The sequence below is a fragment of the Glaciecola punicea ACAM 611 genome, from assembly GCF_000252165.1.
Taxonomy (GTDB): domain Bacteria; phylum Pseudomonadota; class Gammaproteobacteria; order Enterobacterales; family Alteromonadaceae; genus Glaciecola; species Glaciecola punicea.
The window spans coordinates 115,344-173,014 of record NZ_BAET01000002.1; the positions used below are offsets into that span (position 1 = coordinate 115,344).

General features: G+C 43.6%; 55 protein-coding genes (2 of these 55 cut by a window edge). 23 read left to right on the forward strand and 32 right to left on the reverse strand.

Annotated features, from left to right (window positions below; translation table 11 throughout):
• Nucleotides 1–188, reverse strand: partial view of a Clp protease/crotonase-like domain-containing protein gene (locus tag GPUN_RS00535; RefSeq protein ID WP_006002333.1) — the 5' end (the start) only. It extends 577 nt beyond the left edge of the window; 188 of the gene's 765 nt are visible here — the first part of the coding sequence; its start codon is at nt 186–188; its stop codon lies beyond the left edge, outside the window.
• Nucleotides 189–594: 406 nt separating this feature from the next.
• Between GPUN_RS00535 and GPUN_RS00540 the strand changes: the two genes are divergently transcribed.
• A complete protein-coding gene (locus GPUN_RS00540) occupies nt 595–1,935 on the forward strand; it encodes a multifunctional CCA addition/repair protein (protein ID WP_006002335.1) in 1,341 nt (446 codons plus the stop codon).
• On the opposite strand, the gene GPUN_RS00545 is transcribed toward GPUN_RS00540, so the two are convergent.
• The 3 genes from GPUN_RS00545 to trxC are packed head-to-tail and all read right to left on the reverse strand — an operon-like array spanning nt 1,872 to nt 4,096.
• Nucleotides 1,872–3,020, reverse strand: coding sequence for a flavin monoamine oxidase family protein (locus tag GPUN_RS00545; RefSeq protein ID WP_040519866.1), 1,149 nt, complete (start codon nt 3,018–3,020; stop codon nt 1,872–1,874). The genes GPUN_RS00540 and GPUN_RS00545 overlap by 64 nt on opposite strands.
• Before the next feature lie 17 nt (nt 3,021–3,037).
• On the reverse strand, nt 3,038–3,667 hold the full coding sequence (locus tag GPUN_RS00550; RefSeq protein ID WP_006002336.1) for a uracil-DNA glycosylase family protein: 630 nt from the start codon (nt 3,665–3,667) through the stop codon (nt 3,038–3,040).
• Nucleotides 3,668–4,096, reverse strand: coding sequence for a thioredoxin TrxC (trxC, locus tag GPUN_RS00555; protein ID WP_006002338.1), 429 nt, complete (start codon nt 4,094–4,096; stop codon nt 3,668–3,670).
• 288 nt (nt 4,097–4,384) lie between these two features.
• Here trxC and GPUN_RS00560 point away from each other — a divergent pair, with 288 nt between their 5' ends.
• The gene (locus GPUN_RS00560; protein ID WP_006002340.1) at nt 4,385–5,902 is read left to right on the forward strand and encodes a peptide MFS transporter; all 1,518 of its coding nucleotides are present in this window, start codon (nt 4,385–4,387) and stop codon (nt 5,900–5,902) included.
• An 85-nt stretch (nt 5,903–5,987) separates the two neighbouring features.
• On the opposite strand, the gene GPUN_RS00565 is transcribed toward GPUN_RS00560, so the two are convergent.
• From GPUN_RS00565 to GPUN_RS00610, 10 genes are all read right to left on the reverse strand, one after another.
• On the reverse strand, nt 5,988–6,659 hold the full coding sequence (locus GPUN_RS00565) for a 2OG-Fe(II) oxygenase (protein WP_006002343.1): 672 nt from the start codon (nt 6,657–6,659) through the stop codon (nt 5,988–5,990).
• A 75-nt stretch (nt 6,660–6,734) separates the two neighbouring features.
• A complete protein-coding gene (locus GPUN_RS00570) occupies nt 6,735–7,775 on the reverse strand; it encodes a class I SAM-dependent methyltransferase (RefSeq protein WP_006002345.1) in 1,041 nt (346 codons plus the stop codon).
• A 138-nt stretch (nt 7,776–7,913) separates the two neighbouring features.
• A complete protein-coding gene (locus tag GPUN_RS00575; RefSeq protein ID WP_006002346.1) occupies nt 7,914–8,186 on the reverse strand; it encodes a type II toxin-antitoxin system RelE/ParE family toxin in 273 nt (90 codons plus the stop codon).
• Between the two features lie 2 nt (nt 8,187–8,188).
• Entirely contained in the window at nt 8,189–8,452 is a 264-nt protein-coding gene (locus tag GPUN_RS00580; RefSeq protein ID WP_006002348.1) for a type II toxin-antitoxin system RelB/DinJ family antitoxin, read from the reverse strand.
• Nucleotides 8,453–9,230: 778 nt separating this feature from the next.
• On the reverse strand, nt 9,231–10,415 hold the full coding sequence (locus GPUN_RS00585) for a BaiN/RdsA family NAD(P)/FAD-dependent oxidoreductase (RefSeq protein ID WP_040519868.1): 1,185 nt from the start codon (nt 10,413–10,415) through the stop codon (nt 9,231–9,233).
• Between the two features lie 137 nt (nt 10,416–10,552).
• Complete coding sequence (locus GPUN_RS00590) at nt 10,553–11,026, reverse strand: peroxiredoxin (protein ID WP_006002357.1); 474 nt, start codon at nt 11,024–11,026, stop codon at nt 10,553–10,555.
• Nucleotides 11,027–11,106: 80 nt separating this feature from the next.
• Nucleotides 11,107–12,051, reverse strand: a complete 945-nt coding sequence (locus tag GPUN_RS00595) for a class I SAM-dependent methyltransferase (protein ID WP_006002359.1) — start codon at nt 12,049–12,051, stop codon at nt 11,107–11,109.
• Nucleotides 12,044–14,122 (reverse strand): ATP-dependent DNA helicase RecG, encoded by a 2,079-nt coding sequence (gene recG, locus GPUN_RS00600; protein WP_006002361.1) that lies wholly within the window; start codon nt 14,120–14,122, stop codon nt 12,044–12,046. The genes GPUN_RS00595 and recG overlap by 8 nt, the downstream gene beginning before the upstream one ends.
• Before the next feature lie 69 nt (nt 14,123–14,191).
• Nucleotides 14,192–15,034: a mechanosensitive ion channel family protein gene (locus GPUN_RS00605; protein WP_006002362.1), complete on the reverse strand. Its 843-nt coding sequence runs from the start codon at nt 15,032–15,034 to the stop codon at nt 14,192–14,194.
• Nucleotides 15,035–15,154: 120 nt separating this feature from the next.
• Complete coding sequence (locus GPUN_RS00610; RefSeq protein ID WP_006002364.1) at nt 15,155–15,817, reverse strand: SDR family oxidoreductase; 663 nt, start codon at nt 15,815–15,817, stop codon at nt 15,155–15,157.
• A 106-nt stretch (nt 15,818–15,923) separates the two neighbouring features.
• Between GPUN_RS00610 and GPUN_RS00615 the strand changes: the two genes are divergently transcribed.
• From GPUN_RS00615 to GPUN_RS00630, 4 genes are all read left to right on the forward strand, one after another.
• Nucleotides 15,924–17,081, forward strand: coding sequence for a PQQ-dependent sugar dehydrogenase (locus GPUN_RS00615; protein WP_006002366.1), 1,158 nt, complete (start codon nt 15,924–15,926; stop codon nt 17,079–17,081).
• A gap of 328 nt (nt 17,082–17,409) precedes the next feature.
• Entirely contained in the window at nt 17,410–17,964 is a 555-nt protein-coding gene (locus GPUN_RS00620) for a metal-independent carbonic anhydrase family protein (protein ID WP_006002368.1), read from the forward strand.
• A gap of 258 nt (nt 17,965–18,222) precedes the next feature.
• Complete coding sequence (locus GPUN_RS00625) at nt 18,223–19,827, forward strand: sensor histidine kinase (RefSeq protein ID WP_006002370.1); 1,605 nt, start codon at nt 18,223–18,225, stop codon at nt 19,825–19,827.
• On the forward strand, nt 19,824–20,540 hold the full coding sequence (locus tag GPUN_RS00630) for a response regulator transcription factor (RefSeq protein ID WP_051987252.1): 717 nt from the start codon (nt 19,824–19,826) through the stop codon (nt 20,538–20,540). The genes GPUN_RS00625 and GPUN_RS00630 overlap by 4 nt, the downstream gene beginning before the upstream one ends.
• A gap of 75 nt (nt 20,541–20,615) precedes the next feature.
• On the opposite strand, the gene pta is transcribed toward GPUN_RS00630, so the two are convergent.
• From pta to GPUN_RS00650, 4 genes are all read right to left on the reverse strand, one after another.
• Nucleotides 20,616–22,766: a phosphate acetyltransferase gene (gene pta, locus GPUN_RS00635; protein ID WP_006002375.1), complete on the reverse strand. Its 2,151-nt coding sequence runs from the start codon at nt 22,764–22,766 to the stop codon at nt 20,616–20,618.
• 54 nt (nt 22,767–22,820) lie between these two features.
• Entirely contained in the window at nt 22,821–24,020 is a 1,200-nt protein-coding gene (locus GPUN_RS00640) for an acetate kinase (protein ID WP_006002377.1), read from the reverse strand.
• 61 nt (nt 24,021–24,081) lie between these two features.
• Nucleotides 24,082–24,378, reverse strand: a complete 297-nt coding sequence (locus GPUN_RS00645) for a type II toxin-antitoxin system RelE/ParE family toxin (protein ID WP_040519871.1) — start codon at nt 24,376–24,378, stop codon at nt 24,082–24,084.
• A complete protein-coding gene (locus GPUN_RS00650) occupies nt 24,371–24,604 on the reverse strand; it encodes a type II toxin-antitoxin system ParD family antitoxin (RefSeq protein ID WP_006002382.1) in 234 nt (77 codons plus the stop codon). Before GPUN_RS00650 ends, GPUN_RS00645 begins: the two co-directional genes overlap by 8 nt.
• 236 nt (nt 24,605–24,840) lie before the next feature.
• Between GPUN_RS00650 and GPUN_RS00655 the strand changes: the two genes are divergently transcribed.
• The gene (locus GPUN_RS00655; protein ID WP_006002384.1) at nt 24,841–25,716 is read left to right on the forward strand and encodes a carboxylate/amino acid/amine transporter; all 876 of its coding nucleotides are present in this window, start codon (nt 24,841–24,843) and stop codon (nt 25,714–25,716) included.
• Nucleotides 25,717–25,821: 105 nt separating this feature from the next.
• On the opposite strand, the gene GPUN_RS00660 is transcribed toward GPUN_RS00655, so the two are convergent.
• The 4 genes from GPUN_RS00660 to GPUN_RS00675 form a co-directional block, all read right to left on the reverse strand.
• Entirely contained in the window at nt 25,822–26,799 is a 978-nt protein-coding gene (locus tag GPUN_RS00660) for a universal stress protein (protein WP_006002386.1), read from the reverse strand.
• A gap of 131 nt (nt 26,800–26,930) precedes the next feature.
• Complete coding sequence (locus GPUN_RS00665) at nt 26,931–29,036, reverse strand: S9 family peptidase (protein ID WP_006002388.1); 2,106 nt, start codon at nt 29,034–29,036, stop codon at nt 26,931–26,933.
• A gap of 186 nt (nt 29,037–29,222) precedes the next feature.
• Nucleotides 29,223–29,882, reverse strand: a complete 660-nt coding sequence (locus GPUN_RS00670; protein ID WP_006002389.1) for a hypothetical protein — start codon at nt 29,880–29,882, stop codon at nt 29,223–29,225.
• Between the two features lie 249 nt (nt 29,883–30,131).
• Nucleotides 30,132–32,699, reverse strand: a complete 2,568-nt coding sequence (locus GPUN_RS00675) for a TonB-dependent receptor plug domain-containing protein (protein ID WP_006002391.1) — start codon at nt 32,697–32,699, stop codon at nt 30,132–30,134.
• 233 nt (nt 32,700–32,932) lie between these two features.
• Here GPUN_RS00675 and GPUN_RS00680 point away from each other — a divergent pair, with 233 nt between their 5' ends.
• Nucleotides 32,933–33,886: a hypothetical protein gene (locus GPUN_RS00680; protein WP_006002395.1), complete on the forward strand. Its 954-nt coding sequence runs from the start codon at nt 32,933–32,935 to the stop codon at nt 33,884–33,886.
• 6 nt (nt 33,887–33,892) lie between these two features.
• On the opposite strand, the gene GPUN_RS00685 is transcribed toward GPUN_RS00680, so the two are convergent.
• Complete coding sequence (locus tag GPUN_RS00685; RefSeq protein WP_006002396.1) at nt 33,893–34,213, reverse strand: DUF2956 domain-containing protein; 321 nt, start codon at nt 34,211–34,213, stop codon at nt 33,893–33,895.
• A gap of 178 nt (nt 34,214–34,391) precedes the next feature.
• Between GPUN_RS00685 and GPUN_RS00690 the strand changes: the two genes are divergently transcribed.
• Complete coding sequence (locus GPUN_RS00690) at nt 34,392–34,577, forward strand: hypothetical protein (protein ID WP_006002397.1); 186 nt, start codon at nt 34,392–34,394, stop codon at nt 34,575–34,577.
• An 18-nt stretch (nt 34,578–34,595) separates the two neighbouring features.
• On the opposite strand, the gene trmH is transcribed toward GPUN_RS00690, so the two are convergent.
• Nucleotides 34,596–35,279: a tRNA (guanosine(18)-2'-O)-methyltransferase TrmH gene (gene trmH / locus GPUN_RS00695; protein WP_040519914.1), complete on the reverse strand. Its 684-nt coding sequence runs from the start codon at nt 35,277–35,279 to the stop codon at nt 34,596–34,598.
• A gap of 18 nt (nt 35,280–35,297) precedes the next feature.
• The gene (locus GPUN_RS00700; protein WP_006002399.1) at nt 35,298–35,684 is read right to left on the reverse strand and encodes a RidA family protein; all 387 of its coding nucleotides are present in this window, start codon (nt 35,682–35,684) and stop codon (nt 35,298–35,300) included.
• Between the two features lie 191 nt (nt 35,685–35,875).
• On the opposite strand from GPUN_RS00700, the gene GPUN_RS00705 reads away from it, so the two are divergent.
• Complete coding sequence (locus tag GPUN_RS00705) at nt 35,876–36,472, forward strand: DUF502 domain-containing protein (protein ID WP_006002400.1); 597 nt, start codon at nt 35,876–35,878, stop codon at nt 36,470–36,472.
• 21 nt (nt 36,473–36,493) lie between these two features.
• Here GPUN_RS00705 and spoT read toward each other — a convergent pair whose 3' ends face one another.
• Nucleotides 36,494–38,617 carry a bifunctional GTP diphosphokinase/guanosine-3',5'-bis pyrophosphate 3'-pyrophosphohydrolase gene (gene spoT / locus GPUN_RS00710; protein WP_006002401.1) on the reverse strand — a complete coding sequence of 708 codons (2,124 nt, stop codon included), beginning with the start codon at nt 38,615–38,617 and terminating at the stop codon, nt 36,494–36,496.
• Nucleotides 38,618–38,770: 153 nt separating this feature from the next.
• Nucleotides 38,771–39,043, reverse strand: a complete 273-nt coding sequence (gene rpoZ / locus GPUN_RS00715) for a DNA-directed RNA polymerase subunit omega (protein ID WP_006002402.1) — start codon at nt 39,041–39,043, stop codon at nt 38,771–38,773.
• A gap of 412 nt (nt 39,044–39,455) precedes the next feature.
• Here rpoZ and GPUN_RS00720 point away from each other — a divergent pair, with 412 nt between their 5' ends.
• The gene (locus GPUN_RS00720) at nt 39,456–40,007 is read left to right on the forward strand and encodes a peroxiredoxin family protein (protein ID WP_006002404.1); all 552 of its coding nucleotides are present in this window, start codon (nt 39,456–39,458) and stop codon (nt 40,005–40,007) included.
• A 61-nt stretch (nt 40,008–40,068) separates the two neighbouring features.
• Here GPUN_RS00720 and gmk read toward each other — a convergent pair whose 3' ends face one another.
• Nucleotides 40,069–40,710, reverse strand: a complete 642-nt coding sequence (gene gmk, locus GPUN_RS00725; RefSeq protein ID WP_006002405.1) for a guanylate kinase — start codon at nt 40,708–40,710, stop codon at nt 40,069–40,071.
• A gap of 257 nt (nt 40,711–40,967) precedes the next feature.
• Here gmk and GPUN_RS14700 point away from each other — a divergent pair, with 257 nt between their 5' ends.
• The 9 genes from GPUN_RS14700 (at nt 40,968) to nagZ (ending at nt 49,649) form a co-directional block, all read left to right on the forward strand.
• Nucleotides 40,968–41,093: a frataxin family protein gene (locus GPUN_RS14700; protein ID WP_006002406.1), complete on the forward strand. Its 126-nt coding sequence runs from the start codon at nt 40,968–40,970 to the stop codon at nt 41,091–41,093.
• Nucleotides 41,090–41,779 (forward strand): alpha/beta hydrolase, encoded by a 690-nt coding sequence (locus GPUN_RS00730; RefSeq protein ID WP_006002408.1) that lies wholly within the window; start codon nt 41,090–41,092, stop codon nt 41,777–41,779. The genes GPUN_RS14700 and GPUN_RS00730 overlap by 4 nt, the downstream gene beginning before the upstream one ends.
• A gap of 35 nt (nt 41,780–41,814) precedes the next feature.
• A complete protein-coding gene (gene hemC, locus GPUN_RS00735; RefSeq protein ID WP_006002410.1) occupies nt 41,815–42,789 on the forward strand; it encodes a hydroxymethylbilane synthase in 975 nt (324 codons plus the stop codon).
• A gap of 15 nt (nt 42,790–42,804) precedes the next feature.
• The gene (locus GPUN_RS00740; RefSeq protein WP_006002413.1) at nt 42,805–43,551 is read left to right on the forward strand and encodes a uroporphyrinogen-III synthase; all 747 of its coding nucleotides are present in this window, start codon (nt 42,805–42,807) and stop codon (nt 43,549–43,551) included.
• Nucleotides 43,548–44,822 (forward strand): uroporphyrinogen-III C-methyltransferase, encoded by a 1,275-nt coding sequence (locus GPUN_RS00745; RefSeq protein WP_006002415.1) that lies wholly within the window; start codon nt 43,548–43,550, stop codon nt 44,820–44,822. The genes GPUN_RS00740 and GPUN_RS00745 overlap by 4 nt, the downstream gene beginning before the upstream one ends.
• Nucleotides 44,819–45,973 (forward strand): heme biosynthesis protein HemY, encoded by a 1,155-nt coding sequence (locus GPUN_RS00750; protein ID WP_006002416.1) that lies wholly within the window; start codon nt 44,819–44,821, stop codon nt 45,971–45,973. The genes GPUN_RS00745 and GPUN_RS00750 overlap by 4 nt, the downstream gene beginning before the upstream one ends.
• Before the next feature lie 134 nt (nt 45,974–46,107).
• The gene (locus GPUN_RS00755) at nt 46,108–47,235 is read left to right on the forward strand and encodes an alpha/beta hydrolase (RefSeq protein ID WP_006002418.1); all 1,128 of its coding nucleotides are present in this window, start codon (nt 46,108–46,110) and stop codon (nt 47,233–47,235) included.
• Nucleotides 47,236–47,264: 29 nt separating this feature from the next.
• Nucleotides 47,265–48,581, forward strand: coding sequence for an anhydro-N-acetylmuramic acid kinase (locus GPUN_RS00760; RefSeq protein ID WP_006002419.1), 1,317 nt, complete (start codon nt 47,265–47,267; stop codon nt 48,579–48,581).
• 51 nt (nt 48,582–48,632) lie between these two features.
• Nucleotides 48,633–49,649, forward strand: coding sequence for a beta-N-acetylhexosaminidase (nagZ, locus tag GPUN_RS00765; RefSeq protein ID WP_006002421.1), 1,017 nt, complete (start codon nt 48,633–48,635; stop codon nt 49,647–49,649).
• 113 nt (nt 49,650–49,762) lie between these two features.
• Here the strand turns inward: nagZ and GPUN_RS00770 are convergent, their stop codons facing one another.
• Both GPUN_RS00770 and GPUN_RS00775 read right to left on the reverse strand, forming a co-directional pair.
• On the reverse strand, nt 49,763–51,148 hold the full coding sequence (locus tag GPUN_RS00770) for a M28 family peptidase (RefSeq protein ID WP_051987259.1): 1,386 nt from the start codon (nt 51,146–51,148) through the stop codon (nt 49,763–49,765).
• A 160-nt stretch (nt 51,149–51,308) separates the two neighbouring features.
• A complete protein-coding gene (locus GPUN_RS00775) occupies nt 51,309–51,677 on the reverse strand; it encodes an MmcQ/YjbR family DNA-binding protein (protein WP_006002426.1) in 369 nt (122 codons plus the stop codon).
• 762 nt (nt 51,678–52,439) lie between these two features.
• On the opposite strand from GPUN_RS00775, the gene GPUN_RS14705 reads away from it, so the two are divergent.
• Together GPUN_RS14705 and GPUN_RS00785 are read left to right on the forward strand one after the other, a co-directional pair.
• A complete protein-coding gene (locus tag GPUN_RS14705) occupies nt 52,440–52,787 on the forward strand; it encodes a winged helix-turn-helix domain-containing protein (RefSeq protein ID WP_081483870.1) in 348 nt (115 codons plus the stop codon).
• Between the two features lie 282 nt (nt 52,788–53,069).
• Nucleotides 53,070–54,149 (forward strand): homocysteine S-methyltransferase family protein, encoded by a 1,080-nt coding sequence (locus GPUN_RS00785; protein ID WP_006002430.1) that lies wholly within the window; start codon nt 53,070–53,072, stop codon nt 54,147–54,149.
• 368 nt (nt 54,150–54,517) lie between these two features.
• Here GPUN_RS00785 and GPUN_RS00790 read toward each other — a convergent pair whose 3' ends face one another.
• Nucleotides 54,518–54,952 (reverse strand): hypothetical protein, encoded by a 435-nt coding sequence (locus tag GPUN_RS00790; RefSeq protein WP_006002433.1) that lies wholly within the window; start codon nt 54,950–54,952, stop codon nt 54,518–54,520.
• A gap of 1,199 nt (nt 54,953–56,151) precedes the next feature.
• A complete protein-coding gene (locus GPUN_RS00805; RefSeq protein ID WP_006002440.1) occupies nt 56,152–56,901 on the reverse strand; it encodes a GntR family transcriptional regulator in 750 nt (249 codons plus the stop codon).
• Nucleotides 56,902–57,241: 340 nt separating this feature from the next.
• Between GPUN_RS00805 and GPUN_RS00810 the strand changes: the two genes are divergently transcribed.
• A protein-coding gene (locus tag GPUN_RS00810) for a glycoside hydrolase family 31 protein (RefSeq protein WP_006002442.1) crosses the window boundary here: on the forward strand, nt 57,242–57,671 show its beginning. The gene runs 1,664 nt beyond the window's last position; only the first 430 of its 2,094 coding nucleotides appear in the window; the start codon lies at nt 57,242–57,244; the stop codon falls past the right edge of the window.

The following is a 57,671-nucleotide window of genomic DNA, read 5'->3' on the forward strand; positions in this document are numbered from 1 at the left end:
TTGTGTCTGTTAATAAAATTACCTAACAACATGCCGGCGTATAAATCACCGCCTGAACTTCTTATTTTCAAGCGGTCTTTGCGCTGATAGAGCGCAATCACCTGCCTGACCTTTTCGTAGTTTATTTCGCCTGAGTAAATAATTTCACCACTGTCATTTCGACTAACGCCAGATATGCTTTTTTCCAACAGCGAGGAGAAGCCGAAGGTTAATAAGCCCAGCACAAGAAAGAAAAACAGAAAACAGGCAGCTGTTGAGCGTGAGATTTACCTTCTCCAGTGGCTAATTAAGTGAGAATTACTAAACTTATTTTGCTGAAGCCTTGACCGTAAGTTGCGCCTTGCCGACTTTGTACTAATGCGCCTTACCGACTCTGTGCTAAAAAGCTTTATCTTTTGTACTAACATTTTGTAAAACTAGATTGCTAATCGTCATTGAGTTAATTAATAATTAATGTACCGCTAGCTAACAGTCAATACGCTGGTATGCTCTTAGGCACCCTTTTGGTATGTATTTGGCAACCAAAGCACTTGAGTATTCGCTGCTATGAAGCGTACAATCTACGCAAATAAAACGTGATATGAAGCTAATGCTGTGAAACCAGAACAACAAGCATCTTACGAAGCTATAAAGGGTCTTGACAAGGTTTACCTAGTCGGTGGCGCTGTGCGCGATCAATTACTGGGCTTAACATCGCATGACAAGGACTACGTGGTAGTAGGCGTAAGTGCAGCGCAAATGAAAGCTTTAGGTTTCATTCCTGTTGGAAAAGATTTCCCCGTGTTTTTACACCCAGAAACGAAGGACGAATATGCCTTGGCTCGCACCGAACGTAAAGTTGGTGCTGGGTACACCGGGTTTAGCGTAGATGCGAGTCAAACCGTTACTTTAGAAGAAGACTTGGCTAGGCGCGACTTGAGCATAAACGCCATGGCACTTTCGACTAGCGGTGAACTAGTTGACCCCTACAATGGTAAAGACGATCTTGAGCATAAGATCCTTCGCCATACCACAAACGCTTTCACAGAAGACCCTGTGCGAGTACTCCGCCTTGCTCGGTTTTTAGCGCGATACGGTAAACAGTGGCGTATCCATGCTAGCACCAAAAAACTGGTTAAGCAGATGCTGGCGGCAGGCGAACTGCATCATTTAGTGCCCGAGCGCGTGTTTAAAGAGACTGAAAAAGCCCTTAGTGAGCGTGAGCCTCAGCTTTATTTCGAAGCATTAAAAGAGCTTGGCGTATTAAGCGTTTTATTTCCAGAACTACACGATATGGTTAACGTACCACAGCCGCCACAGCATCATCCTGAGGGAGACGTGTTTATTCACACCATGCTGGCAGTGAACCGCGCCGCACAGCTTAACTTTGATTTAGCCACCCGCTTCGCTACCCTTACCCACGACTTTGGTAAAGCAGTCAGCTTTCAAGAAAGGGGGGATTTGCTAGGTCATGAAGGCGCTGGAATTGCAGTAATTGACGCATTTTGCGCACGTTTACGGGTGCCAAATAAGCTCAGAGACTTGGCCAAACTGACCAGTTTGAATCATTTACACTGCCATAGGCTACTTGAACTAACACCTAAAACCTTGCATAAAGTGATTATTGACAGCATGAACGCGCTGAAACAGCCTGAAAGATTTACGCAGTTTTTACAAGCGTGCCAGTGCGACGCTCAAGGGCGCGGACCGACTCTCATTAACAGTCCCTATCCGCAGCGTGAATATGCCCAATATTTGCTTAATGCACTTCAAGGCATCAACACTAAAGCCGTCGTAAAGCAGGCCATAGGGGAAGGCAAAACAGGTCCCGATTTAAGTGAAGCAGTTCGCATTGCTCAGATTCAGTGCATTAAAGAAGCGGCTAGAATATTTCATAACCGACCTTCGAGTTTTAACAAGGCGGCATTAGCCGCAATTAAAGCGCCTTCCAAATAGCCCGCCTCTGCGCTTGCAAACTCACTGCCAGCAAAATATAAATTTTCATTCAATAGCGCAATTTCGCAGGCTTGCATGTCTATTTGGGGGTGTCGTGAGCCTTCTGACTGATCTTGACCGGTGCAGATTTCGGTATCGCTCGCCCAATCTTTTATATAACATTTTTCGAAGCGATACGCATCGTGTCCGAAAATATCAGCAAGTTGTTTAAGGCAAGCTTGTTTTAGCGCCTTTTGCGACAGTTGTAGACGCTGCGTGGCTGGAATACCAATAAATCCGAACAAAGCAAACCCTTGGGTTTGAGAGCAACACGCATCGTGAATTTCAACAATAGGACCAACTTGGCTGAACACTTGTCCCGACAGGCCTTTTTCTCGCCAAAACGGAGTGGGATAAGTTACAAGCACTTTGGCTTGCGCCGCCATCCATGTTTGCGAGTACCCTAGCTGTTGCTGTAGTACATTGTTCATCCAACTAGCTTTGCTAAAATCGCGTGCAATAATGCGCGGCGGCAGTGCAAATATAATATGCTGGCAAGTGATCTGCGACTCTTTAGCGTTAGCAACGAAATTTACACGCCACCTATCACTTTGTTTAGTAACGCTCGTCACTCTATGCTTGGCATGTAAATTTTCAGAATTAATGTTGCTTAATAATGCTCGTATAAGGGAATAGGAGCCGCTTTTGATTCTATATAGAAGCTGAGCCTGTGTGTTAGATATTCTTCTAGGCTCTTTTATGTTTTCGAATTGATACAGCACATCTCCACTGGCATGTTGCTCAAATAAGCAAAGGCCCATACGCATAACGAGTTCTTGCATAAGTAAATGGTGAGGGAAAATCCATGCTGGACCTACATCATAGAATTGAGGAGCAAATACGCCGATTTGCTCGCCGCTTTCTACCACGTCGCCCGATGCACCTTGCACACCCTTGCCCAACGCAACCGGTACCCCTGCCACACGGCCGCCAAATAAAGGCTTGGCGTCGAACAGCTGATAATCTATTCCGCGTGATTCTAGTTGACTCGCGGCGTAAAGCCCTGCTAGGCCTCCGCCTACTATCGCTACATCAGTACTTCGCATGCTATCTCTATACTTTGCTAACTTTTATCTAACAACGACTTTATACGCTGCTGCAACACGGGTATAACTTGATCTTCAAACCACGGGTTCTTTGTCACCCAAATATTGTTGCGTGGACTCGGATGCGGCATAGGTAGTTTCTCAGGCCAGTAATTTTGCCACACTTTAACCGTTTCGCTAAGCGTAGACTGCCTTGCTTTTTGTAAATGCCATGCCTGTGAGTAGGCCCCTATAAGCAGTGTTAACTGAATATTCGGCAATAAAGCTAGAAGGTCGCCGCGCCATATGCTTGCACATTCCTTAGTGGGCGGAAGATCACCCGATTTACCGCGTCCAGGGTAACAAAACCCCATCGGCAGTATTGCAACATGTTGCGGATTAAAAAAATCAGCCTCACTTATTCCCATCCAGCGCCTTAAGCGATCTCCGCTTTTGTCTTGAAACGGCACGCCTAGTTCGTGCGCTACGCTGCCCGGTGCTTGACTGGCAATTAAAATTTTGGCTTGGGCGTGGACTTGCACTATTGGATTTGGACCTAGGGGCAACTTACTCTCGCACACATTACAAATAGCCACTTTTTCTAGTATGCGGCTAAGCTTTTGCTGCGTGCGCGCTATTGCGTATTCACTGGCAGACTTTACCTGCAATTATAATTTATCCACACACTGCACAATAAACTGCTTTAGCTGATGTTCATTAAGCGCCCCCGATATACGCTCAATCTCTACTCCCTTATGGAAAAATATGAGTGTGGGAATTGAACGGATCCGCACTTGTGTGCCTGTTTTCTCAGCGTGTTGAGTGTCTAGTTTGGCAAAGAGTAAATCGGTAGATTCAGCGGCAACCTTTGTAAAGGTCGGCGCCATAGCCTTACACGGGCCGCACCAATCTGCCCAAAAATCAACAATAATAGGCAAGTCATTCTTTTCAATATAGCGATCAAAACTGTCATCATCTAAATTGACCGGCTGACTGCTATACACCGGCTTCTTGCATTTCCCGCAGTTTGCTTCGGCAGTAGTTTTGCCCTGAGGTATTCGGTTTATTGCGGCGCATGATGAACACACTATATGCATATTGTTTCCTTTATATAAATAGCACCATCATTTAAACGATATGTTTTCGGCCCTAGGCTTACGGTACTTTATTTGAGTCCCTGTGTCTTTAAAAGACTGTTTTTTAAGTGCTCATATTTAGTTACTATCTTTGGCGCACTATGGTTTAGATATTTAAATACGCCCTCGGCAACCACTGTAGTGCGAGTTTGCAACAGCGCATAATGAAATTTAACAAACTTGCATGCGCTTGGACTTCGGGTGCATAATGCGCTACTCAGTATAATAAAAATAAAAAGGAAGCATTTAATGCAATCCCCTGATACTGGTCATAGACAAATAGACCGTACTCACGACACTCGATTTTTTGGCCACCCCCTTGGATTATCAACATTAGCTTTTACTGAAATGTGGGAGCGCATGAGTTACTACGGCATGCGCGGGCTTTTAGTTGTGTTTATGGCCCTTGCGGTTCAAGAAGGTGGTTTTGGTCTTACCGAACAATCGGCTAACGCAGTGTATGGCCTTTACACCGGCGCCGTATATTTTACCGGTTTACTTGGCGGCTGGATGGCCGATCGCCTCATTGGCGGGCAAAAAGCGGTTTGGTATGGTGGCATTATCATTATGTTTGGCCATATTTCACTGGCCATACCCGGCACCAATACGTTTTTCTTTGGCCTTATATTGGTTGTATTAGGCACCGGCTTATTAAAGCCAAACATTGGCGCCATGGTGGGTCAACTTTATTCAGATATAGACCAGCGACGTGACAGCGGCTATACGCTTTATTATTTAGGCATAAATATTGGGTCTGCTATTGGCGGAATAGTATGCGGTTATATGCAGATTGAATATGGCTATCACGCTGCTTTTGGTGCCGCGGCCGTGGGCATGGGCATAGGCTTAATACAGTACAAGCTAAGCGCGGCGAATATAACGGCGGTGTTCGACAAACCCACGGTAAAAATGTCGAGCAAAGCGGTAAGGTTAAGCTGGTCTATTATAGCCGGTTTAATGATGGTACTGGCCATTGTGACCGTGCTTGCCATGATAGGATCAATTACGATTAACCCTATTGCAATTACGGGTTACATTGCCACCATCGTTTTTTCTATCTTTATTTTATATTTTGCGGGCATTTTCTTTAAAGGTAATCTTAGCGATTCAGAAAAAAGAAACGTCGGCGCGCTATTTCTGATTTGTATTGCGTCTATCTGCTTTTGGGCTGGCTTTGAGCAAGCGGGCTCTTCGTTTAATTTCTTTGCTGAGAATAATACTGACAGAATGCTTGGCTCTTTTGAAATACCCACGCAGTGGTTTCAGTCACTAAACCCAATATTTATTATTGTTCTATCGCCTTTTTTTGCCGCACTATGGATAAACTTAGCCAAGAGAATGATAGTGCCCAGCTACAGCGTAAAATGCGCCATTGGCCTAATTATTATGTCGACTGGCTTCTTTGTTATGTTCTTTGCCGCGCAGTTTGCCGCTGGCTCAATGAAGGTTGCGCCTTCTTGGTTAGTGGCTACTTACTTTCTGCATACCGTTGGTGAGCTCTGCTTAAGTCCGGTCGCCTTAAGCGCAGTAAGTAAACTTTCACCTAGACGTTTTGCGGGTCAGCTAATGGGCGTATTTATACTTACCTACTCAATTGGCAGCCTTGCAGCTGGCTTACTTGCAGGGCTCGTTAATGCGGGCGATGCGGTAGTGGAACCTTCGGTATATATGAAAGTTGCTTTATTTGGCACTGCTGCAGGCATCATATTATGGTTGTTCTCGTTTAAAACAAGGCAGTGGGAAAAAGTGGAAGGTAAAGAGCTTTAATACTGACTGCGTGAGAACCACTATTAAAAACGAGAAAAGGGTAATGTTAGCGACATTACCCTTTTTTACGCCGGCTTATTATGTATTATAAAGGCGGGTCAACCTGCTCACGCGTACTGGTATTCACCCTAAACCAGCCAGCAATGGAGTAGCGGTCACGCTGCGCTGGTTTAACTTCATGTTCAAACTCTTCGCTTAAAAACAAGACTAGGGTCCCGTATTTTGGCAGTACTTTAATACCTTCAGGATTGCCAGGCTGATTATAAATAACCAGTTCACCGCCCTGCGTGTCTTGCCACTGAGGATTCAAATATGTCACCAGAGACAACACTCTATTAGCTTGACCTTTAAACGCGTCTACATGCTTTTTGTAATAATTGCCTTTAGCATAATGAGAGAAATGGCTTTCAAAAGAAAATAAGCCCATCAATAAATGCCTGTTTAAATATAGCTGTAGTGCTTGCGTCCATTTAAGCCATTCTTGGCCTGCAGGGCTGTCACCGTAAATCCACAAGGTTTTATCGTTGCGTATTTGTGCATTTAACTGCTGATTAGATTCACGCCCAACGCGTGCTAGATTAAATTTGTATTGCGGTAAATTAACGACATGGGTATGTAGAATGTCAGTAAGCCCCAGGGGCAATGCATTCGCTTGGATACTATATCCGTCATTGGCAAGGTCGTTAACAATTTTGGCAAAAAGCGCATCGCTAGAAGCTGCGCTTTTTGTTGGATATTGCTGAAGTAGTAGAGTCACGTTTATTACTACGCATTTTTATTTCGTTTTACGCCTTTTTTAATATTTGTGCAATGTTATTCGGTGTAAGTTGTTTTAAAGCTTACCTTGTGGCACGTCTACGCTGGCTTCATGCTGCAATTGCAACTCGTTCACCGATACAGTGTGTTCACCGTCTGAAATTGACCAGCTCCAAAACTGTTCTTTGCCTACCTGCTCTGTTAAGGGCGACAGGGTAATAGTCAAGCTACGTGAGGGGTTTACCGTAAATGGTGTGGGTAGGGGAAATAAAATTTGGTCCCAATGCGTGGGGATGTCTTTAGGGCCAGTACCAAACTGAATACCGGGGCTTAACTGCGCGCTAAACCAGCCGCATAGTGCGTATATGCTTGTTTTTTCGCTTGGGCTTAGCGTAGCGGTAAATACTCTTGGCCTATCACTTTTTGTGATAGTGTGCATATTAAGAGAGCCCATATCGGCAATACTGTCTAGCAAGCTTTCTGCATCTAAAGCGACCAGATCAGACTGCTGAAAAGGAACATGAGCTATAGGCGAAAAATCTAAGTCGTAGGGTTTGTCTTGCAAAAAATGTAAATCTTCCAGAACATCTTCATCATTCACAAGCCCCACGTGAAGGCTGAGCTGGGCGGGGATCATTACACCGCCTTCAGCCAAGAATCGGTCTCTTACTGTAAGTAAAGGCTCAAGCATTGCCTCATAAAATAAGCAGTGGCCCATCCATTCTGACACTATCACATCTACCTTTTCGTCAAGCCGCAGCGTTTCGTGGTCGTCGTGATAAAAATCAATATTTTTAAAACCGTTTGCAAGGGCTATATTTTGTGCATTTTTAATAAAAGGCGAGCGATCTACCGCGATGACTTTTGCCGCACCGGCGCGCGCTGCAAACATAGATAGCACGGCGCTGCCGCAGCCAAAATCAAGCACCGTGTGCTGAGGCTTCACCACCGCGTTTATCGATTTTTCGTAAGCTTCGGTGCGGATAATATCTTGCAGCATGACTTTGTGCATGGCCACATCGCGATAAGACATGCGGTGTAGGCCACCGCTGCCGTCAGTTTTATTGGCGCTTATATCGGCTTTTGCCATGTCTTTTAAGTGAATAGTTTTCGTCATTGCAGTCTCACGATGTAATTTGAGCCGTATTTTAGCAGGACACGGGCTTTGCATATAGTGTTTCTATGCAAGCTATTAAGCGAAATGAAAGCTTATGCACATTGCCTATAGGAAGTTAACTCAGACGCGATTTTCTCATTAGTTAAATAAATCGCTATGTGAACCAATTCGAGCAAGTTTTAATGTATTAGAATCAACTTTGTAGATTAGCACTAAATCCGGTTTTATGTGGCAGTCCTTGAAGCCTAGCCAATTTCCAGATAAGTTATGGTCCACATATTTAGCGGCTAGAGAATTGCTTTTTTGCAGTTCAGAAATTATTCCACAAACTTCAATCACGTCAGTAATTGGCATTTTAGTAATTTTTTTAAAGTCCTTTTTAAATTGTGACGAATACTCTAAACCACACATACTTAGTGATTATCCAGTTCTTTAATTAATTGATTAATATCAGTTGCAGTATGACCACCGCCGTATTCAAGCTCTTGAATGGCTGCCATGGTATTTAGATTTGCTTGTTTAGTCTTCACCTCAAATGGGATTCCGCCGCTATTGATAACAGCCTTTGCGAACATCTTTATTGCTTGAGAAGGGCTTAAGCCAATCTCGTCACATATATTGATAAACGCTGTTTTAGTTTCTTGGTCAATACGGGTACTTAGCATTTCTGTTTTCATTTACGGAGCCTTTTATTGAATTTGTAATGCAATGTATTACAAAAGATACATTAATACAGACAACTAGACAATCTATCTTAGGTGTCTTGCGTTGAAAAATTGCTATTTCAGACAGAGCACCCGATGAAATTATGGCAGACCTTTTAGTAAAGAGATCAATGAGTGAAAACCTATAGGCTTACAAAGAGTGCTGAAAAAGACTTAGAAAGAATCTAATTTGATGACGCCTCGGTTTTTTATGCACACATGCTGCGCCGAAAGTCCTGTCATTTTATGCACCGCATTCTCTGGACTCAAGACATTTAAAAACGTTTTCATTAAATTTATTGTTCGTAATCATCGCTAACTTTGCAAATCCCATTGGTGACAGACTTCGATTGCAGTTAATCTGAGCCAGAACACGTTCGACTGGCGAAAAAAACCGTTAAAATAACAAATTCGGAACTTATAAGAAACGGCAATCAACCAACAGAACAACTAAGAAAAAATCAATTATACGAACGCTATTCACACCTTGGTAAACGCAACTTTCTGAAATATGGATATAAGGCCGTTGATATAATGAAGTCTAATTCAATCAAAAAGCAGCTAAAACCAATGTGGTCAAGGCTTCAAAAAGAAATGGATAAGTAAAAATTTGGCTTTTCATATAAAAAAGCAAAGACCAAATAAAATGTAGTCTCAAAAAATCAATTATAACAATGAATAATGTGTATTTTTGTCCGTTTAAATTCTATAAATTTAGGCAAAATTATCCATTTACCATCTAATAAAACAACTACGCATTCATCCCCGCCACATATCCACTGCTCCACGCCCACTGAAAGTTATATCCCCCTAACCAGCCGGTTACATCAACCGCCTCGCCAATAAAGTACAGGTTCGGATGAGACTTCACTTCCATTGTCTTTGAAGATAGATGATCAGTGTTTACCCCGCCAAGCGTGACCTCAGCGGTTCTATAGCCTTCTGTGCCATCGGGTCTAATATTCCAATTATGCACAAGATCCACAAGCCTTGCCTGCTCTTTATGGCTTAGCTGCTTTATAGGAACATTTTCAAACTTGTGCAAATCAATAAAGGTTTCTGCAAATCGTTTAGCGAACTTGGTCGCCAGAAGGTTTTTAAGCGACACATTAGGCTGCGTAGATATTGATTCATTTAAGAAGGCACCAAAATCATCCCCTGGATATAAGTTTATAAACACTTCTTCACCCGGATGCCAATACGATGAAATCTGCAAAATAGAAGGACCCGACAAACCGCGATGGGTAATCAGCATGTCCTCTACAAACGACTTATTTGGGGTAGACACTTCAACCGGGATTGAAACGCCTGATACTTCTGCCAATGGCGTTTTAAGCTCTGGCGGCAAGGTAAAGGGCACAAGGCCTGCGCTGGTGGGCAACACTTCAAGCCCGAACTGCTTGGCAACTTTGTAGGCGAATGGGCTTGCCCCGAGCTTGGGCATAGACAATCCGCCTGATGCAATAATTAAGCTTGTGCAGGTGTAAGTGTGCTTATCAGTGGTAACACTATAGCCACCCTGCTCGCGTGCTTTTACTTCGCTAATATCGGTTTGGTAAGCAAAGGTCACGTCGTTTTTTTCGCATTCTGATACCAGCATGGCCACAATTTCTTTGGCTGAGTCGTCGCAGAACAATTGTCCCAGAGATTTTTCATGGTATTTAATTTTGTACTGTTCTACTAAGGCGATAAAGTCCCATTGGGTATATTGGCTTAGCGCCGATTTGCAAAAGTGGGGGTTTTCGCACAGGTACTTTTCAGGCTCAATGTAGTAATTGGTGAAATTACTGCGGCCACCGCCCGATATGAGTATTTTTTTACCCGGTCGTTTGGCATGATCAATCAGCAATGTTTTACGTTTACGGCTGCCTGTGGTAGCGGCGCATAATAGGCCTGCCGCCCCTGCACCAATGACAATTACATCAAAATTCACTATTTATTTCTCGTATAAATTTAACGCGGGGATACTAACATTTCTGGACAAAGAGGTTTAGCGCTTACCTAACTATCATGTAAAAATAAAAAAAGCGCCTGGCAACTTAATGCTCAAACGCTTCATTGATACTGCAAAAATTATAAGGACTGAAGCATCGTTTCTGCGTCAGACACATCAAATTTTCCTGGCGCTTCCACGTTTAAGGTTTCCACTACGCCATTATCTACAAGCATGCTATAGCGCTGTGAACGCTGGCCACCAAAACTGTCGGTGTCCATATCAAGGCCAATTTTTTTGGCGAAATCACCGTTACCATCGGCAAGCATAGTGAGGTGTTCGGCGTTTGAAGCTTTGCCCCATGCGTCCATCACAAAGGCGTCGTTAACCGATAGGCAAAGAATGCTGTCCACGCCTTTTGCATGCATTTTATCTGCAAGGGCTACGTAACCGGGTAAATGTGATTCTGAACAAGTGGGTGTAAATGCACCAGGCACAGCAAACAAGACTACTTTTTTGCCTGCAAATAAATCGTTTGTGCTGGGGTTTTTCATGTTACCGCCAGCAATGGTGCTAAAGGTTGCTTCAGGTAATTTTGCGCCTACTTCAATCATGTTAATTCCTTAAGTTTAGGTGGGGTTTACTTAATCTATGTAAATACGCTCTTTAACAATTAAACGAGCATTAAGTTGCGTTACTGATTTAGCAAATATACATCAAAACGATGCTTTTTCGAGCTTATTGCCATATTTGGCTGCAAAGCGTGATCATTTTCTACATTTGGCGCACCTGCGGGTCTTTTAATTACGATCCTTTGAGGTGCAAAGTTTATAGCTGCGGTTAATAGATCGGCGCTGTCTTGGTCGGGGCCCAGTAAAAGTTGAAATGCACGCATCTCTTTTTTCACCAGTGCCGATTTTTTCTTATGTGGAAACATAGGGTCTAAATATACGACATCTGTTTGCGTCTTTTGCGCCGAATTATTCTTAAGATACAGTATTGCGTCTTGCTGCAGTAAACAAAGACGCTCACATATTGACAAACACTCTAGATTCTCGCCCGACTCACCTGCAACTTGCGCTCGCACTAGAGCGTCATCAAGCAGTGCGCTGATAACACCGCTTCGCTCAATCATCGTCACATTTGCGCCCACACTTGCCATTACAAAACTATCGGTGCCCATGCCGGCGGTGCAGTCTACAACATTTACGCTGTGCTTACCCTTTATCCCAATGGCTTTGGCAATTGCTTCGTTGCGGCCTCCGCCATGCTGCTGGCGATATTGCAAATTAGCGGCGCCAAAGTCAACCATAATATCAGACCATGAGGGCTCACTAGAAAGGCGCAATACAAGTCCCTGAGTAGTAAAAACTAGCTGCCACTGCGCTTGGGAAAACTTCTGCTTTTGCTTGTTTGCAGGTATAGTGTGTACTTGCAAACCAAGTTTTTTACTGAGCAGTTTTGCGCGCTCATCAGCGTTAATACTGCCACTGTCTTCAACCAATATAACGGCATTATTTATTAGAGGCTGCTTGTCTTGTTGAAGCACATCCCCAGGCGATTTACGCATAGAGCTGTTATCACTTATCTGCGACGCTTTGTCGGTTGAATGGCTCACCTGCTTAGATTTTTTACGCATTTGAATATTCACCTTTGTAAGCCAACCATCGGTTAATTAAAGCCGCTGATTGCTTGGGATGATCGCGCCACATGGTGACCGCTAATTCTTTAACCTGTGGAATAAGCGCGGCGTCGCGCACTAAGTCTGCTATTTTAAGATCAGCCACGCCCGTCTGCTTAGTGCCTAACACTTCACCAGGACCGCGTATTTCTAGGTCTTTTTCAGCAATATAAAAGCCATCGTTTGACTCGCGCAGCACGCCCAAACGTTTAGAGGCTGTTTTTGACAGCGGGCTTTGGTACATAAGTACGCAATGGCTTTCTATTGATCCCCTGCCCACGCGTCCTCTAAGCTGATGCAACTGCGCTAAGCCTAAGCGCTCAGGGTTTTCTATAATCATTAAGCTCGCGTTAGGCACATCTACCCCGACTTCTATTACGGTAGTGGCCACTAACAAATCCAAGGCGCCCGATTTGAAGCTGTCCATTACCTCCAGCTTTTCTTTAGGTTTTAAACGGCCGTGCACCAGCCCTACTTTTAAATCGGGCAGCGCATTAACGAGCGCGGCTGCGGTATCTTCAGCTGCTTGGCACTGCAGCATATCCGACTCTTCAATAAGCGTGCATACCCAGTAAATTTGGCGCCTTTGAGCAACGGCGAATGAACGTACTCTTTCAATAATATCGCTGCGCCGAGTGTCTGGCAGTACCACCGTTTTAACCGGTGTACGATTGGGCGGCAGTTCATCAATAATGGAAGTATCGAGGTCGGCATATGCGGTCATTGCGAGGGTTCGCGGTATAGGGGTTGCGGTCATAATGAGCTGATGCGGATATTTCCCGAGCACCCCACCTTTTTTACGCAATGACAAGCGCTGATGCACGCCAAAGCGGTGTTGCTCATCTACTATCACCAGAGCAAGGCTTTTATAGTTCACCGCTTCTTGAAAAACAGCGTGGGTGCCGGCCAAAAATTGTATTTCACCAGACGCAAGCGCCTCTAAAGTAGCCGTGCGTGCTTTGCCTTTTAGCTTGCCGGCTAACCAGCCTACCTTTATGCCAAGCGGCGTTAACCATGCATCAAAGTTTTTCGCATGTTGTTCGGCCAGTAATTCGGTAGGGGCCATTAACACGACCTGATAGCCTGCACTAATAACTGACAGTGTTGCCAGTGCAGCCACTAGCGTTTTGCCCGAACCAACATCGCCTTGTACTAAGCGCATCATGGGCTGGCCACGGCTGAGGTCTCTTTCTATCTCATTAACCACTCTTGACTGCGCGCCAGTAGGTGAAAACGGTAAATTAGCCAAGAATTTAGTTTTAAGCGCAGCGTCTAGCGTAATCGCAATTGCAGGATCAATATCAGACTGCGCTCTTAGTTTCAACATACTTAACTGGTGCGCCAATAACTCCTCAAGCACTAAGCGTAACTGAGCGGGGTGTTGACCTTCATCGAACATCGCAAGATTTACATCGGGTGATGGTCGATGAACCATGTGCAGTGCATCAAGCAAGCCTAACTGCCCTGAATATAAGCCCGCTGGCAGCAGGTCAAGTAATGCACCTTTGTCTAACTGCGCCAAGGCTTGTTCACTTAACTTACGTAAGGTAATTTGATTAACGCCTTCGGTGGTGGGGTAAACCGGCGTTAGATGTTCTTCCATTTTAATGTTTGCTGTGTCGGTCACGACTTTATATTCTGGGTGCATGATTTCCCACATACCATTGTTACTTGCGCGTACCTCACCAAATGCGCGAATAGTGGTGCCCTCTTTAAAGCTGTTTAGCTGGGCCGCCGAAAAGTGAAAAAAGCGTAAGTTAACAATGTCGCTGCCGTCAGACACCTGCACAATTAACATGCGTTTACGACCATACTTTATTTCTGCATTAAGTACCTGCGCAACAATGGTGGCGTGAATACCCGCATATAAATCGGCAATTAAATACACGCGAGTGCGGTCTTCATACCTAAGCGGTAAATGAAAAATAACGTCTTGAAGGTTTTTGAGGCCTAGTTTAGCCAGTTTTTCAGCTACTTTAGCGCCTACGCCTTTTAAGGTAATAACCGAGGTGTCGGTTAACGACTGCATGCATTACATCTGTGTGGTGGTGAGAATATGCTAAGAGTATCAAACCCTTGATTTTTCGCCAACTGTTCTTCAGCCCTGCCCTGCTTTATTCTCAAGATCTGTCTTTATTTTCAGCTCGTACCACATTTTCATAAAATCAGATGTAAGCTTGTGTTCAAGTGAAAGGGCTAATTCAGTGGGGCAAAACAAGGTGATTCGTACTCTAAAATCGCCTATGTCGGTGGTGCTGAAGCGTATTTCAGGCTCGGGGCCTGAAATGACAGCATCGAGCTTGCGCTCAATAATTGAATTGTATCGCGCGGCTACTTCACTAAATTCTTCACAGTATAGATTGGCTCGGTTTAGCAGCTCATCGTATAAAGGAAAGCCGTTATAGTTTTCGGTTTTTACAATGGTAAATGAGTGAGTAACGTAGCGTTTGATAAAATTGAGGTTTTTTATGGTGCTTATCACAAGTTTGCTATTGGGCACCGAAATGGTCCGTCGTGTAATCTGATAGGTCTTCATGTCAATTTCTAACAAGCGGGTTTTCACCCAGTCTATTTCAGCTACTTCGCCATAGTCGCCGTCTATTTGGATCCAGTCACCTTCCCTGAAAGGTCGAGTGCTAATTAAATACAAGAACCCAATAATAGATTGTATAAATTCGCGCATGGCGAGCACAATAGCCACAGCAAACGCGGCAATAGACAACGCAAAGTTTTGGATTTCGGCTGACCAAATAAGCAGTAATAGCAGCACGCTTACTAAATTTATAACATGGCGAATGCTCTGAGAAATATGCTTATTTTCACGCTGTTTGCGGCTGCGGGTTTTACGTGCAAGCACACTTATTAAGAACTTTATCAAGGCGGCAATCAGTAATATGGCAACTGACAGCAAAGCGGTATGGTTTAATATTTCAACGAGCATAACTACCTGAGTGGAACAAAGTTTGTCTAAAAGATGATTAGGTACACAATAAATTCAAGCAATAGGATAGCATAAATTTAGGCTAGAATAATCCTGTTTACTCAAGGAGGTGTACTTTGACTACCAAGGTAAAACTTCACCGTTTGAATGCCAAAAAGTACCCGTATTACTCATGTCCAGTCCTTCAATGCGCTTAAGCAAACGTTCTACAGAAACAGCAGCGGTAATATCCCCGTTATTATTTACCATATCGGTTTGCACATAGCCTGGGTGCAACAAAGCAACAGCAACCTCCTGCGCTTTTAAATCATGCGCCAGTGACATACCCGCAATATTCAGCGCAGCCTTCGACATACGATAGCCATACCGGCCGCCCGTTGTATTGTCGCTTACCGATCCCATTCGGCTAGATATAAGGGCTACTTTGGCGCCCCTACCGAGTTGCTGTCTTAGTATTTGCGTGACGAGTAAAGGCCCCACCGCATTAACCCGAAATTGGTATTCAATGTTGGCCGCCGACATATTATCTAAACTTTCGTCGGTTAATACGCCTGCGTTGTTAATTAACAAATCAATTTTTACACCCCGCAGTGCCGACAGCCGTTGCTCTAAGTCATCAGCATTACCTATATCAACATGTTCAATCACTACCGCTTTGGTGCTATTAAGCTCTTCGCTAGTGCTGCGACACAGTGCGTACACCTTATCGCCTTTAGCTAAATACTGCTTTACAAACTCAAGGCCAATGCCACGATTAGCGCCAGTAATGACGACAACTGCCATAAAAACTCCTTATTCTTGGTTAACTGCTTAATACTAGTTTCAAATGCTCGTATATAGTAATCTTGATAAATTCAAATACAAGCGTAATTTTATACGAGGTTGAATTATGAACAAACTGATTAGGTTTTCACTTGTAGGCTTATTAGCAGCGACATCGGCGCTGTCTATGGCACAAGACAAAGCTGTCATGCAAGGAACTGATAACACCATTATTTATGGCGAGGTCCTAGAAACATTCACTATGCCTTGGGCCATGGCTTTACTGCCAAGTGGCCAAGGTTTGGTAACTGAAAGGACCGGTGCGCTATGGCTAATTGACGAAAGTGGGAAAAAGCAGTTCCAAGTAAGCAACGTTCCCAGCGTTGATGCTAAAGGGCAAGGCGGCCTTGGTGACATTATTGTGCACCCTGATTTTGCCGACAATGGCGTAGTGTTTTTGTCTTATGTTGAGCGCGATCCTAAAGACGACGAGTTTAGCGGAGCGCTTGTTGAACGCGCTACACTTACACTTACCGCTAATAGTGCAACACTTAATGAACGAGAAGTAGTGTGGACACAATCGCCAAAAACAACGGGAAACGGACACTATGGCCACAGGCTAGCGGTATCACCCGACGGCTACCTTTTCATCACATCGGGCGAGCGCCAAAAATTCACGCCTGCGCAAAACATGGCCATGAACTTAGGCAAGGTTGTCAGAATTAATCAAGACGGCAGTGTGCCAAAAGATAACCCGTTTTACGACAATGGCGAGGTCACTAATCAAATTTGGACCTTGGGCCACCGTAACCCTTTAGGGATCGATTTTGATGCTAACGGAAAATTGTGGGTACATGAAATGGGTCCCAGACACGGCGATGAGCTCAACTTAATTGAACGCGGCAGAAACTATGGCTATCCGGTAGTATCCCAAGGTGACCACTACTCTGGCGTCACTATCCCTAATCATGAAGAAATTCCAATATACTACTCACCCATTGCTGATTGGGTGCCTGCAATAAGTCCTGCAGGATTTATTATATATAAAGGAGAAAAATTTGCCGACTGGACCGGAAATGGATTTATAGGCAGCTTGTCCGCCCAAGCACTCGTTCGGGTAAACTTTTTTACCAACGACAGCCGCCCTACCTTAGACGCAAAAGAAGCCGCTCGCTATAAATGGGGCAGCAGAGTAAGAGAAATTGAACAAAGCGCCGGCGGTGACATTTATGTCTTGGAAGATGGCAGTAGCGGACGGTTGTTGAAACTAAGTTTACAGCCCTAAGCTCAGAAATTGTCAGTGTAATAAAGAGGATCTGGTCAACCAGCATTAAATTCCTTGCAAACAGGCATGGTTCTCTTTTCTTCTCTACATGTCACAAACGCTAGATAAATATTTAACTTCTGTTCATCTTTTTTTTATCTCAACGTTAAAAGTGTGTCAGGACATTTTTAATATCAATGGCGTATCCTATTTGCATGTTGGTAGGAAATGAAATTTCGCTGCAGAAATATCGGCCCACTTAGCAGGCATTTAACTTAGGCAAAAATGCTTAATAAGCTGTTCACTTTTTTGCAGAAAATCTTTTAATAAACTTAATAGGAAATAAAAAATGAACGTTAATAAGTTCTTAGGCATTGCCGCAATCGCTTTATTATCTAATCAGGCGTTTGCAAGCGCAGTAGTCGTTAATCAAGGTCTCTTAGAACAAGAAGTGTTGGCGGCCCAACAAGGTTGGTGTGCCGCGCTTGTTGATATAAGTAAAACTCACGAAGATGAAGGACAAGCCGCTGCAAAAGATCTTGCTAAGCAGGTTATCGATGCAGCCTATGGTTATCAAATGGGTGGGGTGTTATTTAAACCTACACTTACCGTAAAGCCTCAAACATTCCGCCCTACCAGCGAAGGTGCACTTTCTTATTTTGTTGGCGGTAATGAAAGCTTCCCAAGTGATTCAGGCTTTGCACTTAAAGGTTGGCAGAAATGTGAAGTTGACAATAATGCCGTTTTCATTGCAGGTGATAGCGCCTCTACGATTGGTAAAGTTCATTTTACTGCAAAAGACGGCAGCGTTACATCAGTAGATAAAACATGGGGCTTTGTAAAAGATGACGCCGGTGACGTGCGCATTGTGCTACACCACTCATCTCTTGAATTCCAAGGGTAATTACATGCTTTACACTATGATTGCAATAATCTAGTGACGCTAGTTTAATTTACATGCCGAGCTTGTCTCGGCATTTTGCAGTTTAAGAAACCGATTTTATACCGATGGTTAATATCTTCAAGAAAACCATGCGCAAGCGCTTAGAAACGTCGGCGTTACCCTAGAGCACCTCTCGTAAGTCTTAGGCTAGTAAGATAAGCACGTGCACTTACCATACTTGTCAATCTATAATAACACTCTTTTTGCTGGGGTATTTTAGTGCAATACAGTTTGAAGCAACGCTTTGCCATCACCGCAACTACACTTTTCTTATTGGTTTGCCTAGCCTCGGCTGCTCTTCTTTATACGGCACAGCAATACAATTTTTATATTGAGCAAAGTGTACGAGTTCAGCAAGTTTACTCTAGTTATAGATCTGTCTCAGACCACACCTACCGCAAATTAAGTGCGCTTGGTCAAATTGTTGAGGAGAACACGCTCAACAATTTGAATGCGCGTTATGGCAACAAAGAGGCACTGCGCGCTGCATTAAGCGGGGTAAGACGAAGCATTGTCGCTAAATTTGCTCATTTAGGTGATGCCGCTGATGTTGTTGAGTTGGAGCATTTTAATAAGATAGAGCTTTTAGCACAAGAAATTATCAGCGGGAGTAAGCTAGTGCGAGAAGCGGTCGAAAAAGGCCAGCTAGAAGCAGCGGTAGTAGCCTTAACAAAACTTCGTAGCTTTGAGGTCGAAGGCAGTTTTATTCGACTGATTGATGACGCGATTGATGAAGAGTTAAGAAAGGTAAGAAAAACACAACTGGTGGTACAGGATCTGAACACGCTTTTGTCTCAGCTTTTAGGCCTTATTTTCTTCTGTTCTATATTTTTTGGCGCCTTCCTGCTTTTCACCACGTGGCGCGCACTAACGCGTCGATTGCAGACCTTTGAGAGTGCAACGGGTGCTTACTTAGCCGGAAATTTTTCTGCTCGTGTAGACAACAATGTTAAAGATGAATTTTCAGGTCTTGCAGTGGCGCTCAACAGTATGGCTTCTGAAGTAGAGAGGCAAAGGCAGCGAGAAAAGAACACGCAGGAAAATCTCGAAGCCATTATTACCAGTCGGACGCAAGAGCTACGCACTAGCAATGAGAAGTTAGAGATGATAAGCGAGACCCGAAAGCAGTTTCTTGCAGATATTAGTCATGAACTTCGCACACCGCTTACCATCATTCAGGGAGAAGTAGATCTTGCCCTTCGAGAACCCGCTACAACACCAGAACAGTTTCGTACCGCATTTCGTCGAGTAAAAGAGCAAGTTCTGCACACTGCCAGGTTCGTTCAAGATTTACTTTTTGTTGCAAGGGCTGAAGATGGCAAAGCACCGATCCACAAGTGCACAATGTCAATTGTGCCTTTGATCGTAGATATTTGTGAAGACTTTGCGGTCATTGCAGCACAAAACAATATTAATATTGTTAGCCGTTACCCAAAAAATGAAATAGTCGCTAACGTCGATACCAGTAAAATTAGGCAAGTCTTCACTATCTTGCTCGATAATGCCGTTCGCTATTCGTATCAAAACTCCACTATAGAGGTGGATATTCGCGCGAGTAAAACAGCGCTTATTGTCGAGATTAAAGACACTGGTATTGGTTTAAAATATAATGAAACGAGTCAAGTTTTTTCCAGATTCTATAGAGGCAGTGAAGGTTCGGGAAAAGCCAGCGGTACCGGTTTGGGTCTGCCTGTGGCGAAAGCGATTGTAGAGGCCCACGCGGGCACTATTACATTACAAGGTAAATCACAGGGCGAAGCGGGTGAAGGTTCAACAGCAACAGTGACTCTGCCTTTAGCATTAAATAATGAGGCTACCCAATGAGAATTTTAATAGTTGAGGATGACGACCGAATTGCGGACTTTCTGATGAGAGCACTGCAGGTGGAGGGACACAACGTTACTCGATTAGATTCTGGCAAAGACGCCGTTAGTGTCGTTCGTGGCGGGGACTTTGCGTTTATTCTACTCGATATTATGCTGCCCGGTAAGTCTGGCATAGCGGTTTGCCAAGAACTGCGTTTTAGAAAAATAAATACGCCCATTATTATGCTGACAGCTATGGACAGCACAGAAGATATTATCAATGGTTTAAAAATAGGGGCTGATGATTACATTACTAAGCCCTTTGATCTTGACGAGCTAATGGCCAGAATCGAATCGGTGTCTAGAAGGCAGCAAGGGCTAGATGTAGTCAACACCGAGCTTTGTATTGCAGATGTTCACATGCATACCGACTCTAAAATAGTTACCGTAAGCGGCAAAGATGTATCGCTAACGGCCAAAGAACTCTCTATCCTTGAATTACTAATGAGCAACCCAAACAAGTTATTCTCCAGAGAGCGCATATTAAACAATATCTGGGGCGCCAATTCCGATCCCTTAACCAACGTAGTTGACGTTTATATTGGTCGTATACGAAAAAAGCTCGGAAAGGATGAATCTAGCTTTATCGAGACGGTCAGAGGTTTAGGATACCGTATCGATCCCCAAGCTGGAGCAAAGCCGTCAGCAAATTTGCCTAAACGTTTAGACTAGACTGCGTTTCGTTTTGTTTATAGCTTGCTAAATAATGCAAGAATGCTGATTTCAAAGATACTGGTCTTGATTGCCTCATGGCTTTTGAACTTGCTGGTTCGCCTGAATCGCCGTAAGTGCAATGGTATACACGATGTCGTCAACCAAAGCACCTCGGCTTAAGTCGTTTACCGGCTTGCCCATTCCCTGCAGCATTGGCCCTATACTAATTAAATTCGCGCTACGCTGAACGGCTTTATAAGTGGTGTTGCCGGTGTTTAAATCAGGAAATATAAACACCGTGGCTTGGCCCGCTACCTTGCTGTTGGGCGCTTTTTTAGCCGCTACGCTTTCCATTACCGCAGCGTCGTACTGCATAGGTCCGTCAATCAGTAGGTCGGGGCGTTTTTGTTGAGCAATTTTAGTGGCATCTTTCACCTTTTCAACATCAGCGCCGGTGCCCGAACTGCCGGTGCTATAGCTCAACATAGCGACTTTGGGTTCTATGCCAAACAGTGCGGCTGAGTCAGCAGACTGTATGGCAATATCGGCTAACTGCTGTGCGTTTGGAGCAGGGTTGATAGCACAATCACCATATACTAGCACCTGCTCTGGCAGCAGCATAAAGAAAATAGACGACACTAAGGACGCACCCGGAGCAGTTTTTATAAGCTGCAGTGCGGGGCGAATAGTATTTGCGGTAGTATGTATTGCACCCGATACTAGCCCATCTACATGACCTTGCTGCAGCATCATAGTGCCTAGCATTACGGTGTCTTGCAGCGCTTCTTTTGCAACGACCTCGGTCATTCCCCGGTGCTTACGAAGTGCTACTAAAGGCGCAATATATTGATTATGCAAGTCCTGCGGCCGTTGAATAATGAGGTCTTTAGGCAGTTCAATACCTTGCTGCTTCGCTACTCTGTAAACATCTTCGGGCTGCGCTAACAAAATACACTTAGCAATGTTCCTTTGGCTGCATATTGCCGCTGCTTTAATGGTTCTGGGCTCGTCACCCTCAGGCAAAACAATCGTTTTTTTCGCCACTTGGGCCATACGCGTAAGCATATGCCTAAATGCCGGCGGCGACATTTTTGTTGCCAAGGTCGACTTAGTCGACAGCGTGTTCAACCACTGCTCGTTCATACAGGTGGCCATGTGATCCATCACCTTGTTAACACGCTGTGTGTCATCCACCGGCACTTCTTGATTGAAGCGCTGCAAATTCGCGGTTGCCTGCCACGTATTGTGCTTTACTAGCATAATGGGCAAACCTGTTTGCAAGGCTTGGTCGCAAAGTTTGAGAATGTTTGCATCAGGCTTATAACCGCCGGTTAGTAATAAAGCGCCTATTTTAGTACCGTTTAAAGACGCTAAACATGCGGCCAATAGTATGTCGCTACGATCCCCTGACATGATCAATAGCGCGCCAGGCTTGAAAATAGAGGTCATGTTATGGATCTCTCGGCCGCACAAATGCACACTTCTCAAACGACGATGCGCATAGTCGCCCTCGTTAAGCATTTCAGCTTTCATGTGCCGCTGAATATCTTTCACCCGAGGCGCTAACAGTTCGAAGTTCCATGTTATGCACCCAACTAATGGAAAGGATTTTGAAAACACTGGCAGTGCCGATAGGTTTTTAACAGTGGCGAGCGACTTCATCTCTTGATGGTCATCGAGTAAATCAGCACCTAAGCGCCCTTTTACGTCTGAAGGCCCGCCTATTTTATTTAAAATGCAGCCCATTACGCGCCTGCCACTATGGCCACCGTAGCTGTCAGCGACAATTTCTATTTTGTCGTTAAACTGGTCCATAGACGAAGCGCCAGGCGCGCCAACAAGTATAATTTTAGCGTCGAGTGCGTTGCATATATCGCGGTTTACTTTGACCGCATAAGGATGATCGGTGGTCGAAATTAAGCCTTCTATAATAACAAGATCTTGGCCTTTTGCTTGCGCTTGATACATCTCCACTATTTCTTCTAAGAGCTCGTCTTTTTTATCATCGCCAATGAGCTCTTCTGCATGCGCCGAAGACAAAGGCGTGGCCATTTTAGTAAAGCCCATATTGCGTAGAATGCTGGTAGCTTTGTCGATAGTGTCATCACCGCGTCTTGGCTGGGCAATAGGCTTGAAAAAGTTTACGTTTAAGCCACGCTGCTGCAGGGCGCGCACTAAGCCTAAGCTTACACTAGTTAAGCCTGCGTTTGAGCCAATAGGAATTAACATTATGCGATGCGTCATTACTTACCTTGTTATTTTGTCATTAAAACGTTCTTATAAACGCTTTGCTTTTTACTACTTGGCGAAACGAGCACTGTCTTGGGCTATTACCCATTCTTCTTTGGTCGCGATGGCCAGTACGGGTAAAGAAGCCGGTTGGTGTATACCGCCTGAGCGACCAAATCTCATTTCATCATTTAAAGCTTCGTCTATCACTAAACCTAAGTGGTACAGTTGAGACACCACTTTACTACGCACATAAGCTGAATTTTCGCCAATGCCGCCGGTAAATATTAGGGCGTCTAATGTGCCCACAACAGCCATATAAGCGCCGATGTATTTAACTAAACGGTAGCAAAACATGTCGAGTGCAAGTTGAGCCTGTTCATTGCCAAGCTTGGCTTGTGCCTCTAACTCTCGGCAGTCGTTGCTTAGCCCTGAAATACCTTTTAAGCCCGATTCTTTGTTCAGTATCGAGTTAACGTCGGCGGCGCTGTAACCTAGCTGTTCAATCATATAGCTTGGCAAACTTGGGTCCATGTCACCGCTTCGCGTGCCCATTACTAAGCCTTCCAGCGGTGTAAATCCCATGCTGGTGTCAACCGCCCTACCGTGCTTAATGGCGGCAATGCTGCAGCCATTGCCCAAATGTGCGCTAATCAAATTACATTCTTCATACTCTTTATTGAGCATTTGGGCCGCTTTATGCGAAACGAAATAGTGACTAGTACCGTGAAAGCCATATTTACGCACGCCGTGGGCTTCGTATAAAGAATAAGGTAATGCGTATAGGAATGCTTCTTTAGGCAAAGTTTGGAAGAAAGCAGTATCAAAAACAGCGACTTGAGGCAATAATGGAAAAGCTAGCTGCGCGCTGCGTATGCCCGCTAAATTTGCTGGATTATGCAAAGGTGCCATGTTTGAAGTTTTATGTATAGCCTGGATCACCGCCTCGTTTATTAAGGCCGACTCTGCAAAAAATTCTCCGCCGTGAACCACTCTATGACCTACCGCAACAAGCTGCCCCTTAAGCTGTTTGAACTGGTTCAGTATTTCAACAATAAGCTGCAGCGCTTGTGTGTGATCTGCCTTTGCAGGCAAAGTAGACTTGATTTTCTCTCCTTGTGCTTCATAGGTGAGGCGGCCACTGGCTGTGAAGAGGTTTTCAACTAAACCTTTCAGCGGTGTTTCGCCCGTAGAAGGCGCAATAATGGCGAATTTAATAGATGAACTGCCGCAGTTCAATACTAATATGTATGGCCCATTAGTAGACATATATCCTTGCTTCCCAAGTTTCACTAGCCCTAGTGGGTAGCATTCATTATTTTAGCTGCAATTAATTACGTAGATGAAGCTCAAATTTCATTTGTTGATGTAGTATGCGCACCACGAAAACAGCGTTCTTTCGTTTCTTGAAAAAAACAATATGCTTACCCACTAAATAACTAAAGTAGTCACTTCTGGTATGAGATTCGCTTCTGCCCAACTCGGGGTTATTAGCTAGGTTGACTATAGCCTCTTCAATAACAATGGCATAAGTATCGGCCTGCGTTTCGCCATATTCTAAAAACGTATAACGAAATATAGAAGCCAAGTCATCAACAGCCCTAAGTGAAAGCTTGTAATTACTCATTACGAAGTCGTTTTTTTTCCGCCTTAATCACATCATTAATAGTTAGATTACTTTCCCCGCTCAACTCTCCTTCAATTAGCGCAAGCGTAATTAGTTCTCTTTCAGATTGATTTCTACGGATCAAGTCACGAATATAATCACTTGCATTTGCAAATTTCCCGCTGCTAATTTGCGCATCTATCCACTCTCGCATTTCAGCAGTGAGTGATACATTTAACGTAGCCATATTTTACCTTACTTTTGCTCGCGCAAGAATCATTGGCAAAGATTGCCATAAATATTGTGCTAAGTGAACTGAATTGACAAAAATACCTTTATCAAACGATGTGATCAGAGCACGCTTTAGTTTCACCAATACGTTTAATAAGCGATAATACACCGAAGAAAGAACGTAGTATGCTGGACTTCAGTCTCGTTTTTGTGATTTGAGTTTGTGTAAACGGTAAGTTTTAAGGTTAAGGTTTGATATATTTATTTGCAACAACGTTACTATGGGCTTTTTCGTTCAGTCTGATTGGTGTCTATCTAGCAGGGCAAGTTGACGCTTGGTTTTCTGTGTTAATGCGAGTCGCGCTAGCAATGCTGATATTTTTACCTTTCTTAAAATTTCGCACTGTTTCGAAATCGCTGGCGATTAAATTGATGGCCGTCGGCGCGGTGCAATTAGGACTTATGTATGGTTTTTATTACCACTCTTTCTTGTTTCTAACGGTACCAGAAGTCTTATTATTTACCGTAATGACACCTTTAATCGTCACGCTGTTAAATGACGCATTAGACAAACGTTTTAACCCATGGTTTTTTATGGTGGCGGCCATCGCTACTTTGGGCGCAATAACTATTCGCTATGACGGCCTTAGCAGTGATTTTATTATTGGCTTTTTTATTGTGCAGGGCGCAAACCTATGTTTTGCCAGTGGCCAAGTATTTTATAAGCGCATTATGGCTAAACAGCAAAACCTGTCTCAACATACTGTTTTTGGTTATTTTTTCATTGGGGCTTTTATCGTTGCGGTGGTTTCTTTTTTACTTCTTGGCGATATATCAAAGCTACCTCAAACTAACCTGCAGTGGGGCATACTAAGCTACTTAGGGGTCGTGGCATCGGGTCTAGGCTATTTTGCATGGAACAAGGGCGCAACACTGGTTAATGTTGGCGCGCTAGCGGTTATGAATAACCTACTGATACCTGCTGGAATACTGGTGAATGTTTTAATTTGGAATCGTGATGCCGACATTGTTCGGTTGAGCATTGGCTCTGGCATTATTCTACTGGCACTGCTTATTAATCAGAAATTTTTTCCACGTAATAGATCCGAGAGCACAAACATGAAGTGAATACCTACCTTCCACGCGAGAATTCTGAGCTTAGACGATATTTCTACACTTCACAATGCACTACGAAAAAGGGCCCGTGTTAATCTGATCCTATTATGCGCGTTGCTAAGCAATCAGTTTAACTGGACTCACAAAACCTTCTGGCTTAACGGCTAAGACTGAACAGTCAATTTGGTTTAGAATATTCTCTGCAGAGTTGCCCATAAGAAACCCCGGAAGGCCAGTACGCGCAACAGTGCCCATCACGATAATATCGGCGGCTATTTGCTCTGCAAATATGGGGATTTGTTTACGCGGGCGTCCCACCAGTAAATGTGTTTTCGATTTAATATAGGTCGAGGCGTCTGACCCCACTTTAGCGCGTATTTTGTCCATTAAATCATTCATTTTTTGAATATACCGCTGCTCGCTTGCTTCTAAGTCGCTGTCTATTTTTTCTTTAGATTCATCCGTAAAACCAAAGCGCATAGCGTCGTCACTGGCCGCATCCCATACGTGAACGATGTCTAATTCGGCAGACTCTGATATTGCTAACCAACTTGCCAATTCGAGGATCTGGAAATTAAGCGCTTGCCTAGTGCTCAGCTCTTGCGATGGATAGTTATCGTCAACATCTACCGACGCCAATATCTGCAGATGGTTTTTATGCGCTTTTGGTTTAACTAACATTAATGGGCAGGGACACTTACGTAATAATTGCATATCATCAGTGCCGAACAAACGATCTAAAAGACCCCCACTTTGTGCTGTTTTTAGCACAATGTCGTGTCTATTGCGAAGCACCTCGTAAATGATTTCTAAAAACGATACGCCAACAAGTACCTTCGATTGGATCGTCAATTTGCTATTTAACGCAGAAATAACCTCGTCAAGCTTGTTTTGCTGCTGCGCCACTATCACCTGCATATAGTCAGATGACTTGGAACGATCAAACTTTCTTATATTTAAAGGGGTCCAATCCATTATATCGATAACGGTTAGACTAGCTTGATTATTCTCTGCCAGTTTCACCGCATGCGTCAATGCAGAATTCTTTTTATCATCTGCGCTAACAACACATAAAATCTTATTAAATTGCTGCATATCATTCCTCTTTAATTACGTTGCCCTTCTCATTTTTAACCAAGCATGACATTCATAGTAGCGGCATAGTCGCGGCATAGTTGAGTTACCTCTAAAACAATATATTCGAATCAATGTTAGCGTTAAAAACACTATTTTGTTTCAGCTTCCCTTTGCTTAGATGTGTTGTACTTGTCAAACCACGCTAAAATGTTGCCAATTTTACGACCTAAGTTAGACGGCTTAGCAGCAATACCATGATAAGCACCTTGAATCCGCACCAGCGAGCTTTCTATACCTTCTAAGCGCAGTGCACCATAGTATTGCTCGCTTTCACCCATGGGGGTGCGAACATCTAATTCACCTGTAAGGACCATTGTTGGGGTGGTAACGTTGCCAACTAATTTAAGCGGTGACCTGTCCCAATATTGGTTGATATCATTCCAAGGAAAATCGGTAAACCAGTAGCGGGTCATGAACGTGTAAATATCACTGGTGCCAATCATGCTTACCCAGTTAATAACCGGCTTGGCGACAACGGCTGCAGCAAAGCGATCTGTTTTACCGATAATCCATGCCGTTAACACACCACCGCCAGAACCGCCCGTTACAAACAGATTACTGTCGTCTATGTAGCCCTTTGCTATTACCGCATCGACCATGTCCATAAGATCGTCGTAGTCTTGTGATGGGTAGTTTTTGTCAATCAAATTGGCAAACTCCGTGCCCATTGACGTTGAGCCTCTTGGGTTGCCATAAACAACAACGTAGCCCGCCGCAGCAAACATTTGTACTTCTGTTGAAAACTCAGGGCCGTAAGCGGTGTGCGGGCCCCCATGGATCTCTAAAATAAGTGGGTATTTTTTTGCCGAGTCAAAGCCAGGCGGCTTCACTATCCACGCCAGCAGTTCACGCGCATCAACACTGCTCTTTACTTTGATAAGCTCAGGCTTGTTGAGTGTTTTGTGGCCAAAAATATCACTGTTTAAATCGGTTAACTGCGTGATTTTCCCGCGCTTATCTACCACTGCTAAATCGGCCGGGCGATCGCCTGTTGACAAGGTAAATATGATATCGCCGTTATCGCTGGCATCGAAGTTACCCGAGGTATATGGCCTGCCAAGACTCATGCCCCCTAATGCGTCTGTTTTCACGCTAATTTTTCCAGATAGGGTCACGTAAGCTACATGTTTCTTACCTTCACTGTCGTAACTAAAGTACAAACCTTTGCCATTTTGTGACCACTGCACATCACCCACCGACCGGTCTAAATCAGGTGTTAGATCCTTAACGTTTGAACCGTCGGTATCCATTACAAAAAGATGATTAATCTGATTAGACTTACCGTTATCATCAAAACCCGTAAATGCAATCTGCTTCCCATTGGGACTTAACGTTGGATTACTCTCAGGCCCAGAGGTTTTGGTTAACTTGGTTAAGGTGGTGTCTTTGATATTTACCAGCAGTAAATCGCTGTTAAATACGTCAAATTCGCTGTCTTTACGAATATTAGCCGACATTACAATATGGCTGCCGCTTTGGGTATACATTAATTGGCCACCATAGTCGAAGTCACCCGAGGTTATTTGACGCGGTGTGCCGCCAAACGCGGGCACCACATACACCTGCATATTGCCGGGACGGTTCATACCCACGCCGTCGCGTTGAAATAAAGTTTGATCAATATAGTGAGCTTCATCAGCCCATACGGCACCTTCGGGTTTAAATGACAAGCTGAACAAAGACCTAGGTTTTGAGGGTGTGAACATTGCGAAAGCAAGCTGTTGACCGTCGGGTGAAAAACTCAAACTATTTGGGCGCATGGCTACGTCGGTCACACGGGCGGTATTGCCGCTGGCCATGTCGCGCAGATATATTTGTATTTTACCTTCTTTGCTCGATAAATAGGCCATTTTGGTGCCGTCGGGTGAAAACACCGCATTGGAGTGGTTATCTTTGCTCGACAGTAACGGCATATGATTAGTGCCGTCAAGCGACACCGTCCATAAATTAGTGCGCTTAGCATCTAGCATAATATCCATACTGTTACGCTCGTAAAGCACGGTTTTACCGTCGGGCATCACAATGGGGTTCGCGGCATATTCTAAGTTGAATAGATCTTGATAGTTAATCACACTGTTGTCTAAAGCGCCTTCGTTTTGGCTGCTGTGATTAACTTGTAATGCATTTACTGAAACACTGCCTAGTGCAAATGCAAGGCCCAACAACACTGAGCTAATCTGTTTTTTCATTTTCATATCTTCTTCCTGTTTAGGCAAAACTGCTTAGCCTAGCGCTGACTATTACTTACAGTATGTGCTGTACCGAAAATAACGCTTGGTGGGTTCATGTAAAAAGGATAAACGATGCACCTACCATATACAATAGCGTTGATAAGTAGTGGCTATTTTCAGTAAGCGCTAAAACGCAAAAAAAAGAAAAGACTATTTAGCATTAGCCTCTATCTGCAGAAGCGCATTTACCTCGCTTTGCTCCTGCTCTGTAAACAGACGTTTGAAGTTTTCAGGCTGCACGTTTATACGCCGCCTCAGCTTGTGTGAAATACTCGCATTGGTATGCGCTAGCTGATCAACAAATTGTTCAATAGATATATTTGGGTAGGTAAAAACGCCGCCGCTATGAGCGCTGGTCGGTGCGTTTAAAATATCGTTGTGTTCTAGAAAAGATTCGTGCTTAAACACCGCTTGAGAATGCACAAAATCACTCTGGGTTGAGCGCAGCATTGCCGCTTCGCTTATGGCTTTTACGCGCGTACTGTTTTCGCTCTCTTCCCATGTTACGCCACATAGACTAACGCTATAGGCAAAGGTTTGCCCGGCTGTCACTTTTTGTTTTAGGTGGGGATGTTGAGTATCGTTGAGTTCGCTTAACAAAGCGGCTAAAGACGATACGTTTAAACTTTCAAAGGTAACTGGCCCATATTCACTTTCGTAAGACAGCTTAAGGGTGTTTAATAAGTAATATACTTGGCCTGTGTCTCGCCAGATAGAGGTTTTAATTTCTTGTTCAGACGTAATTTGTTGGTTGTTTCTGCGTTTGGCAAGCCAGTTAATAAGCGGCTTTATGCCCTTGCCTAAATTCATCTATATGCTGGGCCTTATAAATATAATGAGAACGGGTGTATTTTTGTTTACGTAAGCAAAGCAAAAGTAGTTTATTAATGTTTGGTAAAGGCTTTGGCCTTAAAACCTCAAATGATTCATTCAAAGAATAGCGTCATGAAATGCGGCTTAGCTTTGCTCAATACAACTACTAGCATTGAAAACGTATAAGGGCTTTGCAAAAAACAAAGCCCTTATGACTTACTGAGTACTTACTGAGTGCTGCGCTAATTAAAACTTATATTCAAGCCCTACGTAATAAAATGCGCCGTTAAACCCAAACGGGGCTGAGCGTCGTGAGTATTCAAATACACCTGGGCTGCTGACAACAATGTTGCCGTTAGCATCTTCAATTGTGCCGGTGCGTGAATTACCAATCTGATTTTTGTCGGGTGTTACATCAAACAGGTTATTTGCGCCTATATTTACCGATATGCTGTCGTTAATGGTGTATTTCACGCGAAGGTCGGTGAGTATTTCAGCACCATAGGTTTGAGTGCCACCATCGGTAATGGTGTATTCACCGTAGCGATTGAAGGCAAGGTTCACATTAAAATCGTCAATCACATATAGCCCAGACAGGCTGATGCGATCTTGTGGCTGCCACGACTCAATAATGGATATATCTTGCTTAGAGAATACGTCATCCGTGCTTAAGGTTTCTAAACCACTGCCTACTGGGGTAAATAAGTCAACCACGTCGGTTTCGGTAAAGTTACCCGCTAGGGTTAAGTCTAAGGATCCGCCGGCTAGGTCAGTATTCCACGTGGCGACTATGTCTACGCCTCTGGTTTCAGTATCGGCTCCGTTTAAGAAGAACTGGCCAGCACCCGCTCCAGACGCCACTAGCGCTGCATCGAGGGTGTTAGAAAGACCACTTCCAAGACGGTTACTCACCACAATGCGGTCTTCTATATCAATAGAGTAGTAATCAACTGTTATGTTTACTTCATCGAGTAAAGTGAAAACAGCGCCTACGCTCCAGTTGGTTGATTTTTCTTCACTAAGCTCTGGAATACCAATGGCTTGGGCTAAAGTAGAGTCGTTTCTAAATGTACCAACCTGTTGGGGAACCAGCACACCTGCGTCGTTTACAACAAACTGCGTGCCGACGTTGTTAAAAAACAACTGCTGCATAGAAGGTGCTCTAAAACCTGTGCTGATGGCACCTCTTAAATTGAAATCCTCATTTACATGATAATTTGCCGCCACTTTAAAGTTAGTGGTGTCACCAAAACCGTCATAGTCATCGTAACGCATAGCGGCGCTGGCAATTAAATCTTCGGTCACTGAATATTCTGCGTCTATATAAAACGACAGCACGTCACGGCTTTCATCTACCGCCGAATCTGGACCAATACCATTGAAGCCTTGAATGGCAGCAGATGCGTTTTCGCTGCCCACGCCGCCGCTCAAGCCGTTAAATATATTCACTCCGTCGATCGTATCGTAGTCGAAATAAGAATACTTTTCACCGGGAGTGACGCGATATTCATCTGTACGGATTTCGGCACCAAAGGCTAGCTGCAGATTGTCGTAGGATTGGGTAAAGTCTAAGTTGATAGTTTCAAGGCTTAACTCAAGACCATATGCATCGGCCTCACGCGGGATAGTGTTGCGTATTTCAGCCGCTGACAGGCCACGTTCATAGCGCAGCTCATTGGCGAACGACGAGTTGATAGAATCGCTCGTGCGGTAGTCAATAGTGTTTTCGCCGTAAGTGTACGAAATGTCTAACGTAGTGTCGTTGGTAAACGCAATTTCGTAGCCTAAGTTAAACGAGAAATCATTTATTTGTGAATTTATTTTAGGTAAAAAGCCTAGTGGAATAGTCGCATCGCCATCTTGTAGCTGCGCATTCCCGCCACCGTTTGCGTTATGACGGAAAAAAGCGGCCGATTCGTTGTCGCGTGAAGAGTAAGTCAAGAAACCATAAAGCTCACCTTCACCTAGGGCATAGGCGCTGTTTAATGTGAGTGCAAACTGTTCAGATTCAGCGTCACCGATTCTAAAGGTTTGACGCTGCGCGGTAAGCTCTCTAGGATCGCCCGCTAATACATTACCGTTATCAAGGGTAGTACAGCCTCTAAACTGGCAAGAGCCATGCAGGCCTGCTCTATTAGTGAAACCACGATCTCTAAAGTTGAGGGTCGCGTTTATAAAACCGTCGTCGCCAAGGGCAAAGCCTTTGGAGAAGTTGACGTTGGTGGTTTCGCCATCGCCTTCAGAAAATTCGCCGTAGGAAATATCGGCACTGCCGCCTTCGCTGTTGTCTTTAAGCACAATATTAATAACACCGGCAATGGCGTCAGAGCCATACTGCGCGGCGGCGCCATCGCGCAGCACTTCAATGCGCTTAATTGCTGATGCTGGGATAGCGTTCATGTCGGTACCCGCGGTACCGCGGCCTACCGAGGTGTTTATGTGAATAAGTGAGGCTTGATGACGGCGTTTACCGTTAATTAATACCAGGGTTTGATCGGGGCCTAAGCCACGCAGTGTAGCAGGCCTTAAGGCGTCGGTTCCATCACTAATAGATGAAGATGAAAAGTTGAACGAAGGAGCAATGGCCTGAAGCATGCGGCCAACTTCAGTTTGCCCTGTGTTAGAGAGCGCTTCTGCCGATAAAATATCAACCGGCACCGGTAAATCTTCAATTGAGCGGCCTGCGACGCGGCTACCTATAACTGAAATGTTTTCGACTTCTTGCTCAGCGCCTGTTTGTTGTGCAATGACAGGCAGAGCAGGCAAACCAAGCAATAAAGACATTGCGATACACGTTTTTTTAGGTGATAGCATGGTGGAACCCTTTTATTATTAATTGATATTCGTGAAAATATAGATGTAAGGAGTGCTAGTGTGTGCTTAGCGCTTAAGAATTTTGTAAATAAATCATATATCTATACGGATAATTTGCAATTTAGTCTCAATTATTTAACATCTGTACAGCAAAATATAGATTTGGTGCGAAAGTCGCAACTGTACTATGGTCTAATGTTGCAAATAATAATGTTTGAGGGCTAAGGAAAAAAATGAATTTGCGTAACATTCTAAGGCTATGCGCTATTGGATGTGCATTAACTGCGTGTAAAGCTAACCATAACTTGCACAATAGTAACATGCCTGTTTATGAAGCGGCGCAGTGGCAACATTTCAATAAACTGACGCGAGCCCACACAGGATCTATTCAAAAACAGGGTGATTTGTACTTGCCCCAAAGTGAGTCAGTACGAGGCTACGAAGCATTCGAGTCTTGCACTGACTACACAGATAAAACCACCAGCATCTCACAAATATGCAGCAAGACGATTTATAGCGATAAGGGTAAATTTGCGATAAACACCCCAAAAAAAGCAAAAAACGGCGATTTACTGTTACTTTTTTTGAGCCGAACTGACAATCCACTGCCCCACCGTATAAACGGATGGGACCTTGCCGCCTCATGCCTCAAAAGTAACAACAGCCAACAGCATTGCCGACAGGTACAAGACTGTGAAACCTTACACGATGATTACTGTGTTGACACCGACAACAACGGCAGCAAAAAGGGTGAAGATTTAGCCACCGTCGTATTCTATAAAACGTTTGATGAAAACGATACCCAGTTCAACTTTGATTTAAAGGGTAGTAAGCCGGCATGGGCTGTTTTAGTGTCGGTGCGGGGCGCCAACAATACAGATCCAATAGGCTCTATTGCCACTGAGGCTAGCGACGATAGCAACGACAGTGTGTTCCCATCAGTAAACGCCAACGCGGGTGATTTACTGTTGTTATCAATGGCGTTTGACGATACTGCCGATATAAATGCCTTCGCCGCGCCACATGGCTTTCAAACAATCGCGTGGGTAGCGGGTAACGACGAAGCCGGCAGCATATATGCGCAAATAAGGGAAACAAACAGTGAATCCGGTACACTTAAAACCCGTGGAAAAGGCGCTTTAAAAAATAAGGATGCGCTTATTTCTATCGTGATAAACGCACATTAAGCTGCCTTATAAGGCAATATAAACAGCAAAACCTAGCCAACTTAGCGCCAGTAAAGCCCATGGTATAAATTTCAAATAATTATTCTTGGGAGACTCTTCGCGACTTTCAAGATTTTCTTGTTCGCTTTCTCGGCGTTTCATTTCTTGTTTACGCTTTTTGTCTATCTCGCGTAGTTTTCTACCCTGCTGTTTCTTATATTCACCAATGCCTTTTTCAATCCCTTGCGCAATCAACTTAGTTTGGACTTTAGTCTGCCCAGCTTTTTGCGTGCCTTTTGCGAGTTTAATCGCCTTGTCTTCAACTTCGGGAGAAACTTTATTTTTCATATATTTATTGGCCGTTTATTAATTAGCACTGTTGGAGTTTTAAATAGTGTCAATAATAGTAACGCCACTACCAGTGTATTGACAGCATACAGTAGGAGCCTATAATAAAACGATTACTATGTGCCGATTTATTACCGACCCACTATCTCAACGCTTGCAGCATGAAAGGAAATTATTAATGTCTAATATGGTCATAACAGGTGGTTCTTACTTCGTGGGCTGGGGTACACTTGCGCTTATCAACTCAGGACTAGCACAAGGTAAAGGACGTGGAGGTTTATTGTGGTTTTTTATTTCCTTACTGCTAGGCCCAATTGCTACGCTGCTGCTAGTGATAATGCCCGACATGCGTAGATTTAGCTAAGCTAAACGCCGGTTCCTATTACTTTTGTGAAAACTGTAGCGCCTGCCACCACTGCTCGCTTGCCTCAATTTCACCATTGCCATTAATAAAAGGGAAAGGTAAATTCCTTTTTACGCACTGCGCATACAACACCGGAAACCCGCCTTCAAACAGAACTAGCTGAGCTTGCTCCTCGCTAAGCCGGTTATGCTCGTACATACCCGCATTGTCTCGCTGACGCTGAGCTTCATATAATATTAAGGCCGCCGCCACCGACACATTCAACGACTGCACCATGCCCAACATGGGAATAGCAATAGAGTAGTCACACATAGCTATGGCTTCGCTAGTTGCACCGGTTTTTTCTTGGCCCAAGACAATGGCCGTTGGTTTGGTGAAATCTATTTTCCTAAAATCAACCGCGTTTTGGTCTAAATGCGTTACCAGCACCTGCATATTTTGTGACTTAAAATATGTAATAGCATCTTCGGCACTTGAATGGCGCTGCATGTCTACCCAGACTTGGCTGCCCATGGCAGTGCTTCTTAGCAGAGGCCTGTTATTTTCCCATACCGCGTGCAGTCTATGCACGCCTACCGCATCTGCCGAGCGAATAATGGCAGACACGTTGTGTGGTTTGTGCACTTCTTCTAGAAGAAGGGTTAGGTCAGGCTGTCTTTTTGATAATAAGGTACGTATTTTATGATAACGTACCGGTGTCATAGACTGAGAATGCGACATTTACTCAGGCAATACCATTACCGCATCAATCTCTATTTGAGAGCCTTTTGGTAGCGCGCTCACCTGCACCGCTGCGCGCGCTGGGTAGGGTTCTTCAAAGTAACGGGCCATTACTTCATTCACTTTGGCAAACTGACCTAAGTCGATTAAGAATATATTCACTTTTACTAAATGAGACATAGTGCCGCCGGCTGCCTCAATAACCGCCTGCATATTTTCAAACACCTGTACCGCTTGTGCTTCAAAGTCTTCTGAGACCATCTCCATAGTGCTAGGAACGAGGGGGATTTGCCCCGACAGATAAACCGTATTACCGGCTTTAACCGCTTGACTGTAAGTGCCAATAGCGGCGGGAGCATTGTTGGTTTGAATTACTGATTTAGACATATTTTCTCGGCTTTCATAAGTGGTTTTTAATCAGTGGCTAAGTTTATAACAAAATAGCCAATAAGCTTAATATTATTTCTGTAAACGCGCTTTAGCGCCCCACAATAAAAAGTGGTTATACTGCGCATTTTTGCGCTAAAGTACTGGGCTTGCCATTACTACACTTATTTCACTAAAGGATACACTACACAATGTTTAACAAATTTGTTTTGTTGACGCTAAAAGGTCTCTTTACAGTGCTGCCTTTCGCCATTACTTTTTACTTAATAATATGGGTAGCCACCAGCACAGAAAGTTTACTTTCACCTTATTTACCCGAGCATTACTACTTTCCGGGCCTGGGTCTTATTACTATTATTGCCAGTTTAGCGATTATTGGCCTAATGGTGAATGCCTATATCGTCACCATTATGATTAATGCAGGCCAAGGCTTGATTGAGCGCGTACCGGTGGTCAAAACGCTTTTTGGCGCCACAAAAGATGCGGTAGAGTTATTTCAAATCAAAAAAGATACTGGCACCAAAAAAGCGGTTACGGTAGAAGTAAGTGAAGGCGTTCGTTTAATTGGCTTTATTACTAACGATAAAGTGGCTAAAAAACTTTTCCCGACTGAGGATAAAGTAGCGGTTTATTTACCGATGAGTTACCAACTCGGCGGGTATACGTTGTATGTAGACCCGTCAAAAGTAAGCGATTTAAATGTAGATGTTGAAACTGCGATGCGCATAGCGGTCACCGGCGGCAGCTCTATGCCTAAAAGCGTCGCTAGCGCTACTGAAAAGAAGTAGCGCGCAAAGCTTACACCCTGCCTACGATGTTTTAACTTTAGTTTTGGGCTTACTGTGACGGGACACTTTTTGCAGTTCAGGCAAAATACGAATTTTTCGCATAATATTCGCAAAATGTATACGGTTGCGCGTGGTCATTTCTATATCCACCACCAGCAGGTTGTCTTCTCGGTCATGAGTTTGCATATTAATAATTGAGGAGTCGCACGAGGCTATTGCCGCGGTTAGCGAAGCGAGCGTGCCTTGCTGATTAAGCGCTTCAACTCGTACCGAGGCTTTAAAATCTCCTTGCGCATTGCTGTCCCATAGCATCGGTAATACACGCTGAGGCTCTTCTTTGGCAATTTTGCGGATATTGCTACAGCCCGTTTGGTGAATAACAACCCCCTTTCCGGGGCTTAATATAGCCACAATTTCGTCGTCGGGAATGGGGTGACAGCAGCGTGAAAAGTGCACCATTAGCCCTTCCGTGCCGCGAATAGAAACGGTGCTCTTTTTACCTGGTATTTCGGTGTTATCGCCCACTAAACGGCGCGCTATCATTGCACTAATTTCGTTACCCATGCCGATATTAGCCAACAGCTCCTCAAAACTAGTGGATTTTGTTTCTTCTACCACGCGGTCTATATCGGCTTGCGCTATTTCATCTAGCTTAATCATGCCCAATGCGTGGCGCAGTAAACGGTTACCCATATTTGTAGCGTCGTCTGCATGCTGACGTTTTAAGAAATGACGAATGCTAGAGCGTGCTTTAGCACTCACCACAAAATTCAGCCAGTTTGCGTTAGGCTTTGCGCGAGGTGAGGTAATAATTTCCACACTTTGACCGTTTTCAAGCGGTGCGCTAAGCGAATAGTTGCGGTGATCAACACGCGCCCCTACGCAGGTATCACCAACGCCAGAATGCACAGCGTAAGCAAAGTCAACTGCGGTTGCCCCAGTGGGTAATTCGATAATTTTGCCTTTTGGAGAGAAAACATAAATCTCGTCGGGAAATAAGTCGGACTTTACCGTTTCAATAAATTCAACCGACGTACTGGCATTTTGCTGCAGTTCAACTAATGACTGCATCCACTGATTTACACGCAGCTGAGAATTGTTGTCTTGCTCGCCGTTTTCTTTATAGTGCCAGTGCGCCGCTATTCCCTTGTCGGCCATGTGGTCCATTTCCTCGGTGCGAATTTGCACTTCAACCGGAATGCCATGGGGGCCTTTTAAAGAGGTATGCAAAGATTGATAGCCGTTACTACGGGGAATGGCTATGTAGTCTTTGAATCGGTTTTCGATGGGCTTGTAAATGCCATGGATTGCGCCCAGCACGCGATAACAATTGTCGACGGAATCGACAATAATACGAAAGCCATAAATATCCATTACTTCATTAAACGACAGCTCTTTGCTGCGCATTTTGCTATAAATAGAATATAAATGTTTTTCACGGCCCTGCACTCTGCCGTTAATGTTGTATTTCTTTAACCTGTTGCTTAAATCTTGCTGAGTGCGCTCTATAATTTCTTTGCGGTTGCCGCGGGCTTGGTTAACTGCACTTTTGAGCGCTCTGTAGCGCATAGGGTACATAGCTTGAAAGCCTAAATCTTCAAGCTCGTTCTTGATGTCGTAAATACCCAAGCGGTGCGCGAGCGGTGAATAGATCTCAAGGGTTTCTAGCGCAATACGACGACGTTTTTCAGGTCTTAGCGAGCCTAACGTGCGCATGTTGTGCGTTCGGTCTGACAGCTTAATCAAAATAACGCGAATGTCTTTGACCATCGCCATCAGCATTTTACGGAAGTTTTCTGCTTGCGCTTCTTGTTTTGAGCTAAATTTAAGTTTATCGAGCTTACTGACGCCTTCCACTAGTTCAGCCACAGTCTCACCAAACGCCAAGCTCAAATCTTCTTTACTATATTCAGTATCTTCTATAACGTCGTGCAGCAGCGCCGCCATAATCGTTTCATGGTCAAGCCTCATGTCGGCTAAAATACTGCTTACCGCTACAGGATGGGTAATGTAGGGGTCACCACTAGAACGGGTTTGTCCTTCGTGCGCGTCGCGGGCTAAAATATAAGAAGCACGCACGTAATCTACCTGCTGCTGTGACAAGTACGCACTAATCTTCTTCTCTAAGCCTTCAAATAAATACACCTAAGTCCATCACCGTTATAAAAATTGTCTATACGCTATAGAATACGTTTATTTTAGTGCTTTGCACAACAAAAAAACGCCGATTTTAGTCGGCGTTTTTAATATTTTCCTATTAGCCTGTAAAGTATTTATTTTACAGCCCGACAAACGCGATTAGTTGTTCGCTAGTATACTTGCAACAGAGGCAAACTCAGCCGCTTCTTGCTCGCGTTCGTCTTGTAATTCAGTTTGCTCAACAGTTTTGGCTGTTACAAAACCCTGTTCAATTTCACGCAGAGCGATTACCGTAGGCTTATCGTTCATGGGATCTACCATTGGCTCTTTGCCTTCAATCGCTAGCTGACGGGCGCGTTTAGCGGCCACTAATACTAGATCAAAGCGATTACCAATTTGGTCTACCGCGTCTTCTACTGTTACACGTGCCATTAAGAGCTCCGTTTTGCGTTAATTTTTAAAAATGGTGCGAAAGTATACTGTACTTCTCAACTTTAATATAGCTTATTGTACTATTTACCAGCAATTCTCGGTAAACAACGCAATATAGTCCACGTGTCACTAGAAACAAGCGCTGAGTTGTAATCAAGTTTTTGTAAATATTGCATTGTGCTCCGCTTGGCCTGTAAAAATTTCAAAAAGGCTCACTAATCATAAAAATTATCCTTTCTTTTTCAACCGCTTATTTTTGGCACGATTATCGCACGACAGAATCGCGTGACAGATTCGCATGACAGAGTTGTGACAACACAACAGATAGCAATACGATAGAACAAACGAGTTACGCCTTCAGTTATACATTTTTGCTAGCTCGTTTTTAATTAATTTAGGAGGATCAACAATTATGATTAGTTTTAAGCCGGGTGATACGTTTCCAGATGTGCAGGTAAAAACGAAAGACTCAGAAGAAACATCCCTTATTCCACGCCTTAACGAAATATCTGGTCAAACCAATGACTCAGATTGGTACGCTATTTTCGTTTATCGCGGCAAACATTGCCCAATCTGTGCCAAATATTTAAATATGCTACAAGACAAGCTAGATGCATTTAAAAAAATAAATCTTAATATCATTGCAGTTTCAGCTGACTCTATAGAGCAGCTAAACGCATTTTACACAGACCATATTAGCGACGTAGAGTATCCGGTATTCGCAGGATTAACGGTTGACGTGATGCAAAACATGGGGCTTTATTTGTCTAAGCCTCTGTCGGGCAAAGAGACAGATCATATATTTCCTGAGCCAGCGCTATTTGTAGTCAATCCAAAAAGAGAGATACAAATAGTTGAAAAATCAAATGCTCCCTTCACGCGCCCTGAAATAGACCAGCTATTAAGTGGCATTGAATTTTCCCAGAAAAACGATTATCCCATAAGAGGTGATTTTACTGTTTAGCGTGTGACGGATGACGTGTGATGGTAAAATGCACGCCTTTAAAAGTCGATTGCTTTAACCATTACTGCTTAAGTAAAGAAGCAAGCAGATCTTTGTGTCGGACTTGCTGCTGTGCTAAGCCTAAACTATGAGACTTGACGATAGTAATGAGCTGCTCTAAAGCATCGGTAAAGTTGTCATTAACAATGACATAGTCAAACTCAGTGTAGTGTGACATTTCTTGCTGCGCCTGTTGCATGCGGCTGTCTATTACGCTGTCGCTGTCGCTACCGCGGCTCACTAAGCGCACGTATAACTCTTCTTTTGAAGGAGGCAATATATAAATAGACACCACCTCAGGATTTATCTTTTTAATTTGGCGAGCGCCCTGCCAGTCAATGTCTAAAAGTACGTCAATACCCTGCGACAATTTATCACTAATGGCGACTCGCGAAGTCCCGTAGTAGTTTTCAAACACCTTTGCGTGCTCGTAAAAGGCTTCTTGCAATACCATCTGCGTAAATTGCTCTACCGTTATATAGTGATAGTGTTCACCGTTTACCTCACCTTCGCGCTTCAAGCGAGTGGTGTGGGAAACCGACAACTGCGCCGCATTAAGTAAATGGCCTTCTTGTGCACGCTGCAGCAGAGCACTAATTAAGCTCGACTTTCCTGCCCCCGACGGCGCAGCTACTATAAAAAGATTTGCGTTAGCACTTGCCATAAGACCCTACTGTTTGTTAAATAGACCAAGCCCAAATTGCTGGGCACTTGAAGTGGATACTGGCGCTTGTTAATAATCGATCCAAATATCTGCACTAAAGTCTGTGCTTTTGTTTGTCCGTTAGTTGGTCTCTTATGCTACCATAGCGACGTGCAAATTGGACAATATGAACGCTGTTGTTCATATATTTTGGTCATAAAAGTAGCGCCCTTACCCTTCAATAATTTAGGCTTGAATATTAAGGTCGTGAAAATTGTATGAAAGAAAGCGTTTATCATCAACTTATTGATGATTTGTTTATCGGCATTGAAGAAGCGCTTGACACACTTGTCGCACTTGACACACTTGACAGACTGCGCAATTTTAAGGAATTATCTGCATGACTAGTAACACCTCTTCACGTGTACTTTTACCCAGCGTGGATGTTGCCCCTAACACTGCGCACAAATCGACTATAATCTGGCTGCATGGTTTAGGCGATTCAGGCGATGGTTTTGCCCCTATCGCGCCGCAGCTTAAGCTTGATCCCAGCTTGGGCGTAAAATTCATATTCCCGCATGCTCCAGAGCGCGCGGTAACGATTAACAACGGCATGAAAATGCGTGCTTGGTATGACATAAAAAGCGCCGACATGGGCAGTCGTGCCGACATAGAAGGCGTACTTGAATCGAGCGAGCAGGTTAAGCAACTTATTCAAAATGAAATAGCAAACGGCATTCCTGCACATAAAATTATGCTTATTGGCTTTTCGCAAGGCGGCGTAATTGCGCTGCATTTAGGTACGCGTTTTGAAAGTTCGCTGGCAGGTATTGCTGCTTTGTCTACCTATATGTGTGCACCAAATTCTCTGGCCAGCGAAAAACACGCCGCCAATCAGCAAACGCCAATTTTGTGCTGTCATGGTTCTCAAGATCAAATGGTTCCCATGTCCCAAGGTAAAATAGCCTACAGCACACTGCAAGACAACGGCTATAATGCGCTGTTCAAAGAATACCCCATGCAGCACAGCGTATGTATGGAAGAAGTGCAGGACATCGCAACATTTATAACGGCACAGTTGTCAAAATAAAGCATGTTTGAACCAAACGGGATCTGATAAGCACTATGCAAAAAACAAGTATGCAAACAACAAAATCGGTCATAAGAATTGCCACGCGTAAAAGCGATTTAGCCATGTGGCAGGCCCATTATGTGCAAGACCAGTTACTCAAACACTTCCCAAACTTGACCATAGAGCTGGTGCCAATGTCGACCCAAGGCGATAGAATTCTTGATTCACCACTGGCGAAAATTGGCGGTAAAGGCCTCTTCATCAAAGAATTAGAAGTGGCCATGCAAGACGGTTTAGCCGATTTAGCCGTGCATTCTATGAAAGATATACCCGTTGCTTTTCCTGATGAATTTGGCCTGCACTGTATTTGTGAGCGTGAAAACCCTTTTGATGCGTTCGTATCAAACGCCTTTGCGCGTTTTGATGACCTGCCCCAAGGTGCTGTAGTAGGGACCTCAAGCCTGCGCAGACAGGCGCAGCTAAAAGCAGTTCGACCTGATCTGACCATTAAAGATTTACGCGGCAATGTTAATACCCGTTTACACAAGCTCGACAAGGGAGAATACGACGCGATTATTCTTGCTGCGGCCGGCTTAATTCGACTAGATATGAAAGCCCGTATTAAACATGAGCTTGATCCCTTAATGTGCTTGCCTGCCGTTGGCCAAGGCGCGGTTGGCATTGAATGTAGAAATGACGACGAAGCCCTAATTGCCATGCTGCAAAAACTCAATCATAGCGAAACCGCCCTGCGCGTTAGCGCAGAACGTGCTATGAACGCAAAGCTGTTGGGCGGTTGCCAAGTGCCTATAGGCAGCTTTGCACAATTTAGCTATGGCGATAAAAAGGGCATTGGAGAGCTGTCGATGAGCGCATTAGTTGCCTCGCCAGATGGCACAAAAATACTGAAAACTAGCGCTAAAATAAACTGTGCAGTAGACGACATTGCCGCGGCCAAAAAAGTCGGCGTTAGTCTGGCCGATGCGCTACTTTCTCAAGGTGCAAGGGCCATTCTCGACGCCTTATAAATTAGGTATATCCGCATGATTTTTTTGATTGCTAGGCCTGCTCAGAAAGCTAAGCAAACTGCGCTTTTCTTTCAGCAGCACAATCTAAACGCACAAGCGCTTGGACTGATTGACATAAAACTGGCGACAACTCACGCCTACCTTGCACAATTGAATGCGGCAAATCCCAGCTGTATTATTGTTACTTCAAGCTATGCGGCGCAGTGGCTACTGCGCGCTACGCAAAGCGCTGAGACGCGCCTAAATTTCAAGCAAATTAATTTTGTATGTGTGGGCAGTGCCAGCGCCGCATTAATCGCCAATATTGCCGATAAATCCAGATTATTTACCGCGTCACCTGAAAACTCGGAGGGTGTGCTCAACGCATCGTGTTTACGCATGGTAAACAATGCAAATATCGTTATACTAAAAGGCAAAGGCGGGCGAAATTTAATTGCCGATTCGCTTTACCAAAAAAATGCCAATATTGTTGAGTTACACGTTTATGAACGCATCGCCAATATGTCAGCAATTCATGCATTTTCTTTTGAGACCAGTAAAATTAGGTGTATTATTGCCACCAGTATTGAAATTACCGAACTTCTATTGGCCAACCTAGACCGCACTTACTTGCAAACTTGTGTGTGGATAGTCGCCAGCGAACGGATAAAAGCATATGCTTGTGCACATGGCATTGAACAAATTTTGCTTAGCCAAGGTGCCAGTAATCAGGCCCTGCTAAACTGCGCCAATCAATTAGTGAACACCAGGAGTTGCACGTGACTAAACCAACCCAATCACCAAAAGACAAGCCCAAAGAGATTGAAGACGCCACGGTAATTAAAGACACTACAAAGCCGTCAGCTACCGCGGTTGATAAAAAAACGGATACGCCTGCTAAGACCGGTGCACTGTGGTTTTTTACGAGTATAAACTTACTTATACTAATACTGATTTGTGCAGCTGCGTACTGGTACTACACACAAATACTAGGCTCTGAGACAATCAAACAAGCCGACATCGCTGCCCTTAAACAAGACTTTAAAGCGCAATCTCGTCGCGTAGAGTCTGATCTGAGTCAGCTAAAGCAAAGCGCACAAAGCCTTGAAAACAATATAGTTAGCGTGAAACAAGCAGGCTCACAAAATGTATTGAATGCAGAAAGTCAGCTCACCCAAAAAATGACAAATGTGCAAAATGAACTCATTCAAAAAATGACGAATGTGCAACAAGAACAAGTCCAAGTAAACCGTGACGCCGCCGCGATAAACAAACGTTTAGATGAAATGTCAAGCCGCAGGCCGTCTGACTGGCTATTAGCTGAGGCGAATTACTTAGTGAATATGGCGGGGCGAAAGCTTTACTTAGAAAATGACGTACGCACCGCCATCACCTTACTAAGAGAAGCAGACGCGCGCTTAAACGATTTGAACGACCCGTCATTATTTCCTGTTAGAGCCTTAATTTCAGCCGACGTTCAAGCCTTAGCCCAAATTAACGCGGTGTCAACCAACTCTATTGCTTTGGCATTAGAAGCAATGCTACCGAACTTAAGTAAACTGCCCTTAGATACACTGCAACTGCCTGAAAATACTGATTTAACCGACTTAAGCCTAAGTGAAGACGTACGCGACTGGCGTTTAAATCTTAAAAAGACGTGGCAGTCTATCGTAAACGATCTTATTTCGATTGATTATGTGAACCAGCCGCTTGAGCCATATTTAGCCCAGCGTCAGCAGTGGCTAATTGAGCAGCAGCTTAATTTTGCCTTAACCCAAGCGCAGAGCGCTGCCTTAAATGAGCAAGTAGCGTTTTATCGCTCAGCAATACAGCGCAGTATTAGTTTACTGGTAGAACACTATCAAGTGGATAATACGCAGGTCAGTCAACTTTTAGTCGCCCTACAAGAGCTGCAAAATATCGATTTTTCAAGGCAGTATCCATCAAGCCTTTCCTCGCAGGCTTCACTCAAAGCGATTATTGAAAAACGTATAGAAGGGCTCTACAACAATTCCAAAACGCCTGTTGATGATACCTTGAGTAAGCAATTATGATTAGATTTATTGTCTGTATTGCCATTTTTTTAGGTTTACTGTTTTTGGGCTATACACTAACGGCAATTGAAGGCCGCATAATTATCGATTTCGCGGGCACCATTATTCAGGCTTCCTTACTCGGTGGCTTCATTGCAGTGGTACTGCTAGTTTTGACGCTCTGGCTAAGCCTGTGGGTAATTAAAAAGTTCGTTGGATTAGCCACTGGTTCACGCACATGGATTGGCCGTTTGTCAAAACGCCAGCAAAACCAGGCGTTTTATCAAAGCATAAATGCGATGTTAATGAATGAACAGCAAGCGGCACTAAACCTTATTCGCAAAACCAAAAAAGGTAATTTTGAAGGCAGTAATTACTTAATTGCCGCCGAGCTTGAACGCCAAGCCGGCAATCTGCAACAAGCCCAAGCTGACTTAATAAGCGCAATGGACTTCCCCAAAGCTGAACCACTTGCCTTAATGAAGCAGGCTGAAATATGTTTGCTTAATAATAAAAGCGAAGAAGCCATGAACCTGCTAAGCAGTGTTACGGGTAAAATTCGCAACACTAAATCTTTTATTAGCCTTAAATTGCAGGTATTAAAAGGCCTTAGCGATTGGCCACAAATTCAAGCCTTAGCAAAACAGAATAAAAGATTGCTGGGCGATGACTATTTTACCTGGGCAACTCAATGGACTACTGGCGAATTTGCCGCTATTGCCAGTAAGCATGGAGCCAACGCCTTAACAGCGCATTGGCAGCAGCTAAGCCGCAGCGAGCGTAAAGACCAAGCTAATCAGCTTATTTATTTGCAGCTATTGATTGACCAAGGCCAATCGGCCGAGGCAGAAAAAGAGCTTGTGGCTGTTGCAAGTAAGCAGCAGCATAAAGGCTATTTCAAATTATTCAAACAGCTTAACCATCCTAACCCAACGCTGGCCATTACATTTATTGAGCAAGAGATAAAGAAAAGTCCTGACGAAGCCGGGCTTTATTCAGTGCTAGCTAACTTGGCCTACAACACAGGTGATTATGCACTCGCCAAAAAAGCCGTAAGCAAAGCCCTAGATCTTGATGGTAGCGCAAGCGACAAGGCCTTATTAGCCTGCATTCTTGAAAAAAGTAATAATTTTGAGCAAGCCAATATTGTGTATAAAGGATTACTACAATAATCTGCTTGTTGCGGCAAGCCTTTCTTAGCCGCTTCTTGCGCTAACAACAGATAAATTTTGCCTTACGCTTGAAATTGAGTATGCTTTAAGATCAGCATTTTTTTCTTCATATCAAATGTCAGAGGGAGTTGCATATGTACTTAGTTACCAACAGATCTGTTTCAAACGGCACTACCATAAGAGTATTTGGCGATAAACCGAATGCTAAGGGCCCAAACGAACTTAGGATTGTAGAGGTCAACGAAGTAAATAAGAAATGGAAAGTGTCTGCGATAAAAGATGCATTAACACCCGCCCAAGTAAAGAAACTTGCCAAAGATCACCACCTAACTATAGATACCAGTTTGCCATGGCATGGATCCTTAGAAGTAGCCTGTAAGCTTTTTACCCAAGCGAGCGAAGAAAATAAAGCGATTCTTTTCTTTGTACACGGATACAACAACGATGTGTCAGATGTATTGCGCGCAGCACAGCAACTAGAGGCCCTTTATGACGTTATTGTGGTGCCGTTTACGTGGCCAGCCAACGGCGGCGGTGCTGTTTCTGGCACAGCTTCATACCTAAGTGATAAAGCAGATGCTAGAGCATCATCTGGCGCATTTAATAGATTTGTTGGCAAAATTCACTACTTTCACACCCTGCTTAGTGAAACCAATCTACTTAGCATTAAGCACAAGGTAGGAGCCAAGTATAAAGGTAATAAAAACCCAATGGCAGCTGCAGCACTTTATAGTGAACTGGTCAGTAAAGTATGCACTGTCAAAATAAACTTGCTTTGTCACAGCATGGGTAATTATTTACTCAAGCATTCTCTAATGACAAGCGACAACGTCACGAGTCAACTTGTCTTTGACAATATAAACTTAGTCGCCGCTGACACCAACAACAAACATCATGCAAACTGGGCTGACACTATAGACGTTCGCAATCGCATTCATGTGGTCATAAACGAAAACGATGCAGCACTAAGCGCCTCGCGTGTCAAACCAGGCAAAGAACAAAGAGCCCGCCTTGGTCAGTATTTGAAAAACCTGAACAGCAAGCATGTTGTATATATTGATGTAAGCGAAGCAAACGAAGTGGGAAACAAACACAGCTACTATATAAGCGATGCAGCTACTAAAAACGCTGAATTGCAGGCGGTATTTAATGACATGTTCAAAGGAAAAAGCGTTGAGAAGCGCTTGACTTATTTTGCCGCAGATAACTACTTTACGCTGCCTTATTATAAGAAACGAATCAATACTTGTGACATCATATAAATGAACTTAAGCTCACAGGAATTGTGCACATGAACGCAGCATTGACGACCCTTTCTACACTGAAAAGTAAAACGCGCATTATTGTGGGTTTAATGAGTGGCACTTCACTTGATGGCTTAGACATTGCGCTATGCGAAGTAAAAGGTCATGGCATCCATACACAACTAAGCGTTAAGCACTTTACCTGCGTGCCCTATGGCGACGAATATCTGAACAAAGTGCGCCCTTTGTTTGCCAACCCATTAGCCCCCCTGCATGAGGTCACAAAAGCAAATGCGTGGATTGCCCGAGAGCACGCAGCTATGGTGTTAGCGAGTCTTAAGCAATGGAATATTGAGCCTGCAAGCGTAGATATTCTGGCCAGCCACGGGCAAACCGTTTTTCATGCGCCCAAGACACTGCCAATGCCCCCTAATGCAGATGGCACCGCGGCGACTAGGGCTTCAGCAACACTTCAAATTGGCGACGGTTGTCACCTTGCTTATATTACGCAAATACTGACCGTAAGTGATTTCAGGCAAAAACATATTGCCGCGAGTGGCGAAGGTGCGCCATTAGTGCCCTATGCAGATTTCTTGTTATTTGCTAGCAGGCATGAAAACCGCATTCTATTAAACATTGGTGGCATTGCTAACTTCACGTATATACCTTGTGAAAATAGTTTTTCGGGGGTAGTAAGCGCTGACACCGGCCCCGGCAACACCTTAATGGATGTGGCCATTCGCCACGCCCAATATTTACAAACATCAGATGCTAATGCCACGTCACTACCGACCTTCAATCATGCGTATGATCAGAATGGAGATTTCGCTGCTAAAGGAATAATAGACGAAACCTTACTGTCGATATTTAACTTACAAGCAGCCTCATTAAACGATGCTTACCTAGGCGCGAATAAGTCCACCGGCCAAGAAAGTTATCATTTGAATTTTATGCTTGATGCAATACAAATGAACCAGACTTCTTTGCTAAAAAGCTTTCCGATAGTGGCACAAAGTTTTTGCGACTTGCTAGCAACCTTAACCATGTTTACCGCACAAAGCGTTAGTAAGGCGATAAACAAAGCTTGCTCACAGAATTTGCAAAAACACGGTGAAGATCACGCAGAAACGGTTTTGTATGTCAGCGGCGGCGGCGTTCATAATCTTGTTTTACGCAACAATATACAGCAGTGCTTGCCTAATATTAGCGTTAAGTCGGCTATCGAACTAGGTATTGATCCCGACGCTAAAGAAGCGGCCTTATTTGCCGTACTGGCCAATCAGACCTTGTTTGGCACTAGTGATGTATTTACTAATAGCGACAATATTCCCGCAACTTGCTTTGGTAAAATTAGTTTGCCCTAGCACAGGCATTCAAGCGCAATAGTAGTCATTTAATATAAAGGAGTAAATGCAGTGCCCAGCAACGTCATTGTAGGATGCAGTGCCACTAAGTTAACAGCGAGTGAGCGTGCTCTTTTTAGCGAACTACAGCCATGGGGAATTATCCTTTTTGCGCGAAATATAAGCAGTCCTGTACAAGTCACTGCCCTGATAGAAGACTGCAAAAAAGCGATGCAGCGCACCCAACTAATGGTTTTTATCGACCAAGAAGGCGGCCGCGTTTCACGCTTACCCAACACGCACTGGCGCATTCCCCCAAGCCCTACGGTATTTGCTACTATGTTCCAGCAAGATGCAGAGCTTGCTAAACGTGCCTGCTTGCTAAACGCCATGCTGACCGGCTTAGAGCTAAAGGCGCTGGGCATAAATGCAAACTGTGCCCCTATGCTTGATGTTCCACAAAAAAATGCCAGCAGCATTATTAGCGAGCGTGCCTTAGGACAAAATCCGCAAAGTGTCATCGCCTTAGGCAAGCAAATAGTCAATGGCCTAAAGCACGTTGGCGTAGCCCCTGTCATAAAACACATGCCTGGACATGGACGCGCCACCAGCGACAGTCATTTGGCGCTGGTGCAAGTAAACGCCTCGATCGATGACTTGCAAGCATGGGACTTTATGCCCTTTAACGCTTTTAATAATGAAGCCATGGCAATGACCGCGCACATCGTGTTCCAGCAAATAGACCCCGACCTACCCGCCACGGTCAGCCCCGTCGTGATTAACACCATTGTGCGCGGCTTAATTGGATTTGACGGCCTTATTATGACCGACGACATCAATATGCATGCACTATCGGGCACTGTTTCGTCGCGCGCGCAGCAAGCTTTTGGCGCAGGCTGCGATATCGTTTTACACTGCAGCGGAAAGCTCGACGAAATGGCATCGCTACTGCCAATAGCCAGTTGTATTGAAGGGAAAACCCTGCAAAGAACGATAGCCGCGCAAAATATAGCGTTTGAAGATATGTCTGATATATCTGCTGCTGATATAGAAAAAGAATTAGCGCACCTTATGAGAACGGCAAGCTAAACGGACTATTTGTACTAAAGACGACTACAAGTAAGCTTATAATGTAAAGCTTACTTGCAATCGTCTTAGATATGACACTACCGGATATTTTTCTTGCAGGATAAAAAGCTCAGTTAATCCTCTTCAGACCTTGTTTTTGCCTCAGGCCTAAAATCAGCAGTCGCGTCGGCAGCCAAATATGCGGTCACTGCATAGGCGGCGACGTTCTGCTTTAGCTCCTCGGGTATAATTTTATCTAGCGTGTCGTCTGGTGTGTGGTGATAATCAAAATAGTCCATACCGTTTTGTTCCAATCGAATGGTGGGCACACCTGCGCGCGCCATCGGAATTATATCTGGACCGCCTCCGGGTACATCACTGCCGCCGCGCACTATGCCTAAGGGCTCAAGAATTTTACCAATGGCATCAATCGTCGCATTAGCGTCTGGGTTCACATTAGAGACTAAGCGCCAAATAGTGCGCGCACCAAAATCTGACTCGGTAGCCAAAACATGATTATGTAGATTATCTGCATGCTTCTTGGCATAAGCAAAAGCGCCCAGTAATCCAACTTCTTCTGCGCCAAACATCACCACTCGAATAGTGCGTTTTGGCCTAGTGGGCAATTCGGCAATCAGTTTTGCAGCCGCAACGGTAATACCAATGCCTGCGCCGTCATCTAAAGCACCGGTTGCTTCGTCCCAACTGTCTAAGTGCCCGGCTATAAGCACAATTTCCTCTGGGCGCTCACTTCCAATCAAGTCCAAAATGACATTACCGCTGCTCACGTCACCTTTCCACTGTGCTGTTGAGGCTATGCTAACTTTCAAAGGCTCGCCTAGCTTATATAAGCGGCGTAGCTGATCCGCGTCAGGATTAGATAGTGCCACGACTGGAATACTGGCCCACTTGTCCTCTAAGGCACTCATCATGCCAGTGTGTGGAAAGCGCTGAGAGTTTGACCCCACAGACCTAATCATAAGGGCTAGGGCACCGCCGCGCTCGGCATGCTGCCAACCAACCCTACGCTTTTGATTTGATGGGCCATAACCGGCACCTGTTTGGCTGGGCACCATGAGGTCACCGTCGATGAACGCGACTTTACCTGCCAAATCGCCGCTTTTAACGTAAGCAATTTCATCAAGATTTCGAAAGTAGACAATAGGCGCATCAATATTATTGGTCGAAGCGCCTGAGCCACCTAAAGCTGTTGCGTATAGCTCTTGTGCATAAGGAGCACTTAGTGCGACCTTGAGTTCACCACGTACCCAATACGGCATGGTAAATTCTTCAACTGACACACGATCAAAACCGAGTTCCTTGCCAAGCTTTACGCCCCAGTCACGAGCGCGTTTTTCAGCCTCAGAGCCTGCCAGTCTTGGGCCAATTTCTGTGGTCAAAGATTCTACAATTTCATACGCTAAATCGCTTTTTAAGGCTTTTTCCATTAACGCTTGTGCATTTGCTTTTTGCTGCTCATTAATAAGATCTGTGGTGGTCGCTTTGGTATGCACGGTCATAAAGGCGATTGCTAAAGCCATAGCAAAGCCTGCATAAGATTGAACAATCGGAAGTTTCATAGCGTTCTCTTTAAGGAGATAGGAGTAAATATAGCGGTAGACGATAATACATATGCTTAGTGTATTCAACCGGTAGAATTTTAGTTTCCCTATTTAGCACTTAAGCGCCTTGATTAAGTCCAAGTTCCTTTTGTAGTTTTTTGCTAAAGCCTAAGGACACAAGGCGATACGACTCATCTAAATAATATATCAATTCTTCATCTAAAGAGGCTGGCGCGTTATATTGTTGTATCCACTTCATACCTCTAGAGGCCATGTAAGGCGCAGGTCGATAGCCAAGTTTATCACTTAAAAAGTAAAAATTAAGCGCAGAGGTTTTAAAGCTTATGCCTAAATGTCCAAGCTTGTCGATATTAGCCAGCGCAAATACCTTACCGCCTACTTTATATACACTAGACCCACCCCACTGCACTACATGGCTAGTGGCAGCTTTAGCCGCACAAAGCTGATTAAAAGATTCAATATTCATATTCGTTTACTCATCAAATGTAAATAAAAGCTAAGCTTATTCGAACTTTAGGTAAAAAAGAGCGGTGTGAAACACCTTTTCTTACCCCAAGTTAGCTTACTTCCAACACTGGCACATTCAAGACAAGTAGCCTGTTCAACACTTAATTGTTGCAGGATGGCTACAAAAATTTCGAATAAGGAACCTATTGAGGCGTGATTTCCCTGAAAGGCTTAGCATAAAGTCAGCTGCTGTCAACTGGCAACTGGCGACTGTATGCAGACTTAGAGCATCAAATCCTTAAAACTGTGGTAGAAAAAGGCTGCTAATTCCGCAATATTAAATACAAACCTCACCAGCACGCTGGGTATTCCAGTGCTTAGAAGATATTACCACTATGTACTGATCAGATCATCCGCCATTAGTGGTAAAATTACAAATACGCAATTAAAACATCATTTATTGCTTGGGTGAAAATATCAGAAAATTTATTTTTAAAGTGGATGTTGAATATCAGCTATTTATTATTTTTATAATTTTTTATAATTTTTTATAATTTTTTATAATTTTTTATAATTTTATATTTGTAGACACACCTTCGCCCGTTGTATAAACAGTACCCCGCAACAAAGAATGTTGTTATAATGCGGCAGGCCAGAGATGACTGATAAAAGGTTTTTAAAAAACAGGTATATAATTAATAACTCAGAATACATTAATGATGACATATCAATTATAGACACATTATATAAAATGGGTAATCAACCTAAATATCAGGTTAGTATGAGTCACAGTAATTCTATTTGTGTTGCGTTTTGTTTTAATTGTCCGTTTAAATACGATGATCTAATACTTTCAGAAGGGATTGTTGTAACCCGAATAAGTATTTCTATACATGGTGAAAAAAGCCAGATAAACCAAGCAAAATATAGGATGTTATGCGCGTTTCATCGGTATAAAGGGGAGGTGTTAAGTAGAGACTTTTTAGTTGAATATGTTTGGGGAGCACAAAATAAAGTCCTTAATAATGTAAATGTAACGATTTCACAATTACGAGGTCTGTTAAGGCATAGCGAGATAGAAATATTAACCATCCACGGACAAGGCTATTTGATGCTTAGTAAGGACTAGCGTAAGTACAAACTACGACTAGTATACCGTCTATTTTGGTTTAACTAGCAAATAGAACTTGTAAAGTTTATTTTAAACTCGCCGTTATTGCCAACTGCACGTTAACGTCTAAATCGACATACAAATGAGGCTGTAAAGTCAAGGTGCTTCGTGAGCCATTTCTGCTCGAATTACCCAATATGAAACTTGTACTTAAATACAATGAGCAACAATGACGACTGGTAGAAGGTAATGGATAATGCGTTCCGTTTTTAGTTGGCTATTTTTGAGTGAGTAGTCTAGGTGGAGGCCTGTCAAAAGTCGTATCGCTCTTTTGTTCTGGTTGAATTAGCAGGACACATCAATAAAGGCCCTGTAATTTGCGCAGAAGGGTTTCTTTTCGAATTAGAACGTCGCGGTTACTTAACAGCAGGTGAGTTTGTGCCAGAAGTTGCTTTGGAACACCCGGAAGTATTAGAGTCATTGCACCGTGATTTTCAGCGTGCAGGCTCTGATATCGTAGAAGCTTTTACTTACAATGGTCACCGTGAAAAAATGCGTGTTATCGGTAAAGAAGAGTTGCTAGAACCATTAAATCGTGCAGCGTTAAAAATTGCTAGAAAAGTAGCTGACAGCAAGCCAGGCAACCTTATGGCTGGTAACATCTCAAATACTAACATTTGGCATCCAACTGATACAAACAAGCAGCAGGAAGTGCGCAGCATGTTTGAAGAAATGGTTGGCTGGGCTGTTGAAGAAGGTGTGGATATTATTATTGGTGAAACTTTCTACTATGCAGAAGAAGCTTACACCGCATTAGAAGTGGCTAAGGCTAGTGGCTTACCAGTCATTATTACGTTGGCGCCAATGGCAAGCAACCAAATGCAAGACGGCGTAAGTGTAGTAGAGACTTGCGTAGAGCTTGAAAAACGTGGTGCAGATGTAGTTGGCTTAAACTGTTTTCGCGGTCCTCAAACGATGTTGCCATACCTCAAAGAAATACGTGCTGCGGTATCTTGCCATGTAGCCGCCTTGCCAATTCCTTACCGTACTAACGAAAAGGAGCCGACTTTCTTTAACTTATCTGACCACGATAGTTGTACTTGCCCTGCACCACATGGTCGTGCATTCCCGACAGCATTAGACCCGCTTTACTGTAACCGCTATGAGATTGGACAATTTGCAAAAGATGCCTATGCCCTAGGGATTAATTACTTAGGTGTTTGCTGTGGTGCGTCGCCAATGTTGCTTCGTCAAATGGCAGAAGCAGTAGGTATTACTACTGAAGCGAGTCGTTTTTCTGAAAATATGTCAAATCACTTTATGTACGGTTCTAACGAGCGTCTGCCTGAAAACATTAAAGCCTTAGGTGATAAAGCGTAAAGCATGCATAAACTACATATAAAGAAGTGTTAACCAATCTTAATAACTTTTATTCATCATGTTTGGTCAAGGCCTCATTACTCTTATCGGTGTATGGGGCCTGTGCGTTGTGTGGCGGTAAACCTTACTAAGGACCTCTTAGTAAAACAATCAGTAATTATCAAATCTGGTCCGAGCAAAATTTTAGGGCTTTGTTGGGTTTAATTGCACCAGCACTTGTCCAACTAAAACATCGTAGCCACGTAGCTTATGAAAATCAATTCGCAAGAACAAGACTATTAAATGTCAATTACCTTGGCCTGTCGTATTGCCTCGTTAAAAAAAACTATTAATCCTAAACCCTATTTAGCTGAGTCTAGAGCATTAATTCAACCATTTTCTCTTCGTAACCTTTGGTTTGTATTCGCCATTTCTGAATCCTTCGTCGCAAGGGTTCGAGTATGATCTTTGGAGAATTCACCAGGATATTTATTAGACAACCATTCAATTATTTCACGAGCATAAGTTTCTGGTTGCAACTCAAGTTTTAATTTCACTTCATCCCAGACCTGTTCAAACGGATCTATTCTTGTTCTATAGTTCCTTGGAAGATTGCGGTTACCTTTTGGTTTATTGTAATTAAAGTAATCAATTTTAGTGGAATCGTCCAATTTTGTTTCTTGTGCTGTCACGTCATTGGGTTGATCTTCTTCAGCTATAACGTCAACCTGAGCATTATTATGCCAAGAAAATTGAAATAAATTCTGTTGCAGACGTTTTAATTCGGCCAAAATTTTAACGGGGTCGAGTGTAAGATATTCCACTTCAAGTTTTTCTTTTGTTGTTGCTGAAACAGATGCAACTTTAATTAATCGTTGATATGGCGTCAGCGCTTGGTCGTTTTTCTTATGAGTTCGAGCTCGTGTAAAGGTAATTTGATTATTCTCACAGTAATCAAGAAGCTCATAATTAATGGATTCGCTACCTCCATTGTATCAAGACCTTTTAAGTCGAAGGGAAGTAGTTTTCTCGCAATGTTTATTCCACCAATAACATTACTAGCACTCTTTTTTACTAGCGGCATACATTCAAGCCAACCGGTAGTGACATCTGCCATCGTCAAGGTATTCAGAAATGCGCCTCTTGGGTCGCCACCACAATGCGCAACTAACTCCACTTCAAAAAAATTAGGTGATACGTCGTCCCAATCTGCAAATGTACGAACTTGTATTTGATTTTTCCAAAGAGTACCTGTTTTGCTATGGCTAATGCCATCAGCATGGCGTTGCCTCTCAACTTGAAGTAGTCAATCAACAGAAGCAGGACTTACCTTTAAAAGCTTATCTCTAACCTCTTCAGTTATTCGAAGGTGACCGTAGCGTTTCATGGCGCTAACTAAGTTAGAAATAAAAGGTACAAAGCGCTTCGAGCATATTTGATTGGCGGTATTCCAAACAACGGTAAGTACATGAACAAACTGTTCATCTTATATTTGTGTGCCTGGCCGCTTACGTTTACGCTCGTGCGGAGGAAGCTGAATTTTCTTTGATAGTAGCAAAGTAGCATATTTTCTTTCATACCCAGTTGCAGCAACAAACCCATCCAATATTTTGGTTTTTTCAGATTTAGAGGCTCTACCATATGAATTATTTACCCCGAGTATCATTTCTCGTCTCGCTGACAGACTCATCATTTTAGTCATAAATCACCAATTCAATCCTATTTTTAGTTTGATTTTTAATGAGTCAATGAGTGTCTCATAGTTTGGTAATTAGTCAGTCAATGTGGCGGCCAAGCAAATTGTCGTCAAATATTGGATACATGAATAGGCATTCCTGAGTAGGCTATGTATGTAGAGCGGGCACTGAAATTAGAGGTTAAAGGCTTCGTTCTGAAAGAGGCCAGCGGTGATTATTTAGTCAATAGCCTTTATAAAATAATGGCGGGGGAGTATAGCGCGTTATAGATCCCGAGCTGGCGATAAGTAAGGCGGCAAACAGTCGCTGTTTCAAACTTTGCTTGCTCATTTTGATTCTACTAAATAATGATATTTATCACTTCTACAGCGACTTATTCTAAATTCAATTATTTTCCCATCAATTGAATGGGCTATGCGCTCCACCTCTAAAAGTGCTTCACCAATATGGATAGCCAGTAGCTTTGCGTCTTGAGCACTGGCTATATCCGCTTTAATACGGTCAGTGGTGTCTTGCACAGTAAGGTTAAATTGAGTTTGATAAAAATGATAAAGCGTGTGCGGTAAATCTTCGAGCCCTTCTAATTCGCGAAAATAAACATATGGCAAATATATCTTTTCAAATATACAAAATTCGTTGTTAAGAATTCTGCGTCTAAGGACCTCAAATACTTTCATATTCGCTTTAGCCCCAAACGCACTGACAACGTTTTTAGGTGCTTTTATAAGTGTAAGCGATAGCAGCTCTGCTTTTGGTAATTCGGGCGTTTTTCCATCACGGATGATCGGATAAAAACGGTAAAGGCTATGCTGATTTGTATGCTCCGATACAAACGTTCCTACTCCCTGTCGACGGGTGAGTATTTTAGTCCCCGTTAAGCCATTGAGTGCCTTTCGAACGGTTCCTTGACTAACACCAAGCTCTTCTGCGAGCTTAAACTCATTAGGTAACATCTCGCCCGGCTTCCAACGCTGCTCTACAATAAGCTGCTTAACATGCTCTTCAACCTGCATATACAGGGGCTGAAAGGATAAGCCTGTTTGGCTGAGTTTATTGTCAAATCTGTTATTGGTCATAAATTCACTAAAATAAGCTTAAGAAAAAGAGTCGGTATAAAGTGACTAATAGCGGCAATATTCTGCTGCAGTTTACACGTTTGAAAACTTATCCATGCTGCACTTCACTCAATTATGTATTAAAACGCAGATGGTAATTGACAATAATTTAACACTATACTAACTTGTGTCTTATACAAGACAAAGCTTGCTGGCTTATTAGATGCTTAGACTAATTCATAAGTCATCAAATAATAGGCTAGAGCATTCATACTTTTAGGCTCTTTTGCAGCGTCAGTGCACATTTATAATCTACCATATGCATAGCCTTTAACCACCATTTATTAAGGATTTGAACGACGTGTTTGAACTTTCTACACCCGACTGGAACCGTGTTGTACAGACTGAAGTTATTGATGAATGTCGAATTTTACCTTGTGGATCAATATTGATCCCGACTAACCACGGTAATTTGACCTTAAGCATTAACGAAATGGGTATTAGGATCCAGAATGAACTAAAGTGCGATGTAAACAACTATGGAATACTTGTATATGAGCCTTCGCCTTTTGAGGCCGCCATAAAATCCAGCACAACTCATACCCACATTAGCGCCAAAAATCACCGCATTGAAATACAGCATAGTCCATTCGCCTTTGAATGGAAAAAGTCAGGTAACACCATACAAAAAACACCTAACGACGGTCATTTTGTCCGCCAGTTCAGGCTACCGCCCATGGCAAAAACAGAAGAGGGCTGGTTATTTAGTATCAATCTAGACGCGCAAGAAC

Bases quoted from the DNA above. Each gene is read 5' to 3' on its own strand.
- GPUN_RS00545 (WP_040519866.1), bottom strand. From the start codon at position 3,020: ATGCGAAGTACTGATGTAGCGATAGTAGGCGGAGGCCTAGCAGGGCTT.
- trxC (WP_006002338.1), bottom strand. From the start codon at position 4,096: ATGCATATAGTGTGTTCATCATGCGCCGCAATAAACCGAATACCTCAG.
- GPUN_RS00560 (WP_006002340.1), top strand. From the start codon at position 4,385: ATGCAATCCCCTGATACTGGTCATAGACAAATAGACCGTACTCACGAC.
- GPUN_RS00570 (WP_006002345.1), bottom strand. From the start codon at position 7,775: ATGACGAAAACTATTCACTTAAAAGACATGGCAAAAGCCGATATAAGC.
- GPUN_RS00575 (WP_006002346.1), bottom strand. From the start codon at position 8,186: ATGTGTGGTTTAGAGTATTCGTCACAATTTAAAAAGGACTTTAAAAAA.
- GPUN_RS00580 (WP_006002348.1), bottom strand. From the start codon at position 8,452: ATGAAAACAGAAATGCTAAGTACCCGTATTGACCAAGAAACTAAAACA.
- GPUN_RS00590 (WP_006002357.1), bottom strand. From the start codon at position 11,026: ATGATTGAAGTAGGCGCAAAATTACCTGAAGCAACCTTTAGCACCATT.
- GPUN_RS00595 (WP_006002359.1), bottom strand. From the start codon at position 12,051: ATGCGTAAAAAATCTAAGCAGGTGAGCCATTCAACCGACAAAGCGTCG.
- recG (WP_006002361.1), bottom strand. From the start codon at position 14,122: ATGCAGTCGTTAACCGACACCTCGGTTATTACCTTAAAAGGCGTAGGC.
- GPUN_RS00605 (WP_006002362.1), bottom strand. From the start codon at position 15,034: ATGCTCGTTGAAATATTAAACCATACCGCTTTGCTGTCAGTTGCCATA.
- GPUN_RS00610 (WP_006002364.1), bottom strand. From the start codon at position 15,817: ATGGCAGTTGTCGTCATTACTGGCGCTAATCGTGGCATTGGCCTTGAG.
- GPUN_RS00615 (WP_006002366.1), top strand. From the start codon at position 15,924: ATGAACAAACTGATTAGGTTTTCACTTGTAGGCTTATTAGCAGCGACA.
- GPUN_RS00620 (WP_006002368.1), top strand. From the start codon at position 17,410: ATGAACGTTAATAAGTTCTTAGGCATTGCCGCAATCGCTTTATTATCT.
- GPUN_RS00630 (WP_051987252.1), top strand. From the start codon at position 19,824: ATGAGAATTTTAATAGTTGAGGATGACGACCGAATTGCGGACTTTCTG.
- pta (WP_006002375.1), bottom strand. From the start codon at position 22,766: ATGACGCATCGCATAATGTTAATTCCTATTGGCTCAAACGCAGGCTTA.
- GPUN_RS00640 (WP_006002377.1), bottom strand. From the start codon at position 24,020: ATGTCTACTAATGGGCCATACATATTAGTATTGAACTGCGGCAGTTCA.
- GPUN_RS00645 (WP_040519871.1), bottom strand. From the start codon at position 24,378: ATGAGTAATTACAAGCTTTCACTTAGGGCTGTTGATGACTTGGCTTCT.
- GPUN_RS00650 (WP_006002382.1), bottom strand. From the start codon at position 24,604: ATGGCTACGTTAAATGTATCACTCACTGCTGAAATGCGAGAGTGGATA.
- GPUN_RS00660 (WP_006002386.1), bottom strand. From the start codon at position 26,799: ATGCAGCAATTTAATAAGATTTTATGTGTTGTTAGCGCAGATGATAAA.
- GPUN_RS00665 (WP_006002388.1), bottom strand. From the start codon at position 29,036: ATGAAAATGAAAAAACAGATTAGCTCAGTGTTGTTGGGCCTTGCATTT.
- GPUN_RS00670 (WP_006002389.1), bottom strand. From the start codon at position 29,882: ATGAATTTAGGCAAGGGCATAAAGCCGCTTATTAACTGGCTTGCCAAA.
- GPUN_RS00675 (WP_006002391.1), bottom strand. From the start codon at position 32,699: ATGCTATCACCTAAAAAAACGTGTATCGCAATGTCTTTATTGCTTGGT.
- GPUN_RS00680 (WP_006002395.1), top strand. From the start codon at position 32,933: ATGAATTTGCGTAACATTCTAAGGCTATGCGCTATTGGATGTGCATTA.
- GPUN_RS00685 (WP_006002396.1), bottom strand. From the start codon at position 34,213: ATGAAAAATAAAGTTTCTCCCGAAGTTGAAGACAAGGCGATTAAACTC.
- GPUN_RS00690 (WP_006002397.1), top strand. From the start codon at position 34,392: ATGTCTAATATGGTCATAACAGGTGGTTCTTACTTCGTGGGCTGGGGT.
- trmH (WP_040519914.1), bottom strand. From the start codon at position 35,279: ATGACACCGGTACGTTATCATAAAATACGTACCTTATTATCAAAAAGA.
- GPUN_RS00700 (WP_006002399.1), bottom strand. From the start codon at position 35,684: ATGTCTAAATCAGTAATTCAAACCAACAATGCTCCCGCCGCTATTGGC.
- GPUN_RS00705 (WP_006002400.1), top strand. From the start codon at position 35,876: ATGTTTAACAAATTTGTTTTGTTGACGCTAAAAGGTCTCTTTACAGTG.
- rpoZ (WP_006002402.1), bottom strand. From the start codon at position 39,043: ATGGCACGTGTAACAGTAGAAGACGCGGTAGACCAAATTGGTAATCGC.
- GPUN_RS00720 (WP_006002404.1), top strand. From the start codon at position 39,456: ATGATTAGTTTTAAGCCGGGTGATACGTTTCCAGATGTGCAGGTAAAA.
- gmk (WP_006002405.1), bottom strand. From the start codon at position 40,710: ATGGCAAGTGCTAACGCAAATCTTTTTATAGTAGCTGCGCCGTCGGGG.
- GPUN_RS14700 (WP_006002406.1), top strand. From the start codon at position 40,968: ATGAAAGAAAGCGTTTATCATCAACTTATTGATGATTTGTTTATCGGC.
- GPUN_RS00730 (WP_006002408.1), top strand. From the start codon at position 41,090: ATGACTAGTAACACCTCTTCACGTGTACTTTTACCCAGCGTGGATGTT.
- hemC (WP_006002410.1), top strand. From the start codon at position 41,815: ATGCAAAAAACAAGTATGCAAACAACAAAATCGGTCATAAGAATTGCC.
- GPUN_RS00740 (WP_006002413.1), top strand. From the start codon at position 42,805: ATGATTTTTTTGATTGCTAGGCCTGCTCAGAAAGCTAAGCAAACTGCG.
- GPUN_RS00750 (WP_006002416.1), top strand. From the start codon at position 44,819: ATGATTAGATTTATTGTCTGTATTGCCATTTTTTTAGGTTTACTGTTT.
- GPUN_RS00755 (WP_006002418.1), top strand. From the start codon at position 46,108: ATGTACTTAGTTACCAACAGATCTGTTTCAAACGGCACTACCATAAGA.
- GPUN_RS00760 (WP_006002419.1), top strand. From the start codon at position 47,265: ATGAACGCAGCATTGACGACCCTTTCTACACTGAAAAGTAAAACGCGC.
- GPUN_RS00770 (WP_051987259.1), bottom strand. From the start codon at position 51,148: ATGACCGTGCATACCAAAGCGACCACCACAGATCTTATTAATGAGCAG.
- GPUN_RS00775 (WP_006002426.1), bottom strand. From the start codon at position 51,677: ATGAATATTGAATCTTTTAATCAGCTTTGTGCGGCTAAAGCTGCCACT.
- GPUN_RS14705 (WP_081483870.1), top strand. From the start codon at position 52,440: ATGAGTCACAGTAATTCTATTTGTGTTGCGTTTTGTTTTAATTGTCCG.
- GPUN_RS00805 (WP_006002440.1), bottom strand. From the start codon at position 56,901: ATGACCAATAACAGATTTGACAATAAACTCAGCCAAACAGGCTTATCC.